At 59.3% G+C, this 57,671-nt stretch carries 46 protein-coding genes (1 of these 46 running past the window's edge); 22 read left to right on the top strand and 24 right to left on the bottom strand.

The annotated features are described in order from the left end of the window. Window positions 1-1,877: the 3' portion of a TonB-dependent receptor gene (locus tag DRW39_RS12755; protein WP_198664874.1), read on the top strand. The gene continues 280 nt to the left of window position 1, outside the view; only the last 1,877 of its 2,157 coding nucleotides appear in the window; its start codon lies beyond the left edge, outside the window; the stop codon is at window positions 1,875-1,877. Window positions 1,878-1,944: 67 nt separating this feature from the next. After that, window positions 1,945-3,081: a S1C family serine protease gene (locus DRW39_RS12750; RefSeq protein ID WP_232830144.1), complete on the top strand. Its 1,137-nt coding sequence runs from the start codon at window positions 1,945-1,947 to the stop codon at window positions 3,079-3,081. A gap of 286 nt (window positions 3,082-3,367) precedes the next feature. Here the strand turns inward: DRW39_RS12750 and DRW39_RS12745 are convergent, their stop codons facing one another. The 6 genes from DRW39_RS12745 to DRW39_RS12720 all read right to left on the bottom strand — a co-directional run bounded on the left by DRW39_RS12745 (window position 3,368) and on the right by DRW39_RS12720 (window position 9,984). Beyond that, window positions 3,368-6,253: an ExeM/NucH family extracellular endonuclease gene (locus tag DRW39_RS12745; protein WP_116107440.1), complete on the bottom strand. Its 2,886-nt coding sequence runs from the start codon at window positions 6,251-6,253 to the stop codon at window positions 3,368-3,370. A 94-nt stretch (window positions 6,254-6,347) separates the two neighbouring features. Beyond that, entirely contained in the window at window positions 6,348-6,974 is a 627-nt protein-coding gene (locus DRW39_RS12740) for a hypothetical protein (RefSeq protein WP_116107439.1), read from the bottom strand. Between the two features lie 30 nt (window positions 6,975-7,004). Next, window positions 7,005-7,673: an NUDIX hydrolase gene (locus DRW39_RS12735; protein WP_116107438.1), complete on the bottom strand. Its 669-nt coding sequence runs from the start codon at window positions 7,671-7,673 to the stop codon at window positions 7,005-7,007. A 3-nt stretch (window positions 7,674-7,676) separates the two neighbouring features. Next, the gene (locus DRW39_RS12730) at window positions 7,677-8,435 is read right to left on the bottom strand and encodes an SDR family oxidoreductase (protein WP_116107437.1); all 759 of its coding nucleotides are present in this window, start codon (window positions 8,433-8,435) and stop codon (window positions 7,677-7,679) included. 41 nt (window positions 8,436-8,476) lie between these two features. Continuing rightward, window positions 8,477-9,307: a 5-dehydro-4-deoxy-D-glucuronate isomerase gene (gene kduI / locus DRW39_RS12725; RefSeq protein ID WP_116107436.1), complete on the bottom strand. Its 831-nt coding sequence runs from the start codon at window positions 9,305-9,307 to the stop codon at window positions 8,477-8,479. Window positions 9,308-9,405: 98 nt separating this feature from the next. Further along, window positions 9,406-9,984, bottom strand: coding sequence for a M23 family metallopeptidase (locus DRW39_RS12720; RefSeq protein ID WP_116107435.1), 579 nt, complete (start codon window positions 9,982-9,984; stop codon window positions 9,406-9,408). Window positions 9,985-10,114: 130 nt separating this feature from the next. Here DRW39_RS12720 and DRW39_RS12715 point away from each other — a divergent pair, with 130 nt between their 5' ends. Continuing rightward, window positions 10,115-11,098, top strand: a complete 984-nt coding sequence (locus DRW39_RS12715) for a DUF4861 family protein (RefSeq protein WP_116107434.1) — start codon at window positions 10,115-10,117, stop codon at window positions 11,096-11,098. Between the two features lie 10 nt (window positions 11,099-11,108). Here DRW39_RS12715 and DRW39_RS12710 read toward each other — a convergent pair whose 3' ends face one another. Then, window positions 11,109-11,657 carry a T9SS type A sorting domain-containing protein gene (locus DRW39_RS12710; RefSeq protein ID WP_116107433.1) on the bottom strand — a complete coding sequence of 183 codons (549 nt, stop codon included), beginning with the start codon at window positions 11,655-11,657 and terminating at the stop codon, window positions 11,109-11,111. A gap of 411 nt (window positions 11,658-12,068) precedes the next feature. Between DRW39_RS12710 and metG the strand changes: the two genes are divergently transcribed. After that, window positions 12,069-14,216, top strand: coding sequence for a methionine--tRNA ligase (metG, locus tag DRW39_RS12705; protein WP_116107432.1), 2,148 nt, complete (start codon window positions 12,069-12,071; stop codon window positions 14,214-14,216). A 127-nt stretch (window positions 14,217-14,343) separates the two neighbouring features. On the opposite strand, the gene DRW39_RS12700 is transcribed toward metG, so the two are convergent. Beyond that, on the bottom strand, window positions 14,344-17,739 hold the full coding sequence (locus DRW39_RS12700; protein ID WP_116107431.1) for a DUF2126 domain-containing protein: 3,396 nt from the start codon (window positions 17,737-17,739) through the stop codon (window positions 14,344-14,346). A 170-nt stretch (window positions 17,740-17,909) separates the two neighbouring features. Between DRW39_RS12700 and DRW39_RS12695 the strand changes: the two genes are divergently transcribed. From DRW39_RS12695 to DRW39_RS12670, 6 genes are all read left to right on the top strand, one after another. Beyond that, entirely contained in the window at window positions 17,910-19,370 is a 1,461-nt protein-coding gene (locus DRW39_RS12695) for a circularly permuted type 2 ATP-grasp protein (RefSeq protein WP_116107430.1), read from the top strand. A 205-nt stretch (window positions 19,371-19,575) separates the two neighbouring features. Continuing rightward, window positions 19,576-20,565 carry an alpha-E domain-containing protein gene (locus tag DRW39_RS12690; RefSeq protein ID WP_116107429.1) on the top strand — a complete coding sequence of 330 codons (990 nt, stop codon included), beginning with the start codon at window positions 19,576-19,578 and terminating at the stop codon, window positions 20,563-20,565. A gap of 12 nt (window positions 20,566-20,577) precedes the next feature. After that, complete coding sequence (locus DRW39_RS12685; RefSeq protein ID WP_116107428.1) at window positions 20,578-21,354, top strand: peptidase; 777 nt, start codon at window positions 20,578-20,580, stop codon at window positions 21,352-21,354. Window positions 21,355-21,392: 38 nt separating this feature from the next. Beyond that, a complete protein-coding gene (locus tag DRW39_RS12680) occupies window positions 21,393-22,049 on the top strand; it encodes a phosphatase PAP2 family protein (protein ID WP_116107427.1) in 657 nt (218 codons plus the stop codon). 123 nt (window positions 22,050-22,172) lie between these two features. Further along, a complete protein-coding gene (locus tag DRW39_RS12675; RefSeq protein WP_116107426.1) occupies window positions 22,173-22,916 on the top strand; it encodes an electron transfer flavoprotein subunit beta/FixA family protein in 744 nt (247 codons plus the stop codon). Window positions 22,917-23,000: 84 nt separating this feature from the next. Then, window positions 23,001-23,957: an electron transfer flavoprotein subunit alpha/FixB family protein gene (locus DRW39_RS12670; protein WP_116107425.1), complete on the top strand. Its 957-nt coding sequence runs from the start codon at window positions 23,001-23,003 to the stop codon at window positions 23,955-23,957. Window positions 23,958-24,098: 141 nt separating this feature from the next. On the opposite strand, the gene DRW39_RS12665 is transcribed toward DRW39_RS12670, so the two are convergent. The 3 genes from DRW39_RS12665 to DRW39_RS12655 are packed head-to-tail and all read right to left on the bottom strand — an operon-like array spanning window position 24,099 to window position 27,610. Beyond that, a complete protein-coding gene (locus tag DRW39_RS12665; protein WP_116107424.1) occupies window positions 24,099-25,661 on the bottom strand; it encodes a helicase HerA-like domain-containing protein in 1,563 nt (520 codons plus the stop codon). Window positions 25,662-25,666: 5 nt separating this feature from the next. Next, window positions 25,667-26,569, bottom strand: a complete 903-nt coding sequence (locus DRW39_RS12660) for a DNA/RNA non-specific endonuclease (RefSeq protein WP_116107423.1) — start codon at window positions 26,567-26,569, stop codon at window positions 25,667-25,669. Between the two features lie 24 nt (window positions 26,570-26,593). Further along, window positions 26,594-27,610, bottom strand: a complete 1,017-nt coding sequence (locus DRW39_RS12655) for a DUF2279 domain-containing protein (RefSeq protein ID WP_116107422.1) — start codon at window positions 27,608-27,610, stop codon at window positions 26,594-26,596. A gap of 145 nt (window positions 27,611-27,755) precedes the next feature. On the opposite strand from DRW39_RS12655, the gene rpe reads away from it, so the two are divergent. From rpe to DRW39_RS12625, 6 genes are all read left to right on the top strand, one after another. Continuing rightward, on the top strand, window positions 27,756-28,430 hold the full coding sequence (rpe, locus tag DRW39_RS12650; protein ID WP_116107421.1) for a ribulose-phosphate 3-epimerase: 675 nt from the start codon (window positions 27,756-27,758) through the stop codon (window positions 28,428-28,430). Between the two features lie 94 nt (window positions 28,431-28,524). Then, on the top strand, window positions 28,525-29,109 hold the full coding sequence (gene cysC, locus DRW39_RS12645; protein ID WP_116107420.1) for an adenylyl-sulfate kinase: 585 nt from the start codon (window positions 28,525-28,527) through the stop codon (window positions 29,107-29,109). Further along, window positions 29,106-30,014: a sulfate adenylyltransferase subunit CysD gene (gene cysD / locus DRW39_RS12640; RefSeq protein WP_116107419.1), complete on the top strand. Its 909-nt coding sequence runs from the start codon at window positions 29,106-29,108 to the stop codon at window positions 30,012-30,014. Before cysC ends, cysD begins: the two co-directional genes overlap by 4 nt. Before the next feature lie 151 nt (window positions 30,015-30,165). Continuing rightward, a complete protein-coding gene (gene cysN, locus DRW39_RS12635; protein WP_116107418.1) occupies window positions 30,166-31,428 on the top strand; it encodes a sulfate adenylyltransferase subunit CysN in 1,263 nt (420 codons plus the stop codon). A gap of 8 nt (window positions 31,429-31,436) precedes the next feature. Further along, a complete protein-coding gene (locus DRW39_RS12630; protein WP_116107417.1) occupies window positions 31,437-32,255 on the top strand; it encodes an MbnP family protein in 819 nt (272 codons plus the stop codon). 69 nt (window positions 32,256-32,324) lie between these two features. After that, window positions 32,325-32,591: a YkoF family thiamine/hydroxymethylpyrimidine-binding protein gene (locus DRW39_RS12625; protein WP_116107416.1), complete on the top strand. Its 267-nt coding sequence runs from the start codon at window positions 32,325-32,327 to the stop codon at window positions 32,589-32,591. Here DRW39_RS12625 and DRW39_RS12620 read toward each other — a convergent pair. Further along, a complete protein-coding gene (locus DRW39_RS12620) occupies window positions 32,588-33,910 on the bottom strand; it encodes an ABC transporter permease (RefSeq protein ID WP_116107415.1) in 1,323 nt (440 codons plus the stop codon). The two genes, DRW39_RS12625 and DRW39_RS12620, sit on opposite strands and share 4 nt — an antisense overlap. 11 nt (window positions 33,911-33,921) lie before the next feature. Further along, complete coding sequence (locus DRW39_RS12615; RefSeq protein WP_116107414.1) at window positions 33,922-34,866, bottom strand: ABC transporter ATP-binding protein; 945 nt, start codon at window positions 34,864-34,866, stop codon at window positions 33,922-33,924. 137 nt (window positions 34,867-35,003) lie between these two features. On the opposite strand from DRW39_RS12615, the gene DRW39_RS12610 reads away from it, so the two are divergent. Continuing rightward, window positions 35,004-35,930 carry a diacylglycerol/lipid kinase family protein gene (locus DRW39_RS12610; protein WP_198664873.1) on the top strand — a complete coding sequence of 309 codons (927 nt, stop codon included), beginning with the start codon at window positions 35,004-35,006 and terminating at the stop codon, window positions 35,928-35,930. 219 nt (window positions 35,931-36,149) lie between these two features. Then, a complete protein-coding gene (locus DRW39_RS12605; RefSeq protein WP_198664872.1) occupies window positions 36,150-39,248 on the top strand; it encodes a BspA family leucine-rich repeat surface protein in 3,099 nt (1,032 codons plus the stop codon). Window positions 39,249-39,255: 7 nt separating this feature from the next. On the opposite strand, the gene DRW39_RS12600 is transcribed toward DRW39_RS12605, so the two are convergent. Continuing rightward, window positions 39,256-41,346, bottom strand: a complete 2,091-nt coding sequence (locus tag DRW39_RS12600) for a ComEA family DNA-binding protein (RefSeq protein ID WP_116107411.1) — start codon at window positions 41,344-41,346, stop codon at window positions 39,256-39,258. Next, the gene (locus DRW39_RS12595) at window positions 41,340-42,281 is read right to left on the bottom strand and encodes an NAD(P)-dependent oxidoreductase (protein WP_116107410.1); all 942 of its coding nucleotides are present in this window, start codon (window positions 42,279-42,281) and stop codon (window positions 41,340-41,342) included. Before DRW39_RS12595 ends, DRW39_RS12600 begins: the two co-directional genes overlap by 7 nt. Window positions 42,282-42,412: 131 nt before the next feature. On the opposite strand from DRW39_RS12595, the gene DRW39_RS12590 reads away from it, so the two are divergent. Together DRW39_RS12590 and dnaN are read left to right on the top strand one after the other, a co-directional pair. Beyond that, window positions 42,413-44,965 (top strand): TonB-dependent receptor, encoded by a 2,553-nt coding sequence (locus DRW39_RS12590; protein ID WP_198664871.1) that lies wholly within the window; start codon window positions 42,413-42,415, stop codon window positions 44,963-44,965. A gap of 106 nt (window positions 44,966-45,071) precedes the next feature. Continuing rightward, the gene (dnaN, locus tag DRW39_RS12585) at window positions 45,072-46,190 is read left to right on the top strand and encodes a DNA polymerase III subunit beta (protein ID WP_116107408.1); all 1,119 of its coding nucleotides are present in this window, start codon (window positions 45,072-45,074) and stop codon (window positions 46,188-46,190) included. A 311-nt stretch (window positions 46,191-46,501) separates the two neighbouring features. Here dnaN and DRW39_RS12580 read toward each other — a convergent pair whose 3' ends face one another. Then, window positions 46,502-49,780: a S41 family peptidase gene (locus tag DRW39_RS12580; RefSeq protein ID WP_116107407.1), complete on the bottom strand. Its 3,279-nt coding sequence runs from the start codon at window positions 49,778-49,780 to the stop codon at window positions 46,502-46,504. A 100-nt stretch (window positions 49,781-49,880) separates the two neighbouring features. Here DRW39_RS12580 and DRW39_RS12575 point away from each other — a divergent pair, with 100 nt between their 5' ends. Together DRW39_RS12575 and DRW39_RS12570 are read left to right on the top strand one after the other, a co-directional pair. Further along, window positions 49,881-50,264 (top strand): hypothetical protein, encoded by a 384-nt coding sequence (locus DRW39_RS12575; protein ID WP_116107406.1) that lies wholly within the window; start codon window positions 49,881-49,883, stop codon window positions 50,262-50,264. A gap of 159 nt (window positions 50,265-50,423) precedes the next feature. Continuing rightward, window positions 50,424-51,644 (top strand): M16 family metallopeptidase, encoded by a 1,221-nt coding sequence (locus DRW39_RS12570; RefSeq protein WP_198664870.1) that lies wholly within the window; start codon window positions 50,424-50,426, stop codon window positions 51,642-51,644. A 167-nt stretch (window positions 51,645-51,811) separates the two neighbouring features. On the opposite strand, the gene DRW39_RS12565 is transcribed toward DRW39_RS12570, so the two are convergent. The 8 genes from DRW39_RS12565 to DRW39_RS22495 form a co-directional block, all read right to left on the bottom strand. Beyond that, on the bottom strand, window positions 51,812-53,563 hold the full coding sequence (locus DRW39_RS12565; RefSeq protein WP_116107404.1) for a sulfatase: 1,752 nt from the start codon (window positions 53,561-53,563) through the stop codon (window positions 51,812-51,814). Window positions 53,564-53,701: 138 nt separating this feature from the next. Beyond that, the gene (locus tag DRW39_RS22260) at window positions 53,702-53,854 is read right to left on the bottom strand and encodes a hypothetical protein (protein ID WP_157976084.1); all 153 of its coding nucleotides are present in this window, start codon (window positions 53,852-53,854) and stop codon (window positions 53,702-53,704) included. 59 nt (window positions 53,855-53,913) lie between these two features. Continuing rightward, entirely contained in the window at window positions 53,914-54,948 is a 1,035-nt protein-coding gene (locus DRW39_RS12560; protein ID WP_116107403.1) for an Nramp family divalent metal transporter, read from the bottom strand. A 67-nt stretch (window positions 54,949-55,015) separates the two neighbouring features. Continuing rightward, complete coding sequence (locus DRW39_RS12555; RefSeq protein WP_157976083.1) at window positions 55,016-55,501, bottom strand: energy transducer TonB; 486 nt, start codon at window positions 55,499-55,501, stop codon at window positions 55,016-55,018. A gap of 77 nt (window positions 55,502-55,578) precedes the next feature. Beyond that, complete coding sequence (locus DRW39_RS12550; protein WP_157976082.1) at window positions 55,579-55,986, bottom strand: Hsp20/alpha crystallin family protein; 408 nt, start codon at window positions 55,984-55,986, stop codon at window positions 55,579-55,581. A 52-nt stretch (window positions 55,987-56,038) separates the two neighbouring features. Next, on the bottom strand, window positions 56,039-56,557 hold the full coding sequence (locus DRW39_RS12545; protein ID WP_116107400.1) for an RNA polymerase sigma factor: 519 nt from the start codon (window positions 56,555-56,557) through the stop codon (window positions 56,039-56,041). 160 nt (window positions 56,558-56,717) lie between these two features. Further along, window positions 56,718-57,233 carry a phytanoyl-CoA dioxygenase family protein gene (locus DRW39_RS12540; protein ID WP_198664869.1) on the bottom strand — a complete coding sequence of 172 codons (516 nt, stop codon included), beginning with the start codon at window positions 57,231-57,233 and terminating at the stop codon, window positions 56,718-56,720. A gap of 6 nt (window positions 57,234-57,239) precedes the next feature. Continuing rightward, window positions 57,240-57,455, bottom strand: a complete 216-nt coding sequence (locus tag DRW39_RS22495; protein ID WP_198664868.1) for a hypothetical protein — start codon at window positions 57,453-57,455, stop codon at window positions 57,240-57,242. Window positions 57,456-57,671 lie beyond the last annotated feature (216 nt).

Here is a 57,671-nt window from a genome sequence, read left to right as displayed (position 1 = left end):
GGATACGTGGTAGCGACCCCACCCGCACCAACGTGACCATCAACGGTATCCCCTACAACGATTCCGAAAGCCAGGGCGTCTTCTGGGTGAACCTGCCCGACTTCAGTTCCTCCGCCGATATGATCCAGATTCAGCGGGGCGTGGGCACCAGTACCAACGGCGCGGGTGCCTTCGGGGCAACCATCAATTTCACCACGGTCGGCGAGGACAGCGATCCGGGCCTCCATCTGGACGGCAGCGTGGGTAGCTTCGGAACCCGCCGCGGCGTCGTCCGCTACCGGGGCCGGACAGACAATGGTTACCGCCTTGACGCCCGCTACAGCAAGGTGCACTCCGACGGCTACATCGACCGGGCCTCCGCCGATCTGGACGGTTACTACGCCGCGGTGAGCAAGGAAACCGGTAAATCCGTCATCAGCCTGGTGGCCTTCGGCGGCCACGAGGTGACCTACCAGAGCTGGAACGGCGTGACGCAGGAAGAGATCGACGAATTCGGGCGTACCTACAACTCCGTTGGCACGGAAAAGGAGGGCGAGCCCTACGACAACGAGGTCGACAACTACCGCCAAAACCACTACCAGCTCCACTTCAACCACGAGATCAACGACGACCTGGACCTCGTCGTCAGCGGCCACTATACCCGCGGGCTGGGGTACTACGAGCAGTATAAGGCCGACGAAGCGCTGTCCGATTACGGCATCGATGCCCCCGAGGAAACGAGCGACCTGATCCGCCGCCGCTGGCTGGACAACCACTTTTACGGCACGGTGTACAGCCTGCGCTACCGCAAAAAACGTTGGGACGTCACCTTCGGTGGATCCGCCAACGAATACCTGGGCGGCCACTACGGCGAGGTGATCTGGGCCCGCCATGCCGGTGATTCCGAGATCCGCGAACGGTACTACGACAACGATGGTACGAAGCGCGACTTCAACAACTACCTGCGCGCGAATTATAAGGTCCGCGACGACGTCAGCATCTACCTAGACGGTCAGGTGCGCCACGTCAATTACGAGTTCCTGGGGCTGGACGAAAACCTCGCTCTGCTCGAACAAGATGCGGCGCTCACCTTCTTCAATCCCAAAGCCGGCGTCGTGTACCTGCCCCGTCCGGGCCTGCGTGCCTACGCCAGTTTCGGCGTGGCGCAACGGGAGCCGAACCGGGACGACTTCGTGGATAACCCCGCCAACAGCCGACCCGTACCGGAAAAACTCTACAATACCGAGCTGGGCTTCACCCGCAGCCTGGCCCGCGCCAACTACGGCATCAACCTCTACCATATGCTGTACCGCGACCAGCTGGTGCTCACCGGCGCCCTCAACGACGTGGGCGGCTACGTGCGCACCAACGTACCGGAGAGCTACCGGCTGGGGATCGAGTTGCAGGGCGGTGTGCAGCTGGTTCCCAACCTGACCGTTGGCGGAAACCTGACGCTCAGCCGCAACCGGGTGAAGAATTACACCGAGCTGCTCGACGACTGGGACGAGGGCGGGCAGCTCGAGGTAGAGCGCGAGGACACGCCACTCAGTTTTAGTCCCGACGTGACCGGCGCCGTAGAGATCGCCTACGCGCGCAACCTTGGCAACCACCGGATCGAAGCCGCTTTGCAAAACAAATACGTCGGCGACCGCTACGTAGACAACAGCGGTAGCGAGCAGAGTAAGCTGGATGGGTATTACTACAGCGATCTGCGGTTAGCCTACGGGCTGAATAGCCGCTACCGCCTCACCTTTCTGCTCCGGAACCTGACCAACCAATTATACAGCAGCAACGGTTGGAGCTACCGCTACCAGTACGAGGGAACCCCGACCACTATGCTGGGCATGTACCCCCAGGCCGGCATCAACTTCATGCTGAGCTTAGGGATCGACCTGTAGGAAATAACGTTTCGGCAACATCCGGCAGGCATTATACGTCGTTATAATGCCCGCTAAATTGTTTGCCGTGCGAAATTTCCTGCTATCCTTTCTGATCGTGCTCGCCGCCTTTGTCGCCGGGCGATACCTCTTTCCCGCCGAAGCGGAATCCGCCGCCTCGATGATCGATATCGTCGCCCGCAACCCGGTCTCCGACCGGGCGGCCAAACCCGATCGCGTGCCGGTGGAGGACGTGAATTATGCCTACACGCCCGAGGAAGAGCGGACGATCCGATTGTTCGAGGAGGCGTCACCCGCCGTGTGCTTCATCACGACCAAGGCCATTCGCCGTTCCTTCTGGAACTACGGGGAGGTGGAGAGCGGGTCCGGATCGGGCTTTCTCTGGGACAAGGCCGGACACGTGATTACCAACTTCCACGTCATCAACGGAGCCAATACCAGCGCCATCGCCGTTACGCTCAGTAACGGAAAGACCTATAATGCCAGCGTCGTCGGATTCGAAAAGGAAAAGGACCTGGCCGTGCTCAAGATCGACGCCCCCGCTTTCGAGCTACAGCCCATCCGCGTTGGCAGCAGCCAGTCGATCCGCGTCGGGCAGGCGGTCTACGCCATCGGTAACCCCTTCGGCCTCGACCAGACCCTGACCACGGGCGTCGTTTCCGCCCTCGACCGGGAGATCCGCAGCCAGGCCGGCGTACCCATCAAGGGAGCCATCCAGACGGACGCGGCCATCAACCCAGGTAACTCAGGCGGCCCGCTGCTGAATAGCGACGGCCAACTCATTGGCGTCAATACCTCGATCTACAGCCCCTCCGGTGCCTCCGCGGGAATCGGCTTCTCCATCCCCGTCGACGTGGTCCGCTACGTGGTCGATGATGTCATTCGCTTCGGAGAGGTACGCCGCCCCGTGCTCGGCGTGGATGTGCGGCAGTACGGGCGGATCAAGGGCCTGATCGTAATTACCGTAGACCCGGAAAGCAGTGCCGCCAAAGCTGGCGTGAAGGGCCTCAGCCAGGGACAGCGCGGCGGTTACATCCTGGGTGACGTCGTAGTCGGCATCAACGGCAACGAGATCCGCACCACTTCCGACCTCTACCTCGAACTCGAAAAGTACCAGCCCGGTGAATCCGTTGCCCTGAATCTGATGCGGGGTGACCGCCGGGTTGACGTCGAAATCCGGCTGGGAAGTACCGTGGACGGATAGTATTTAAGGCTTGTCAGCACATAGAAAAAGGGGACCCAACAGTAGTTGAGTCCCCTTTCTTTTGAGGCGTAGGCCTTGACGCTATTCCATTTGAATCTATTCTGGTTCCCACATGGCCTCGCCAGTCATGGATTGTACGTTTCGGCGGTAAGGCCTGATGGCGGCGGAGACAATGCATTTCGCCGATCGACAGCGGAAGAAGGGAATCGATACCTTTACCATTCTTCGCGATCGCCCGTCAAGCAACTTTTCCGTTTTGCGACGGGGCGCAGGTAGAAGCCTTTTTCTAAGGGGTAGCGATCTTGAACGCCTGAGCCATTTTTCCTCGCTCCCGCACGCTGACAAAATAGATGCCCGGCTGTAAGCCCGCTACGCTGATGGCCGGCTGGGCGCCCTGTTTCAACTGCCCGCTATGGAGTACTTGGCCGCTCACGTTACTGATCAGGAATTCCGCCCGGCCGCTCAGCCCCTCTACGAGGTACGTATCCGCGTCTTTCCGCCGTAGGGTAAGGGAGGTTCTTCCCGCGCCGGTGGGGCCGGAGGTGCTGACGATTTCCCCGAACGCCAGGTCGACCACGATCGGGTCATGATCGCTGAAACGGTAGAAGTCGGCGGCGTAGAGGCTATCACCGGATCCTTCTTGATTGTAGTCTAAAATTTCGGGCTCCGGCGCATTGACCGTCCAGGCGGAAGCGTAGGTCACGAACTCGGCCAGGGAATCGCTGGCCAGCGCATAATCCAGGCTGCCCCACAGGCCTCCGAACACGTAGGATGGTGGCCCGCCGCCGCAGGGGAAAGCGTCTCCGTCCCGTGTCTTGGTGTTGACGTAGCCGGCGTCCAGCAGCACGTCGATCGGGTCTTCCATCCGGTAGCTGTTCAGGTCGCCGACGATCATGACGTTACGCGTATTTACGCCGGTGGGGTTCGTAGCGAGCCAGGCAGCTACCGCCTCGGCCGCCGCGGTACGGGTACCGTCGCAGTTGCCGGCGCCGCCGTTATCGTCGTCCCCCTCACCGCAGGCACTTCCCTTGCTTTTAAAGTGGTTGACGCAGACCGTAAACTCCGCTCCTGCGCTGTTGCTCGTCGAATCGACCACCCGGAAGGTTTGTGCCAGCGGTACCCGATTGGTCCGCGGGCCCTGAAAAAGCTCGCCGGGCACATCGAGCGCGGCGGCGGTACCGGCCTCGGCCATGCGCAGCGTATCGTAGATCAGGGCCACCATGATTTCATCATCGCCCGTATTGGGGGAGTCCACGTAGCGGTAGCCCCGGTCGCTGTAAGCATTGAGGCTGTCGACTAAACGGGACAGTGCGGCAAAGTCATTGTTCTCGATTTCGATCAGGCCCACTACGTCCGCATCGAGTTCGGTCAGCGCGGCCACGATCTTGGCTTCCTGCCGCAGCAGTTCCGATTCGGTGTTCGCTCCCCGGCTATCCAGGGTAGTGAAGTAGTTCAGGACGTTGGCGCTTACGACCCGTACGTCGCCCGTCATAGCCGGCCCCGTGGTGGGGCGGCCGTTCCCGGTAAAGGTGACGCCGGTCCGGTCGGTGGGTTGAATGCGGTAGCGGTTAAAACTGTAGCCCAGCACGCCCGTTAGGCCGGAAATGGTCTGGCCGGCCCGCAGGCTATTATCGGCCGATAGCAAACTACCATCCGGAAGGGTGATGGGCTGCAGGTTCGTTCCGCTCCGGGCATCGTCCACAATGATGGCGTTGCGGCGCAAGCTGTCCAGGTAAACACTCAGTGCGGCCTCATTGGGCTCATTACACTCGGTAAATTGGGCGAGCCGGTTGGCGGTACTCGCTTCCACCTCGCCGAAGCGGACCAGATCGTCCACGTCCGTGATCACAAGGTCAAGGGGTTGCACGAGCATGCCCTCGAGGCTTTCCAGGCTGGAATCGCCCAGGGGGAGCATCAGTATCGTGGGCGGTGGAGCGGTCGTTCCGCTCGCATTGATCGTGATCGTGGCACCCGCTTCCGCACCGGCCAGTTGCGTCTGGCCGAAATACTCCTCCACTTCCGCGCGAACGGTTACGAGGTCACCTACCATCACTTCAGCGTCCGGTGCGTAGACGAAGATGCCCTCCGAAGTCATCGGGTCCTGGTCGGCATCCTCCGTTTCCTCCTGCAGGTAGAATCCGTCCAGGCCTTCCGTGAAGTCAGCGGTCACTACTGCCTGCACGGTAACCACGTTTCCGGCGAGGGGAGATGCGAATCCGTCACCCTGCACGATATGAATACCGATGGGGTCGGTTCCCAGGTCGTTATCTAGTACATCCAGCGTGGCGCCCAGTCCGGCTACGTAGCTGGAGTCCGATAGGTAGGTCAGTCGCAGGCCGATGGTTTCGGTGCCCTCGATGCGGTCATCGTCAATGGCCGTAAAATCGACCGTCCCTTCAGTGGTCCCTTCGGTAAATTGGAGGGTGTCGCTTTCGTTGATGCGTACGAAATCTTCCCCCTCCGTAGCGGTCCCGTACAGTTCATAGGCCACCTTCAGCATAGTGGAGGGCGCTTCGGACAGACTTACGGTGAAACCCGCCGTCGTTGCGGGAGCATCCTCCGAAAGCTGTCCGGTCGCGGTGATCGCGATCTGCTGACCCGATTGTCCGCCTTGGTAGGTACCGAACGAAACCTGATTGCCGATTTCCTCGGCGGTGAGGTTGTCGAGCACGTCGTTACCGGGCATGGTCCAGTTATCCGGGTTCCAGCTACCCGTGGCCGGTGTTCCGTCCTTTCGGTAGAGGTAGCTGTCCTGGTAAATGTTGTCGTCGGGTCCGCCGATGGCGCCGCCAACGACATCTATGATTTGGTCGCCGATGGCCAGGGCGAAGGCATCGTTGCCGTTGCCGCTGACGGATCCGCTGGTAATCACGTTATTGAAGTCGCCCGTGTTTCCGAACACCGCCGTGAAGTTGGCCGTCTCGCTAGCTACGTACACAAAGGCATCGGAGTAGGTACCCTCCAGGGAAATATTGGTCGGCTCCGTCGTTCCGTTCGCGTAGCGTTGCAGCGTATACATGCTCAGGTCTACGGTGCCACTCACGTACAGTTCTACGGCCCGCGGCGTCGCCCCGCTCAGGGTGCCGTCCAGCAAACCGGTGATGAGCACTTGGTCTTGTGCGGAGAGTAATCCGGCCAACAGTAGGGCGGGAACGAGTAAAATATGCTTCACGGGGTAATTTGGTTGGTTGGGGGGCCAAAGGTAGGCCACCTGATCCTCGCGTGCCCGAAGCCGGCGCGTTTTACCCGTAAACTTAACGGTGGGTTTACTTCGCCGCGTAGGGAATGCGCTTGCTGGCGTTGCGCATCAGCGCTTCGACCAGGTCTTCGGGGGAGTTGAAGACAGATCCTTTCGCTTCCCAATCGTAGTTCCAGACCATGCCTTCCTGAGCGTCGTGCAGGTCCATATTTACGGTGGTATTGTTGGTGGTTCCCCAGGCACCGAGCAGGACGCCCACGGCAATGGCCGCGCCCTGGCTCATCGGCTTGCTGGTGTTGAAACGGGTGATGAGTACACCGTCTACCTGAAGGGCGGCCGCCAGTTCCGATGGCGTAAGACCGCGTTGGTCGATGGTGTAGCCCGCGCGCTCCAGTTTGGCATTGGTGGTTTCCGGGTCCATGATTTCCAGCCGCCGAATTTTGCCCTGTTGTTTCCGGCGCAGCATCCAGCTGTACATCTCCCGCTGAAAGGTGTAGGTATCTTCCCGGGCGGCCGCTTCCAGCTGTGCGGGGTCATCCTTGGGCCGACCCTTGATCGATACCGATGGGGGGATGATGGCGATCACCTGATGGCGGCTGGTGGTGGCAACCATGTTAGGTGCTTCGTACACTTTGGGCCCGCAGGCGGTAAGAGTCAGGAGAAATAGAAAAAAAAGGGGGTAAAGGCGTTTCATCTAAAGGGGGTGAGGGATGCATACGCGCGGTCAATCGGACAGCGCGGCCGCTAGCAAGCCATGGTCGATGGCGTACAGCTTCGGCCCCCCCTTAACGCCACTCCGGATCTCGGTGGTTTCCATTAAGAAATCGTATCCCTGAAGCTTTCTGCGAAAATTGCGGCGGTCGAGCTCCTCCCCGAGAATGTCTTCGTACAGCAGCTGGGCTTCGGTCAGGGTGAATCGCTCGGGTAACAATTCGAAGGCGAGCGGCCGGGTCCGCAAGTGCAGGATCAGCCGTTGGTGCGCATCCCGTAGCAGCCGGTCGTGGTCGAATCCGAGATTCGGCACCGCACTCACGGCGTGCCAGGTTGCCTCGCGCGCGTGACCGCGGGCCTCGGGCGCATGGTGCTTGGGCTGCACGAGCGCGTAAAAAGAAGTCGTGACTACCCGCCGCACCGGGTGTCGGTCGGGGTCACTATAGGTGCCGACCTGTCGCAGCGTGACATTCTTTACTCCGACCATGTCGAGCAGCACCCGCCGGGCCGTTTCTTCCAGCGTTTCGCGATCCATCATCGCACCGCCGGGTAATACCCAATCACCGGCAAAGGGCGGCACGGCCCGCCGCACGAGCAGTACCCGAAGTTCCTTGTCGGCAAAGCCGAAGATGACACAGTCCGCGGTGTGCGCGGATGCAACGGATGATGGTGTAACACGCATGGGCTACCGGCCCATCCATCCCCCGTCAACGACGAGGATGGTACCGTTAACGTAATTCGACGCCTCGCTGGCCAGGAATACGATCGGGCCCACGAAGTCATCCGGCGTTCCCCAGCGGTTCGCCGGGATCCGGGACAGGATGGAACTGGACCGCTCTTCATTGTCCTGCAGCGCCTGTGTATTGTCGGTCCGGATGTAGCCCGGTGCGATCGCGTTCACCTGTACGCCCTTCCCGGCCCACTCATTGGAGAGCGCCATGGTCAGCTGGCCGATGGCCCCCTTCGAAGCGGCGTAACCGGGTACCGTTATGCCACCCTGAAACGTAAGTAGCGAAGCGGTAAAGATGATCTTGCCGCTGCCCCGCTCGATCATATCGCGGCCAAACTCCCGGGAGAGGATGAACGGAGCGCTTTGGTTGACCTCGATCACCTTATCCCAGTATTCATCCGAGTGCTGGGCGGCGGGGTCGCGCAGGATCGTACCCGCGTTGTTGACCAGAATGTCGGGGGTGCCGTGGTCCTCCTTCACCGCGGAAATAAATTGGTACAGGCTGTCGCGCTTGGAGAAGTCGCACTGGTAGGAAGAAAATTGCCGGCCGGCCTTCTTGACGGCCTGCTCGATAGCGGAGTCGGGTTGCAGGCTGGCGGAAATGCCCACAATGTCGGCACCGGCTTCCGCCAGGCCCAAAGCCATGGCGTAACCGATTCCGCGCTTGCAGCCGGTAACGACGGCCGTTTTTCCGGATAGGTCAAATAGATGCATAAATGTTGATTCGGGGTGGGGGAGGAAAGGGTGGCTGCTGGTTAGCGGATGTCTCCCAGGGTAGCGGCATCCATATCGGTGAAGGCCTGGTTCTCCCCGGCCATGCCCCAAACGAAGCGGTAATTGGCGGTACCGGCACCGCTGTGAATCGACCAGGGTGGCGAGATCACCGCCTCGAAATTGCGAACCGCGATGTGCCGCGTTTCGTCGGGTTTCCCCATGAAGTGCATCACGAGCTCGTCACCGGTGACGTCGAAGTAGAGGTATACCTCCATCCGCCGCTCATGGGTGTGGGGCGGGAAAGTGTTCCAGATGTTGCCGGGCAGGAGTTCGGTGAAACCCATGACCAACTGGGAACTGGGGATGCCATCCTCGTGGATGTACTGGTACAGCACGCGCTTATTGGCGTGCTCGTCGTCGCCCAACTCTACTTTATTCGCCTGGCTTTGCGTGTTTTTGGTCGTGGGGTATTCCTTGTGGGAAGGCGCGCTATTGAGGTAAAAGCGCGCGGGGCTGCCGCCGTCCTTGCTCGCAAAGGCGACCGATTTCGATCCCCGCCCGACGTAAAGGCAGTCGAAACGGTCCATCTCGTAGGCTTCCCCGTCGACGGTGATGGTTCCGGCACCGCCCAGGTTCAGTACCCCCAGTTCCCGACGCTGCAGGAAAAAATCCGCCCGCAGGTCATCGTCGTTCTCCAGTTCGAGCGTGCCCGAGGTCGGAACGGCGCCACCAAAAATAAAGCGGTCGTAGTGCGAATGAACGAGGTTGATGGCCCCCTCTACCATGAGGTCGGTCGCGAGAAATTCATCGCGAATTTCCTGGGTGTTTAAACGGGTAAAGTGATCGGGGCGGACGCCGTAACGGGATTGCATGATGTGATTTTTTGTGTGTCAATTATACACAGAAAAAATTACATAGTTCACTTTGCCGGTTCCGCCGCCCGGATTTCTTCCTCTATCCGGTTCGATAGCTAAGGCGTCGTCCAGAATGGCAGCGGGTCCACCGCCGTCCTATCCTTTCCCATCAGGATCTCGAAGTGGAGGTGGGGGGTAGTGCCCCGCGCATTGCCGGTACTTCCCACCGTGGCCAGGGTATCGCCGGCTTCCACGGCGTCGAACTCATTCACCCGCCAGTCTAACAGGTGGGCGTAATAGAACAACCTACCCCTTCCGTCTCGCAGGTACAGCTGCCGGCCACCGCTGCCCCCCGTGCGGATGCGCTCCACGAAGCCGTCCGTAACCGCAACCACGGGCGTGCCGGCCGGGGCCTTAATGTCGATACCGTCGTGTAGCCGCTGGGGGCCGCGCCGGTCGCCGAAGACGCTGATCACCGCCTCCGTCCCGTAGCCCGCCACGGGGAAAGCTAACTCCCCCGGCGAGGCAAGGGGAAAGGTAGCGTCCGTCGTGGCTACCGAAGGAGCACTGCGCTGTTTTATCACATAGGTCCTATCACCCACCCGCAGCTCGGTATCCGGAAGTTGCCGGTGTACGAAGAAGGCCAGCATGGCGCAGATGACCACCGCTTCCAGTACGAGTAGTTTAGTGAGCATGAGGAATCGATTTGCTTGGCAAAACGGCCGCCTTGCCCTAAATGTTAGTTAAGGAAAATGGCCGAGAAGTGTGCCTTCTCCTTTGTTATCGTAATCCCCGGCGTAACTTTTGTCCCAAATCCATCATGCTATGTTCTTTTACCACGCCGCTCGGGCACTACCTATCACCCTCCTGTCGCTGACGTTGCTTTTATCCTGCGGTCCCTCGCCGAAAAACGACGCGGACGTGGCGCCCACGGCCAGTCCTACCCGCCAGGCCAATACGAATATCCGGATGGCCCGCGCCGTAGGCGACCGGTACGTGGAAGAGGACGACGTCACCCGTGCCCCGGACCACCTCGGACAGGAAATTCCCTTCATCTACCAGATGGAGGGCCCCGCCTGGGAAAACGAGAACGTCGGCTTCCGCCTATACTTCGACGAACGCAACGGGATCGACATCTTCGGCAAGAAAACCGGTGACATGGTCCTCGATAGCGTAGGTACCCAGCAACTCGGTAAGGACCAGAACTACCACAACATGAGCGACTGGGGCATGGACGTGCTCAAAGTGGGCAACTCCCTCGGAGCCGGCAGCATCGCCCTGATGATCGGGGACAGCATCTACCGCCTCGGTGACGTAGCCGAAGAACGCTACCGTAAGCTGGAGGAAGGACCGGACGGCTCCCGCTTCCTGCTGGAGTATAACGGGTGGGAAGTAGCGGGCCGCAGCCTCGACCTCGACTGGGAGATCAGCATCGAACCGGGAACCTGGGGATACCAGTCTGACGTTACCCTGACGGGCTTGCAGGGCGACGAAGAGCTCCTTACCGGTATCGTGAATCTGCACAGCGATACGCTGTACACCGAAGAGCGGGATGGTCGATTCGTGATGTACACCTACGGTCCGCAGGCCGAACTCGATCATACCTTAGGTATGGCCATTACGGCCGATGAATCCGCCGTACTGGGCCACGGTGAGCTGGGGCCGGACGATATGCCCGTGTCTACCACCTACTACGTCCGTCTGAAGCTTGAAAACGGGCAGCCGACGACCTACCGCTTTACCGCCGCATGGGAGCCGGGTAACCCGGCCTTTGCGGAGCGCACGGCTTTCGTTGGGGCGATTTATTGAAGTCGAAGCCTTAGCGGACGAAAATCCGGTGGGTCTGCTGGCCGGCGCGCAAGACGTAGGTGCCGGTTGACAGGTTGGCCGGAAGCGTAACGGCGGACAGGGCGGTCTGGTCTTCCCGGTAGCTGGCGACCAGGGTGCCATCCAGCCGGTACAGGCTTGCCTCATGAATTTCTTCATTGCCGTTCAGGCCTACCTGCTGACCGGCGTGGGCCGGGTTGGGCGTGACGGAAGAGGTGACGTTTAGCTGGGTGTGCACCGACTGTATGTCGAATGTGGTGACCGATCCATCGGTATCGTACTGCACCAGGCGGTAATAATTTGTGCCGGGTACCGGATTCCGGTGTACGAAATGGTAGTCGCGGTAAAGGCCCTCGTAGCTTTGCTCGGGGTTCATGATGGCCACGAGGGGTTCGAAGGTCGCTCCATCACGGGAGTGTTCGACTACGAAGTAATCGTGTTCGGCTTCGTCATTGGTAGTCCAGCGCAGGTCAACCTCGGATCCTTCTGGCTTGGCTGTCCACTCGACCAGGGAAACAGGAGGTAGAGCAGCGGAAGCCATTACAGCCGTATTCGTGCATGCTTGAGTTGGGGCCTGTGCGCCGAATAGGGCGACAAGCAGGAGAAAGTAGCATTCTCTCATCTAATATGTGTTTGTAAAGTGTACTGTAAAAACCTTCCCGGCAAAAGCCGGTGAATAAAACTGCCGCAACGATTCATCACTCCCGTGCGGTTGTATATAAAACGGGGAGAAGGGGGGGCAAGTATCTTAGCGTGCAAACAGCAATTTTTTTTAATTGTCAAATCGAATGTACCCCGTAAAAGCATTTTAGTAGCCAACAATACAAGGTTGGTACCCGATAAAAGCCCAAATATTTTTTACGGAATGTGTTAACAAACCACCGGGCTACCTTTGTGCCACGCTTCGGAACGGCTCCGGCCGGACTACTTAGTTACTATTTCACACTTTCCTATGCCACATCTTCTGACTTCCGCCCTTCCGTACGCCAACGGACCGCTCCACTTAGGACATCTGGCCGGCGCCTACCTTCCGGCCGATATCTACGCCCGCTACCTGCGGCTTATGGGAAAGGACGTGCTTTGGGTCTGTGGCAGCGACGAACACGGCGCGGCCATCACGCTCCGGGCCAAGAAGGAGGGTATCGACCCGAAGCAGATCATCGATAAATATCACGAACTAAATAAGCGCAGTTTTGCCGCGCTGGGTATCAGCTTCGATTATTACCACCGTACGAGCGAACCGCTCCACCACGAAACCAGTCAGGACTTCTTCCGCACCCTCGATAAAAAGGGCGACGAGTTCATCGTCCGTTCCACCGAGCAGTATTACGATCCGGAGTTCAAGCAGTTCCTGGCAGACCGCTATATCAAGGGTACGTGCCCGCGCTGTGGCTACGACCAGGCTTACGGCGACCAGTGTGAAAACTGCGGCAGCGATTTGTCACCTACGGAGTTGATCGATCCGGTGTCCGTCCTCAGCGGTGCCAAGCCCGAGCTGCGGGAAACCAAGCACTGGTACTTCGACCTGTCGCGCCACGAGGAATTTCTCCGGACCTGGATCCAGGAAGGCACCATCGATGGTGCGCAACAGCATGACCCCCGCAACTGGAAGAAGCACGTCATCGGCCAGTGCATGAGCTGGCTCAATGAAGGCCTGCAACCCCGCGCCATCACCCGCGATCTCGATTGGGGCATCAGCGTGCCCCACCCGGAAGCGGAGGGCAAGGTCCTATACGTATGGTTCGACGCGCCCATCGGCTACATCAGCAGCACCAAGCAGTGGTGCCTGGAAAACGGTCGTGACTGGAAAGACTACTGGCAAAACCCAGATACCGAGCTTATTCACTTTATCGGTAAGGATAACATCGTTTTTCACTGCCTCATCTTTCCGGCTATGCTGCGGGCCCACGGTGATTACGTATTGCCCAAGAATGTCCCCGCCAACCAGTTCCTCAATTTCGAAGGCGATAAGTTCAGTAAGTCCCGCGGCTGGGGCATCGAACTGCACGAGTACGTGGAGCAGTTCGAGGACTTCCCCAACGGGGAGGATGCCCTGCGTTGGGCCCTCATCCGCAACCTCCCCGAGCAGCAGGATGCCGACTTCACCTGGGACGGTTTTACCGAATACTACGACAAGGACCTGGCCGACAAGCTGGGCAACTTCTTCAACCGCGTCACCGTGCTTACCCATAAGTATTTCGACGGCGCCGTACCGGAGCCGGAAGAAGCGGGCGACGGAGCGCAGGTAACGAGCCGTATTCAGGAAGCCGCAACTTCCATCGGATCCCACATCGAAGCCTTCCGGTTTAAGGATGCGGCCACCACCTTCGTGGAGCTGGCCACCTACGGCAATACGTACCTGCAAGACGCCGCTCCCTGGACACTGGCTAAGACCGACCCCGAGGATCCCCGGATCGCTACCATTATATATAACTGTAATCAGATCGCCGCGGCCCTGGCCTTACTCGCGCACCCCTTCGTGCCCCTGGTAAGTGCCAAACTCCGGACCGTCCTCCAGCAGGAGGTCGCGACGAACGGTGACTGGGCTGCCCTGCGCGACCGACTGGAATCCGGCAAGCCCCTCCTGGAACCCGGCCACGCCATCGGCAAGGCCGGCGTCCTCTTCCCCAAGATCGTCGACCGCAAGGACGACCGGCTGCTCACCCTGATTCAGCAGCAACGCGACAAACTCACCGCCGCCCTCGAACGCCGCGACGCCGAGCAGGCCGCCCAACCCATTACCCCGAAAACCACCAATCTACCGGAGATGAAACCCGAGATTTCTTTCGACGACTTCACCAAACTGGACCTGCGCACCGCTACCATCCTGAGCGCGGAGCCGATCAAGAAATCCAACAAGCTCCTTCACCTCACCATCGACCTGGGCGACCAGCAACGCAGCGTGGTCAGCGGTATCGCCAAACACTTCGATGCGGATGCGCTTGCCGGCCAGCAGGTTGTCGTGGTCACCAATCTCGCGCCGCGCAAAATGGCGGGAGCCCTCAGTGAAGCGATGATCCTGATGGCGGAAGACGGCGAAGGAAAGCTTCAGTTTGTCGCCCCGCCCGCCGGCTTCGGTAACGGGTGGACGGTGCGCTAGTGGTCTGCCGAACGCAGCGTAGCGGAGTTCGTCCGCCCACGGGTCGATAAAAACGATAGCCAAACTACATTAAGCCCCCCTGGGCAGGCGAGCTGGCGCTCGGCGGACCAGGGGGCCGGTAGCAGGTTTACACCCACCGGAGATCCAGCGTCCGGCCGAATTCCTTCTTCGGGGTGACCTTCTTTACCTCAATGGTGCTGGGTGGCTGATAATCGCCGCTGACGTAGCGGGCGGAAGCGGAGGTAGCCGCCTGCTCCACCACCTGCTCGGATTGCCGCGGGGTGTGGTTGTGCTCCCAGAACCGATTGACCCGGCGGCTTTCGGCCTCGAGGGAGTTGACGGGGAAGGTATCGTAACTACGCCCTCCGGGGTGGGTGACGTGGTAGGTACACCCGCCGATGCTGCGCTCGTTCCACTTGTCGTATACGTCGAAGACCAGCGGAACATCGGGTTTGACGGTAGGATGGAGGGCCGAGGGTGGATTCCATGCTTTGTACCGGATACCGGCAACGTATTCCCCTTCCGCACCCGTGGTGGAAAGCGGAATCTCCGTCCGGTTACAGAGGATGCTGAACCGGTCGGGGTTGAAATTCGTGACCCGAACCTGCAAACGCTCCACGGAAGAATCCACGTAACGGGCAGTCCCCATACTGCCGAGTTCTTCGCCGAGTACGTGCCAGGGCTCGATGGCGCTCCGGAGTTCCAGGTCCATCTCGCCCTGCCGGATCTGGCCCAGCACCGGGAAGCGGAATTCAAAGAACGGCTCGAGCCATTCCAATTTGAAGTCAAAACCGGCTTCCCGCAGGAAGTGGCACACCTCGCGTAGATCCTCCCGCACGTAGTGGTGCAGCAGGAACTTATCGTGCAGCGCCGTTCCCCACCTGACCAGGGGCCGGCGGTAGGGTTGCTTCCAGAAGGCGGCGGTCAGCGCCCGGATCAGCAGCAGCTGCGTCAGGCACATATCCCGGTGGGGCGGCATGTCGAATCCCCGCATTTCCAGGATGCCCAGGCGACCGGAGGAACTGTCAGGGCTATAAAGCTTATCGATACAGAATTCGGCGCGGTGGGTGTTCCCCGTCACGTCGATGAGCAGGTTGCGGAACAGCCGGTCGACGATCCATGGGTCGGGATTTTCGTGGCGATCCAGCTGCGCGAAGGCGATCTCGAGTTCGTAGAGCATATCGGGCCGACCTTCATCCACGCGCGGAGCCTGGCTGGTCGGTCCGATGAAGGCCGAACTGAAAAGGTAGCTGAGGCCGGGGTGATTCTGCCAGAAGTTGACGAAACTCCGCAGCAGGTCCGGTCGCCGCAGTAGCGGGCTTTCGCCGGGGGTGGTACCGCCCAGTGTAATGTGGTTGCCCCCGCCGGTGCCGGTGTGGCGACCGTCGATCATGAATTTGTTGGTGCCGAGCTTGCTTTCCTTGGCCCGGTTGAAGAGTATGGTATAGTTGCGCACGATCTCCCGCCACTCGGTAGCCGGGTGGACATTGATCTCCACGACGCCGGGGTCCGGAGCCACTACCAGTTTGGTCAGGCGGGCATCCGACGGAGGCTGGTAGCCTTCGATGATTACGGGAATGTTCTCTTCGGCGGCCGTCCGTTCGATGGCGGTGAGTAGGGATGCGAAGCTTTCCGCGCTTTCCAGCGGCGGCAGGAAAATATAGAGTTTTCCTTCCCGGGGCTCCAGGCAGAGGGCGGTTCGGATGGTTTCGACCCGGTATTCCGGTTCGAAGTCTTTGTTCTCTTCTTTCTCCTCCTCGTCCGTCGATTTCGAAACCGCGCGCCGCGAAATCCCGGGTGCGAGTGCCTCCGGTTGCTCGCCGTAGTCAGGCAGTGCGGGCAGCTCTTCCTGGGGGCTGGCCGCCAGTTCCACCGGCAGTTGCTCCCGAACCTGGTGCGGCAGCCGGTCGAGCGGCAGGCGGAATCCCATGCCGGAGTTACCGGGTAGCAGGAAAATATGGCCGCGCTTTAACTCCCAGTGGCAGCTTTTCCACTGGCCTTCATTGTGGTCGAAAGCGAGCGGAAGGACGTAGCCCCGCGGCTTATCCATGCCGATTTCCAATAGGCTCTGCAGGGTCTGCCGCTCGAGCTTGTCGGCGGGGTCCACCCGGCGGGGATCGATGTTGACGGGCAGGTTGCCGGTTTCCCAGAGGAAGTAAAAGTTATCCTCGTAGGCGGGCTGGCAGTTTTCCGGCGCGAGTTCGAGCCGGCGGGCCAGGGTGCGCCCGAAGCGGTCGGCGGTAGTGGCCTTCGCCTGGTAGTTCTTGGTGGGATCGGCCAGCAAAGCGTCGTCTTTCCACAGGGCCTTACCGTCCGTCCGCCAGTAGATAGCGTACTGCCAGCGGGGGATGGGTTCGCCGGGGTACCATTTGCCCTGCCCCTGGTGGATGAATCCGCGGGGAGCGAATTCCTGCTTCAGTTTGGTCGTCAGTTCGTAGGCCAGTTCGCGCTTGTCTTCGCCATCGGCGGCCTCATTCCACTGGTCGGATTCCATATCCCGGTCGGATACGAAGGTGGGTTCTCCGCCCATCGTCAGGCGTACGTCGCCCTCGCGCAGCGCATCATCGACGCGATCGCCGAGTTCGAGGACCTTTTCCCATTCCGATTCCGTGTAGGGCTTGGTGACCCGCGGCGTTTCGTGGATCCGCTCCACCACGTTGGCGAAGTCGAAGGTTACTTCCGCCGGGTCGCTGAATCCGCTCAGCGGTGCCGCGCTGGCTGGATCGGGCGTGGCGGCGAGGGGAATATGCCCTTCACCGGCAAATAGTCCGCTGGTCGCATCAAGTCCTACCCAGCCGGCCCCGGGCAGATATACCTCGGCCCAGGCGTGCAGATCGGTGAAGTCTTCTTCCGGCCCGTTCGGTCCGTCCAGTACTTTTTCGTCCGGAGTGAGCTGCACCAGGTAACCCGATACGAAGCGGGCGGCCAATCCGAACCGACGCAGGATCTGGACCAGCAACCAGGCCGAGTCGCGACACGAACCGTTACGCTGGCCGAGGGTGGTCTCGCAGGATTGGACCCCCGGTTCCATGCGCACGTTGTAGTGGATATCTCGGGCAAGCTGCTGGTTCAGTCCGACCAACCAGGTTACGGTAGGCACTTCTACCTGCGCTCCGCCGCCATATTCTTTTATCCAGGCATCCAGCAGGGGGCCGGATTCGCTTAGCTCGAGATAGGGTGCCAGTTCTTTTTTAAGCTGCTCGTCGTAGCGGAAGGGAACGGTCTCGGCGTAATCCTCCAGAAAAAAATCGAAGGGGTTGAAGGTGACCAGGTCCGCGATGACTTCCACGTCGATGTGTAGATGATCGCATTTTTCCGGAAAGACCACCCGGGCGAGATAATTGCCGAAGGGATCCTGCTGCCAGTTAATAAAGTGATTATCGGGAGAAATCTGGAGGCTATACGCCTGAATGGGGGTACGGGCGTGAGGGGCGGGCCGCAACCGGATCACCTGGGGCGATAATTTTACCGATTTATCGTAGTCGTAATGGGTCCGGTGACGGATAGCAACGCGAATAGGCATAATCAAAACTGGTTTGCTGGGGGATTACAAGGTATGCCATATATCACCGATGTTTGTACTTTGTTGGTGGTTAGCACCCAACGGAATGCACGCTCCCAGCTACTAGCTTGGGTGAAACGGGCCTTTGACGGGTGTTTCCGCCTACTTTGCCCCCATTAAACCACACACCAATGAGCGAGCCTAACGGACTCTTTGCGGGCTACGCCGTCCCGGACGGAACGCTCGACGAAGTGTTTACCCCGTTTCCCCACGCCTATTCCAACTATTCCGGAATTCGGGAAGTCTTCAACGAACTGCACGCCGGGGATTTCCAAAGGCTGAATGAAAGTGCCAAACTTTCCTTTCTCAATCAGGGCATTACCTACGCCGTGTACAGCGAGGACGGTGGCGGGCGCGAAAAAATCTTTCCCTTCGACCTTTTTCCCCGGATCATCGGATCAGCGGAGTGGACCAAACTGGAAAGCGGCCTGGAGCAGCGCAACCGCGCCCTGAACGAGTTCCTGCGCGACGTATACGGAAAGGGGGCTATCCTGCGGGAAAAAGTGGTCCCGGCCGAGTTGGTGAAGAGCAGCACCCACTACGTCAAGAGCATGGAGGCGTTCGTCCCACCCGGAGAGATCTACACCCACGTTTGCGGAACGGACCTCGTGCGGCATACCGACGGCGACTTCTACGTCCTTGAGGATAACCTGCGCAGCCCCTCCGGGGTCAGCTACGTGCTCAGCAACCGCGAGGCTATGCGACGGACTCTATACGGCATGTTCCGCCACGTACCGGTGGAGGCCGTCAACGAGTATCCGGCCATGCTACTCAAGACCTTGCAATCGGTGGCCCCGCCCCGGGAGGACAGTCCGCGCTGCGTCGTCCTGACGCCCGGGCCCTTCAACTCCGCCTACTACGAGCACAGCCTGCTGGCCCGGATGATGGATTGCGACCTGGTGGAAGGCCCCGATCTTTACGTAGACGACGACACGGTCTACCTTAAAACGATTAACGGCCGTCGGCGGGTGGACGTCATCTACCGCCGCATCGATGATGCCTTCCTCGACCCGGAAGCATTCCGCAAAGACTCCATCCTGGGGGTCGCCGGACTGATGCGTGCCTACGCCAAGGGACGGGTAGCGATCGTTAATGCCCCCGGCACCGGCATCGCCGACGATAAGGCCATCTGCGCTTACGTGCCCGACATGATTCGCTTTTACCTGAAGGAGGAGCCCATCATCAAAAACGTGCCGACCTACATCTGCGGCCGTCCCGAAGACCTGCAGTATACCTTGGAACACCTCGCCGAATTGGTCGTCAAGCCGGTTGATATGTCCGGCGGCTACGGCGTCATGATCTGCGATCGCCTCACGAAGGCCGAGTTGGCGGAACTGGCGGAAAAGATCAAAGCCGATCCCCGCAACTATATTGCCCAACCGAAGATCATGCTCAGCACCCACTCGACCTACATCGAAGAAGAGAACCGCTTCGAACCCCGCCACATCGACCTGCGTACCTTCACGCTGCTGGGCGGCGACAAGACCCGCATCCTCAAAGGCGGCCTGACCCGCGTTGCCCTCAAAAAGGGTAGCCTCATCGTTAACAGCAGCCAGGGTGGGGGATCTAAGGATACCTGGGTTATTTGTTAAGGTGTTGAAGGGGTTGAGGGTATAGGGTGTTAAGGGGTAAAGGGCGGGGATGCTCGCATCGCTCGTTTTCTCGCTTACTCTTACTTTTTACCATGATATACCAAATTATGCCTATCCACCCTTAGCCCCTTATCCCCTTAGCCCCTTAGCCCCTTAGCCCCTTTACCCCTTACCCCCTCATCCCTTCAATACTACCAACTTCCACATGCTAGCCAGAATCGCATCCACCCTTTACTGGACCGGCCGCTACATCGAGCGATCCGAACACCTGGCCCGTTACCTGCGCGTGCAATACTTCTCGATGCTGGATGCACCGATGAGCCAGAGCAAGGATTTTATCCTGCAGTCGATCCTGAATATGTACGGTACGCCCTTTGAGGAAGGGGGGCAGCTGGTGGAGTCGGAAGTGCTACAAAAGGTGGGTATGGACTACGGCGTGCCAACGAGCATACGGTCTACGGTGAAGATGGCCCGGGAGAATGCCGGGAGTTTGCGGCACGTCATCTCAACGGAATTGTGGGAAGCGATCAATGCTTTCTACCTGTACAGCCACCGGACGGACCCGGAGGATTTTGCGGTGCGGGGATTGTATGATTACACTTTCGAGGTTGGGCGGCAGTGCGCCATCATCCGGTCGCGCATTCACGATACCCTGCTCCACGACCAATCGTGGGTCTTCGTAAAACTGGGGATCCACCTGGAGCGGGTGGCGCAGGTCATTCGCATCGTAAACAGCAAACTCAACGACGCGGACGTCATTTCCGACAGCGGCGGCCCCAACGAGAATAAAGTATTGAAACTCTATCAGCAGACCATCCTGCTGAAAGTGGTAGAAGGCTTTGACATGCACCGGCGGGCGTATCAGCGGCGACAGACGCGGCGTACTACCCTGGAGTTTTTGATCGGGCATCCGGAATTTTCGCGTTCGATCACCTACAATATGGAGCGGGTCGTCGGTTTGCTGGCGCGCCTTAACGGAAGCGAGGACGTAAGGGAACCGGTCCAGTACCGGGCCGGGAAACTCTACGCCTACTTCCGGTACCTGGATTACGATGCGATCAGTGACAATCCGATCGAGGCGCTCAATACCGCGCTCGTCGAAGTGTATTCTTTGCACGACGACATCGAACGCAAGTACTTCAACTCGGTTAGTACACCGACTTCTTCGCAGTCCCAATCACAGCATCAGCGTTAAATCACCAACCAAATGACATACTGCCTGGGCATCCGCGTCAAAAAAGGACTCGTTGCCATCGCGGACACCCGTATTACCTCCGGAAACGAAACGACTTCGGCCAAGAAGATTTCCATCCACAAACAGGGAAAGAACAACATCTTCCTGATGACCAGTGGACTCCGCTCGGTACGGGATAAAGCCGTTACCTATTTCGAGGAGGTATTGGAAAACGAATCCATCCAATTCGATAAAATGTACAAGGCGGTCAACGCCTTCGGTGAGCAACTGCGCAGGGTAGCGGAGGAGGATAAGGCGAGTCTGGCCGCGTCGGGTCTGTCCTTTAACCTGTTTACGATTGTCGGGGGGCAACTGGAAGGGGATAAGGACCACAAACTTTACCTGCTTTACCCGGAGGGAAACTGGATAGAGATCGGGGAGGCCACCCCCTTTACGATCATCGGGAATTCAGGCTACGGCAAACCCATTCTGAACCGGACGCTGACCTACGATTCCCCCCTGAATTTCGCCATCAAATGTGGCTTTCTGAGTTTTGATAGTACGCGCGTTAGCGCCAACGACGTAGGGTATCCCATCGATATGGTGATCTACCATAAGGACACGGGATTCATGCACGAAACGCGCTTCGACGAGAAGGATACCGGTCACCTGGCCAGCATGTGGGGCAGCAAATTGCGCGACGTCATTCACGAAATTCCCGACGACTGGATCGATGACCTGGTGACCAAGGTCGAAAAGCAGGGACAGGATAATAAGGTCCGACAGATCCAGGTACAGCAGCAACAATAAGTCTATCCCCGAAAGTCTGCGGAGCTATCCGCACAGCCATGCCCTTCGATCTTCGGCCCCGCCGCGAAATTTCTTTATTACTGGCGGGTGTCGGGCTGCTTGCGGCTGCCATCTGGGCTGACCGGCAGGATGTGGAGCCGGTCTATTCCCCTTATTCCGGCGAATACCGGGGTGACGAGATCAATCCCATCGACCGCTTAGGCTATACCCACAAAAACCAGCGGGCGGCGGATCGGGCCGATTTCGGGCTGTACGGCGGTCCAACCCTACCGCTGCTGCTCAGTTTCGATGCGCGGACGAGAAAGCATTACCCGCTCATACTGATGATGTGGTTGCAAACCATGCTGCTCACCTTTTCTCTGAGCAGCCTCATCAAGAACACCGCCAACCGCCCGCGCCCATACATTTATAACGAGAACTGGATACCGGATCAGATCCTGACCCGGCGTGACCGGGCAGCCTTCCTGTCGGGCCACGCCGCGAATGCAGCGGCGGGGTCCGTACTCTTTGCCGCGTTGCTGGAAGGCTATGATCGACCCCTGGCGTTGTACGGTCGACTATTGGCGGTGAGCGTATCGGGACTTACCGCCTACCTGCGCGTGCGGGCCGCCAAACACTGGCCTACGGATGCGGTGGCGGGGGTGCTCTTAGGCACCGGAGTAGCGGCGGCCATCGTGCGGTGGCACACGCGATAAGGAGAGTGGTAACGGATGTGTTAGGGTAAACCATCCGGGCCGTAGCGTCGTTGCATTAGCGAAAATTCGCTGGTCGCACTTTTGGGCGATCGGTGACTTTATATTTGCGCTTAAACGATCTTTATGAAATTGCTAGTTTGCGTCAGCAAGACGCCGGAAACCACCACCAAAATCCAGCTAACCGCCGATGGGAAGGACATCGATACCAGCGGCGTCCAGTACATCATGAACCCTTACGACGAGTGGTACGCGCTGGTTCGCGCACTCGAGCTGAAGGAGGCTGCGGGAGGGACGGTGACCGTCCTGAATGTCGGGCCGGCCGACAACGATTCCATCATCCGCAAGGGCCTGGCCATTGGTGCTGACGACGCCGTCCGTATCGACGTTACCGAAGAAAAGGACAGTCTTTTCACCGCCCGCCAGATCGCGGAATTTGCGCGGGGTAAGGACTTCGACGTCATCTTCTTTGGTAAGGAAACCATTTCCTACAATGCGTCGGAAGTCGGTGCCATGGTTGCCGAGTTTCTCGATCTGCCCTACGTGGGCGACGCTATCAAGCTCGAAATGGAAGGCTCGCAGGCTACCGTTACCCGGGATATTGAAGGCGGTGAAGAGGTCATAGAGGTAACGGCACCTATCGCCCTGAGCGCTGCGAAGGGAATGGCCGAGCAACGAATCCCCAATATGCGCGGCATCATGATGGCCAAGCGCAAGCCGCTGGAGGTTGTCACCCCGGTCGATTACCCGGACACCACCCGTATCGCCAGCTACAGCAAACCGGAAGAAAAGGGAAGCGTGAAGCTGATCGATCCCGAGAATATGGACGAACTGGTGCGCCTGCTTCACGAGGAAGCTAAGGTTATTTAGTACGGCAGTTGATAGTACGCTAGTACGATAGTGAGTAGCGTAGCAGCCCTTGTCGTACAATTTCAAATAAAAAATAAAGAAGATATGGTCCTCGCATATGCGGAAGCAACCAACGGAGAATTTAAGAAGGTAGCCCACGAAATCATCAATTACGCGAAGAAGACGGCGGATGTACTGGGAACGGAGTGTCATGCTTTGGTACTGGGCGATACGCCCGGAGCTGAAGATCTGGGCAAGTACGGTGCCGGTACGGTTCACCGCGTCACGTCGCCGCACCTGGAGGGCTTCGACGCCGCCGTCTATACGGTCGCCATCGCGGACGCCGCTAAGCAACTCGGAGCTACGGTGATCATTCTGCCACACAACAGTACTGGGAAAAACATCACCGGCCGCCTAGCTGCGCGGTTGGAAGCCGGTTCCGTAGCGGGCGCGAATGCCGTACCCATGATGAAGGACGGTTACTTCACGGTCACCAAGCCGGTCTTCTCGGGCAAGGCTTTCGCCGATGTCCAATTACTGACGGACGTGAAGGTCATCAGCCTCGCGGGCAATTCCATCCGCATTGAAGAGTTGGGCGGTGACGCTACGGTGGAAGATCTGACGCTGGAGCTTCCGGCGCCCAAAACCAAGGTGGTTAAGCACCAGGTGGCTACCGGTCGCGTACCGCTGCCGGAAGCCGAATTGGTCGTCAGTGGCGGACGAGGAGTTAAAGGTCCCGAGCACTGGGATGTCATTACCGATCTTGCCGATGCTCTCGGTGCCACCACCGCCTGTAGCCGGCCCGTGGCCGATAGCGACTGGCGCCCCCACCACGAGCACGTCGGGCAGACCGGCGTGGCCATTCGCCCGAATCTGTACATTGCCGCCGGCATCAGCGGAGCGATCCAGCACCTGGCCGGCGTCAATAACTCCAAGACCATCGTGGTCATCAACAAAGACCCCGAAGCCCCCTTCTTCAAAGCAGCCGATTACGGGGTAGTAGGCGACCTCTTCGAGGTCCTGCCGCGGCTGACCGAGGCGGTGAAGAAGTTTAAGGGGTAGTCTCCTGGTCCGCCCTGCCTTCTGGTCCGCCCAGCGCTAGCTGGTCTGCCCAGAAGGCAGGGTGACCACGGGCACGGTCTGTTCTGAGTGACCCGTGGGCGGACGAACTCCGCTACCGCCGCGTTCGGCAGACCATTAGTCTTACCGCCGCCGGCGCAGGCCCAGGACGCCCAGGATACCCCGGGTAACCTCGCGGGCCACCGTACGGCTTACCTGCCGCGCCAGAGTGCTGTCCATTACTTCCTCGAGCATGGATTTTTGCTTTCGGGGCCGCCCGCGGCGCGCGGTAGTGGTTTTCGCCGCCTTTTCCCGCTGCTCCTTCATTTCCGCCTGGTGTTCCGCCGCTTTGGCCCGTTCCAGTTTCCGTTCGAGGATTTCGTAGGCGCTCTCGCGGTCGACCGCTTCGTTATATCGCTTCACGAGATCGGAATCGGCGACCAGGCGGTCGATCTCCCGATCGGTGAGGACATCCATGCGGCTTTCGGGGGCACGCAGCATGGTGCGGACGAGCGGGGTAGGGCGCCCTTTGCGATCGAGCGCGGTCACGAAGGCTTCGCCGGTGCCCAGTTCCGTAAGGGTTTGGTCGATATCGTAGAAATCGGTGAGGGGATAGTTTTCGCTGGCCAGTTTGATGGCTTTCCGGTCCTTGGCGGTGAAGGCGCGGAGGGCATGCTGCACCTTGAGACCAAGCTGACCGAGCACGTCGGAAGGGATATCCGCCGGATTCTGGGTAACGAAGAACAGCCCGACTCCTTTTGAGCGGATCAGTTTGATGATGGCTTCCAGTTGGTCCAAAAGGGCGTCCGTAGCCTCTTCGAAGACCAAGTGTGCCTCATCGATAAATACCGCTAGCTTAGGACGGTCCAGATCGCCTTCCTCGGGGAAGGTGGCGTAAATCTCCGCGAGCAACTGGAGCATGAAAGTAGAGAATAGCTTGGGCCGATCCTGCATGTCGGTGAGGCGGACGATCGATACGATGCCCCTTCCGTTTTCGTCCAGGCGGGTAAGGTCCTGTACCTCAAAGCTGCGCTCGCCGAAGAAGCGATCCGCGCCCTGGCTCTCCAGCTCGACGATCCGCCGCATGATGGCGCCGACGGAAGCCGAGGAGATGCGCCCGTATTCCTTTTCAACTTCCTCCTTCCCTTCGTTAATAATGTACTGCAACACCTTCCGGAGGTCCTTTAGGTCCAGCAGGGGGAGCTTGTTGTCTTCGGCGTATTTATAGGTGACCGCGATGATGCCGGACTGGGTATCGTTCAGGTCCAGCATTTTGGAAAACAGTACCGGCCCGAACTCCAGCACCGTAGCCCGCAGACGGACACCGGGCTCGTCGCTCAAACTCAAGAGTTCTACCGGGCTGCCACTGGCGGTAAAGGGTATACCGATCGCGGCATGGCGTTCGTCGATCTTTGGGTGGCCGTCGCTGGCAACGGCGATGCCGCTGAGATCGCCTTTGATGTCCATAAGCAGGCTCGGGATGCCTTCCCGACTGAGCTGCTCGGCGATGATCTGGAGGGTCTTCGTCTTACCCGTTCCGGTAGCTCCGGCAATAAGGCCGTGGCGGTTGAGGGTTCCCAGGGGAATGCGGACCAGGGTGCCGGTTTTTGTTTCCTCGCCGAACATGGCCCCGCCCAGTACGAAGGAGGGCCCCTCAAAGGTGTATCCTTCCGTAATTGATTGGGTAAATGTTTCCGGGTTTGCCATGCTCGCTATTTTACGTTATTCCAATTTTCGATCCGCCGATCGAATTTCTGTTTGCTGAATCGCCAAAGATCGGGATTTGACGCCCGTTCCAGCTCTGCTTCCAGATCCTCCGGCATCAGTTCGGGAAAGAAGTCGATACCCGTCAGCAGTTCCACTGAATCGATACTCACGACGTATTCCGGTAGCGGCCGGAAACTGATCGCGTTCGGAATCAGGAAGGCGATGCCTTTTTGTTGGGGGTCTTCCAGGTCCAGCAATACTTTATAATACGAGGCCGGAACCGGTATCCGGTTTTGCCGGCCGATGTATCCCTTCGGGGGCTGGGTGCGTACCGGACCGGTCACCACGTACAATCGGCCGTCCCGTCCGGCCCAATCGCGCACCAGTTCCTCCAGTTCGCGCCAGATGCCCTGGTTGAATTGCCGGGCCTGGGGGCTCACATTGGAGAGGAGAAAGGTCTCGTCGGCGAATTCCGCGTTCCAGGCGAAATCGCCGAAGGGCGCCAGGTGACCCCGGTCGTAGCCGCTGCCTCGGTAGTCGTCAGGGTTTGCGGTGCCGGAGTCGACCATCGGGTCGGGTCGGAAGTTATCGTTACGATCCGTCCAATCCCGGTCGAGGTCTTCGGCATTGAGGATGTAGGCTACCCAGGCTGCCTGTTCCCATTCCTCGTCGTAGGCGAGCGTGAATCCTCCGTGCCGGATAATGACGTCGGAATTGGATTCAGGTAAGTAATAATCCGCTCCGGCATAGTCGGTTCGCTTTATATCCTGCGCTCCGCCGCCCTGTCTGAAATGGTGAAAGGCCCAGATCATCCCGAAGAGGATGAGCGCGAAGACGGACACCTTGAAGATGGTCGTACCGGCCGCCGCGCCGCCCCGGGAGGTATGGTTTCTGCGAAGTTTAGCCATCGGCCGCAAGGTAGAACGCCGGGCTTACATGATCCAGTGGGCGCTGACTTTGCCCTTGCTGTACTCCAGGGCGGGAGCCGGCAGTTTGATGGAATCCAGGATGCCCAGTACCAGGCGCACCCAACGCTTGCGAGTAGGGATGCGGCTGAAGTAGATGTCCGGACTGAGGTACCACTGGCGGTAGCGTTTGTTGCTGTAGCTGAAGCCGTTCCCCGCTTCGTCCCGCCAGCTGTTGCCGTAGGCACCGTACACGTCTTCCGACCCGTAGCCGACCGCCAGGTTCAGCCAGTCGGGCAGGCGGGATTTGGGAAAGAAGGCCGCGGGGTTCGCCGAAAGCCAGTAGGTCAGCGCATTGTAGTCCTTGATGTAGCGCTCGAAGGGATAGTCGCCGAAACGCAGCCGGCTGACGTAGCCCAGATTTGACGTATGCTCGCCGCGGGTGATCGGGATATCGGGGTGGGGGCGCAGGTCATTGCTCACCTTGATCAGCATGCGCTGCTCCTGCCAGGCGATGTCCTGCAGGGTGAAGACCAGGCTGCCAGCCAGATTGGCCCCCATATCGGACCAGCTAAAGCCCCATTCCTCGCTGTAGCCGTCAAAGACCTCGATGGTGCCCTGCAGGAGATTGGCCACGCCCAGGGTGGTGTAACGGGCGGCCGGCCGCTTGAGCCCGGCCCACCGCAGGCCGGCGAAGACGTGCCGGCTGTACATATAGGCGGAGTAGAAGTGGCCGCCCTTGTCCATTTGGTTCCACTCGGGCCAATCGTCGAAAGTGTGAAAACCGGTCGTGGCGTACTCCTTATACCAGATATCGTACAGGCCGTAGCTGAAGGCGCCATAAATAGCGGCGCCGGTGGCCGCGGCGGTATAGAACCGACCGGGGTGGAAGGTATCGGCCGGGGTCAGCCAGTTGTCCTGCTTCGCGAAACCGGCCAGCGGGTCGCGGTCCGTGTAGTCGAAGGAAGGAGTACGCTGCGCCAGGAGCCCGCCGGCGAACAGCAGCAGATACAGGAAAGGGAAGTACGGGAAGGCTTTTTTCATAAGCAACGGACGGCTTCCTAACGCGCGGCTCCCGCCTTTTAGCGCGAATCGGAACGAAGGGGGAGCAAACACGGGGCAAAGGTGCGAAATTTGCCCGCGATTCGACCAAATTGCCCCTCCGTGGGTTGGGTTACAAAATCCGAGTATGTCCCATTTCGTCGCGCCCTCCCTGCTCGCCGCTGATTTTCTTCGCCTGGACCAGGCTATTGACCTGGTTAATACGAGCGAAGCCGACTGGTTCCATCTGGACGTGATGGACGGCCTTTTCGTGCCTAATATCTCTTTCGGGCAGTTCATTATCGAACAGATCGCCGAACGGGCGGAGAAATACGTGGATGTTCATCTCATGATTCAGGATCCGTCCCGGTACATTGAAAGCTTCGCGCGGGCGGGTGCCAGCGGGCTGACGGTGCACGCCGAAGCCTGCACGCATCTCCACCGTGTTATTCAGCAAATGAAGGAGGCCGGTGTTAAAGCCGGGGTGGCACTCAATCCCCACACCCCCGTCAGCGTATTGGAGCACGTGATCGAAGATCTTGACCTGGTACTCATCATGACGGTGAATCCAGGATTTGGCGGGCAAAAGTTTATCTACCAGAGCATCGCCAAGGTGCGGCAAGCGGCGGAACTAATCACGACGCACAACAGCCGGGCCCTCATCGAGGTGGACGGGGGAATTGGCGAGCAGAATGCCGGCAAGGTCCTCGAAGCCGGTGCCCGGGTGCTGGTAGCGGGTAGTTCTATTTTTAAATCCGACGATCCGGCGCAGGCTATCCGGCGTCTCAAGCAGATCGATGCTAACCCCCTGGCGTACGTCTGAGCAAGAAAACATGAAGTTCTCATCCTGCTTAAAGCTTGCCGCGGAGGGTGGGAGAACTATTTACTTACCCTATCTTTGCGTCTGATTTTTACCTATGGCTGAAAATATTCACCCCATTCACGACCGACTGGTGCAACGCCACGAGCGGGAAGCGGCAAACGGGCACCGCGGTGCCGTCATTTGGCTTACGGGCCTGTCCGGCAGCGGAAAAAGTACCATCGCGGCGGAAGTCGAGCGCAAGCTCTTCGATCGGGGTGTTTTCGTTCGCGTTCTGGACGGCGACAATGTCCGCGACGGGCTTAATGCTAACCTGAGCTTCAGCCTGGAGGACCGCAAGGAGAACACCCGGCGGGTGGCGGAAGTCGCTAAGCTCTTCGCCGAAACCGGTGCCGTGGTGCTCTGCTCCTTCGTCAGCCCGACCCGCGATATGCGGCGCATCGTGGCCGACATCGTCGGGGAAGCGGACTTCATGGAGGTATTTATCAATACCCCGCTTGAACTATGCGAGCGCCGGGACGTAAAAGGACTTTACGCAAAAGCAAGAGCCGGAGAAATCAAGAATTTCACCGGAATCGATAGCCCCTACGAGGCACCCGAAGCCCCATTTTTGGATATTAAAACCGCGGACCTTACCATCGAACAGGCCGCCGACCAACTCATTGAAGCATTACCGCTATGACCGCAAATTACCAATTAAATCACCTGCGCGAACTCGAATCCGAAAGCATTTTTGTGCTGCGGGAAGTGGCCGCGCAGTTCGAGAACCCCGTGCTGCTGTTCAGCGGCGGTAAGGACTCCATCCTGATGGTTCACCTGGCCGTCAAGGCCTTCCACCCCGCCAAGATCCCCTTCACGCTGCTGCACGTGGATACCGGCCATAACTTCCAGGAAACTATCGATTACCGCGACCAACTCGTCGAGCGGATCGGCGCTAATCTGGTGGTCGGCTCCGTACAGGAGGCTATCGACAACGGCATGGTCCGGGAAGAAACTGGATTCAATGCCACCCGCAATTACTTGCAAACGGCCGTCCTGCTTGACTCGCTCGAGAAGGGCAAATACGATGCCGCCCTCGGTGGTGGCCGCCGCGACGAGGAGAAAGCGCGCGCTAAGGAACGCTTCTTTAGCCATCGCGACGAATTCGGGCAGTGGGACCCCAAGAACCAGCGCCCCGAGCTTTGGAACCTGTTCAATGGCCGCAAGCTGTACGGCGAGCACTTCCGCGTATTCCCCATCTCCAACTGGACCGAACTCGACGTTTGGCAGTACCTCGCCGTAGAGCAGGTCGAACTGCCCAGCCTCTACTTCGCGCACAAGCGCCAGGTATTCAAGCGCGACGGTATGCTCCTCGCCGACTCCGAGGTACTTCCCCGTCGCCCGGAAGAAAAGCTCGAAGAGCGGATGGTCCGTTGCCGGACCATCGGTGACATCACCTGTACCGGTGTCTGGGAATCGGAAGCCTCGACCCTGGAGGACATCATCGCCGAAGTCAGCATCGCCCGGCAAACGGAACGGGGTGGCCGCGCCGACGATAAGCGCTCCGAAACCGCCATGGAAGACCGTAAAAAGCAGGGGTATTTCTAGTACGGTAGGGAATACTACGGTAGTACGGTAGGCTGGGGTACGGTAGTACCTTCGCCCTCAGCCAGTCCGTTCACCAGTACACCCTCACCGAATTAAGCACCGCGCCCTCCGGGATGACGGATCATTCTACATTATAAAATTTATATTCTTAATGCTCAATACACTAGAACACACCGAGCTGCTGCGCTTCACCACCGCCGGGTCCGTAGACGACGGAAAATCGACCCTGATCGGTCGCCTGCTCTACGACTCCAAGTCCATCTTCGAAGACCAGTACGAGGCGATCACGCAGACCAGCTCCAAGCGGGGCGAAACCGGCGTCAACCTGGCCCTCCTCACCGACGGTCTCAAGGCCGAACGCGAACAGGGTATCACCATCGATGTAGCCTACCGCTACTTCGCCACGCCCAAGCGTAAATTTATTATCGCCGATACGCCGGGCCATACCCAGTATACCCGCAATATGGTGACCGGTGCCTCCACGGCCAACGTCGCCCTGATTCTCGTCGATGCCCGCCACGGCGTGGTCGAGCAGACCCGTCGCCACTCGTTCATTGCGAGCCTGCTGCAGATTCCCCACCTTATCGTCTGTATCAATAAGATGGACCTCGTCGACTTCAGCGAGGAGACCTACAACCAGATCAAGGAGGACTTCAGCGCGTTCAGCCACCGTCTGGACGTGAAAGACGTGGAGTTCATCCCCATGTCGGCCCTGCTCGGCGACAACGTAGTCGATAAGAGCACCAATATGGACTGGTACGGTGGCTCCACGCTGCTGTACGCGCTTGAAAACGTTCACATCGGCAGCGATAACAACTTCATCGACTGCCGCTTCCCCGTGCAAACGGTCATTCGTCCCTACAGCGACGAATACCACGATTACCGCGGCTACGCCGGCCGGATCGCTGGCGGCGTCTGGAAAAAGGGCGACGACGTGGTCGTACTGCCGAGTGGCTTTACCTCCAAGATCGCCAAGATCGATTCCTACGACGGCGAGCTCGAAGAAGCCTTCCCACCCATGTCCGTAACGATGCTGCTCGAAGACGATATCGACATCAGCCGCGGAGACATGATCGTTCGGGAGAACAACCAGCCCGATGTCAGCCAGGACGTGGACGCCATGCTCTGCTGGTTCAACGAAAAGCCCCTGCAGCCCCGCGGCAAGTACGCGATTATGCACACCACGCAGGAGGCCCGTTGCATCATCAAGGACGTCCGCTACCGCCTGGACATCAATACCCTGCACCGCGATGAGGACAACAAGGAGATCAAGATGAACGACATCTGCCGCGTGCAGCTGCGTACCACCGCTCCCTTACTGACCGATCCATACCGCAAGAACCGCATCACCGGCTCGATCATTCTTGTCGACGAGCAAACGAACGAAACGGTTGCGGCGGGCATGATCATCTAATTCCGTCTATGCACTCGTTCCGCCTCTGGCTGGCTATCGGACTGCTGACGTTCTCTTCCTGTTACGAGGAGGTCGTCGGTTGCCTGGACCCCGATGCCAATAATTACGCGCTGGGGGCGGACGAGGCCTGCCCGGATTGCTGCACGTACCCCGCACTGAGCGTTCGGATCTCGACGGTGTGGGGGGACGCGCCCATCGAAGTGGGCGGAACCTACGCCGACGTCAAAAAAGACAGCTTCCAACTGGTGGATTTTCGCTACTACCTGGGCGACCTGCGCCTACAGTCCTCCGCCATCGAGCTGCCGGAACCATTCCGCCCGGTCGAATTGGAGGAATACGTTGGCGGAAACGTCCGGGAGGTAACCCTCAACGGAAACTACCTCCTGGCCTCGGCCACGCGTCGCAGCACGACGGTAGGGGGCGTCCGCATCGGGGAAGTTCCCCTGACGGGGATCAGCGGGACTTACGGCCTGGCCGAGCGTTACCGGAACGTGGTACCGGCCACCGCGCCCTCCTCGGATGCCCTACGGACCCAGCCCCGCCGCCTCAATTACCGGGATGGACGCGGCTACGTGCAGTCGCGGTTGGAATTCACCCGTACGCGCGGCGGGGATACGATTTCCGTTAGCGCATACGGCAGTGTACCCTTCGAGCTTCCGTTCGGCGATGCCGTTCGCCCGGCCCGCGGCGCCGATATCCTGCTGGACCTGGAAGCCGATCTCCAGCAATTGCTGGGGGACCTTGACCTGTCAGCGGATACCGCTACCATCGCGGAAGGATTGTCCCAACCGGTCGATTTTCTGCGCGCCACGGCAATTACGTACTAAGATTTTTGCGGCGGAGCGCAGGTAGAAACCCGTTCACCGATCCGCATTCCCTGCAATACCCATGACACTATGAAAATATCCGCCGAGCTTTCGCTTTATCCGCTGACCTCCGATTACAAAGAGCCCATTATCGCCTTCATCCAGCGGCTGCGCGAGCAGGCGGGCCTGACCGTAGCCACCAACGGACTGAGCACCCAGGTCACCGGTGAATACGATGACGTGATGACGGCACTGTCCGAGGCCATGCGGCCCACGATGGAAGGGAAAAACTCCTGCTCCTTCGTTATCAAGATTTTGAACGTCGGCATCGAGCCAGGGCGGGAGGTGGTGGTCTAATACTTCGCGGTAATCCACTTGCCCATATCCTTCAAGGTGGACTTCTTGCCGTAGTTCAGGATGCCGATGCGGTAGATGCGCGAGGCCATCCAGACCATCAGGCCGGCGAACAGAAATACCAGCACCAGGCTCACCAAGACCTGCCAGAGCGGCGGATCGAAGGCCAGGCGTGCCGGCATGACGATCGGTGCGAAAAGCGGAAATAGCGAGGACCACACCGCCAGACTGGAGTTAGGATTCTGGATGGCCGCCATCATGATGTAAAAGGCCAGGATAACCGGAATGGTGATGGGGATGGTCAGCGTCTGGCTTTCTCCCATATCGTCGCCCATAGCGCTGCCAACGGCGGCAAAGAGCGCGGCGTACATGAAATAGCCACCCAGGAAATACAGAATAAAACAGGGGATGATGATCCACCAGTTCAGGTCGTTGAGGCCGTCGATGGTGCGCTCGATCATGCTCTGCATCTCCGCCGGGTCCATATCGGGGGAGTTGGGCATCTGGGAGGGCTCGGCATCGAGACCGAAGAACAGGCCCACCAGAAAGAGCATCCCGGGAATCATGATCATCCAGGTCAGTACCTGGGTAAGCCCCAGCGCCCCTACGCCGATGATTTTGCCCAACAGCAGGGTAAATGGACGCACGGAGCTGATGACGACCTCCACGATCCGGTTCGTTTTTTCCTCCATGACCGAGCGCATCACCATCATGCCGTACACGAATACCGAGATATACATCAGGAAACCCATGACGGTACCGATGCCGGCACCCAGCATGGACGCCATACTGCGGTCGTCCGATTCGCCTTCTTCGGTGGTGGTCAGGCTGCGGACGCTAAGGGACACATCGGTTTCCAGGCTGGCCAGCGTTCTTTCGTCGATATCGAGGGCCTCGATTTTATATTCCCGGACGGCGTCCTCGATCCGATTGCGGATACGGCTTTGGGCATCGATGCTCAGGGTTTCGTCACTGAAGAGTTGAACGCGAAAGTTTCGGCTGCGGGGATTCTTGACTTTGGGTACCACCAGTATGCCGGCGTAATCCCGGTCTTCACCGGCATCATTTCGTAGACTGTCCAGGGGCTGATCGACGAAGTGGAAGTACAGTCCATTCTCGTCGGGCAGGGCGCCTGCGAACAGGTCGCCGTCGTCGATCACGGCAATGCGCTGTACGTCATCGTTACCGTAGCTAAAAACGGCGTTAGCAATGACGACGAAGAGGGCCAGGCCAATGGGGGTCAGCAGTGTGGCCAGGATAAAGGAGCGCCGGCGGATACGCGTGATGTATTCCCGGCGAATGACGAGCCAAAGATTATTCATGGGTAAGGTAATTAACGGGAGATGGTGGCCGGTTGCCCGGTGGAGGAAACCTTGCTGACCCGTTTGATGAAAATTTCGTTCAGGCTGGGAAGGAGTTCCTGGAAACCCTGAATCTGGACATCCATCCGCAGCAGGTCACGGAGCAACTCGTTGCTGCTGACGTCGGGGCCCAGTTGGATGTCTACCCCGGAAAAGGTCTGATTGAGTAGCTGGTAGCGCTCGCCGAGGGCGGCGGGAAGTTCCCCGGTGTACGTCAGGCGGTAACGGTGCTCGTTAAACTGGCGACGGATGTCGTGCACCTTTCCCTGCAGGATATTCCTGCCCCGGTCGATCAGGACGATGTACTCACAGAGTTCCTCCACCTGCTCCATACGGTGGGTGCTGAAGATCACGGCCGTACCGTTGGCGTGCATGCGCAGGATTTCCGCCCGCATCCGGTTGGCATTGACCGGGTCGAGGCCGCTGAAGGGTTCGTCGAGGATGAGAAGCTTAGGTTCGTGCAGTACGGTGGCGATGAACTGGACCTGCTGCTGCATGCCTTTGCTCAGCTCTTCTACCTTCTTCTTCCAGTGGTCCTGGAGGTCAAATTTTCCCAGCCAATCCCGGGCCCGGCTTTCGGCGGCGCGGGCGTTCATACCCTTCAGCTGTGCCAGATACAGCAGCTGTTCACCGACGTACATCTGTTTGTATAAGCCGCGCTCTTCCGGTAAGTATCCGATCTGGGTGGGATGATAGCCGTTCAGGGGCTGACCCTGGAAGAAGATACTCCCGCTATCGGGAGCGGTGATCGTCGTGATCATCCGGATCAGACTGGTTTTGCCCGCTCCGTTCGGTCCCAGTAATCCGAGGATAGCATCCGGGGGCATGGCAAAGGACACGCTGTCTACCGCTACTTTTTCACCGTAAGACTTAGTAACATCCTGTACTTCAATTACCGGGGCGTTGGTGCGAATCATGGGTGAGTGTTGTAATTCTTTTGCAAGATGGCCATTTGCTCACGGAAATCGCTAATCCGATGGACGAATGGTCGGGGATACTAGATAAAGCGTCCGTCACCGAACGCGATGGTGTGTACCGTGCGTATCATTACAGGATGTTTATCCGCCCGTACTTTATCGTGAACCCGACGGCCGCCGGCGGGCGTGCCGCCCGCTGGTGGACGGCCGCCGAGCCGGTGCTTCGTCGCCACTTTCCCGACCTGCAATCTACCGTGCCCGATAGCCGCCTCGAGGTAGGAATGCTTTTGCAACGGTGTCTGGATGAAGGCGTCAAAACCATCGTCGGGGTAGGGGGAGACGGCACCCACCACGACCTGATCAACGGACTTGTCGAACTCGATGCCCTGGATCGGTGCACCTACGCTCCGTTGCCACTTGGCACCGGTAACGACTGGTGCCGCACGCTGGCCGTTCCCCGGCACCTGGTGCGCTGGCTTTCGACGATGGAGGAAGGACTGACCGTCGATCACCGGATCGGACGGCTTCGGTTCGATTCTGGTCGCATCCGCTATTTTATTAACGTGGCCGGCATGGGTTACGATGCGGAGGTCGTGCGCCGGGCACGGGAACAAAAGTGGAAGCATCGGTTAATGTATCCGTTGCTGACGGCCGTCCACTTGCCTGGCTACCAACCGCCGGAATTGATCCTGACGTACGATGATTCACGAGTCACCGGTCGCTTCCACACCATCAATATGGGCATCGGCAGGTACAACGGAGGCGGAATGCAGTTAGTCCCCCAGGCACATCCGACCCACGATACGCTTGCGCTAACGTACGCGCGGGCGCTTCCGCTCCACCGAATCGCCCGCCATAGCTGGCGATTCTTCACCGACACCATCGGCAGGGTAAAGGGGGTAACCGCCACTCACGCCGAATCACTAAACGTAGAGGGAGTTACCGGAGTGGAGGCTGACGGAGAATATCTGGGTTTGGGACCGGTGCGGGCCGATTTGCTGAAAGCCTCTCTGCGGGTCCACTGCGGTCGGATTGTCGAAAATATTTATGGTGTTACGACATAAATGTTGTTAAATCCATAGTTAAGTCGAAATACGCATACGAGCAAGACGGTTTAAATGTTGGTGGACAAACCTAAAATGCGCTGATTATTCAAGCGCATGCCTATACGTGCCACTTTTTGACACTACCATTTTTCGCTTTTGAGGGAAAATGGCCTACACAATTCGCTTTATATGCAAACCTTATTCTCAAGACTCTGGCGAGTCCGAGCTCTACAAACGATGGCTCTGCTCGTTCTCTTCGCGGTCGCCGCTCCGGTGACCGGCAACGACCTTCCCTTTATCACGGTTTGGAAGACCAATAACCCCGGTACCTCCAGCAACACCTCGATCACCATTCCTACTTCCGGCGCTGGCTACGCCTACGATGTGGACTGGAACAACGACGGTATATACGACGACCTTGATGTCACCGGCAGCATCACCCACGACTACACCCTGCCGGGTATCAAGACCGTCCGCATCCGCGGAACCTTCCCCCAAATTAAGTTTGATGGCGGCGGCGATGCGAAAAAACTGATCAAAATCCTCTTCTGGGGAGATATAAAATGGCGCAGCATGGAAAGCGCCTTTGCTGGTTGTAGCAATATGTTCCTGCTGGCGTTAGATCGCCCGGACCTTTCGCGCGTGACCTCCACGCGGCATATGTTCCAGGATTGCCAGAAACTCAATACATCCATCAATCATTGGGAGACGGGTACCATTACCGATATGTCGGGCATGTTTTCCGGGGCAACGTCCTTCAACCAATCGCTAGATAAGTGGGACGTGAGCCACGTCGAGAATTTCTCCGGCATGTTTTCGGAGGCTCACAGTTTCGACCAGGATCTGAAAGCCTGGGATACCGGCAACGGCCGTTCCATGGAGCAGATGTTCGCCTTCGCCAGCACCTTCAACGGCGATATCAACTACTGGAACACCGAGAAGGTGACCACCATGTCCGCGATGTTCCGCTCCGCTCGCCAGTTCAACAAATCCCTGAACAAGTGGAAGGTATCGTCCGTGACGGACATGTCGCGGATGTTTGAAGACGCCAGCGTTTTCGATCAGGACCTGAATGAATGGGACGTATCCGCGGTAGTCACGATGGAGCGCATGTTCTACAGCGCCAAAGCCTTCAACGGAAAGATTTACCGTTGGAACACCGGGCAAGTGAATACGATGAACGATATGTTCCGCTATACCCTGGCATTCAACCAGAAGATCGGTGACTGGAATACCGGCAAGCTGACCGATATATCCGGCATGTTCTACAGCGCCAAGGCATTCGATCAGGACCTCTCGGGCTGGGATGTCAGCCAAGTCACCAAGATGAACGGAACCTTCGCCTGGACCACGCAGTTCGACCGGGATCTGAGCGCCTGGGACGTCTCTTCCGTTACCCAGATGAGCGGACTGTTCTGGGGGTCGAAGTTCGATCAGGACCTGAGCAGCTGGAACGTAAGCAGCGTGACCGACATGACCGACTTCATCGCGAAGGGTAAGCTCAGCAATGAGAAGTACGATGAATTGCTGTTGGCATGGAGCCAGCTGGACCTCCAGCCCAACGTTCGCCTGGATGTGGGCCGTACCCAATACTGCGCCGGTGCCGGGGCGCGTGCCCAACTGGTCACCGAGCACGGCTGGATCATTGCCGACGGTGGAGGCAAGAATCTGCCCCCGACTCCGGTATGTCGGAACATCACCGTATACCTGGATGCCTACGGTCAGGCAAGCATCAAGCCCGATACCCTCGACGGCGGTTGCTTCGACGCCTGCGGAGAGACCCAACTCACCTTCACGGCTTCCCAGACCGACTTCAACTGTACCGATATCGGCCCGGTCGAGGTGGAGCTGACCGTCACGGATACGGACGGAAATTCCGCCAGCTGTACGGCAACCGTAACGGTAGAAGATGCCCCCACGGCCATCCACGGAATGCCGAAAGATATAACCGCCCGTGCCGATCACGAAGGCTGTACCGCGGTGGTCACCTGGCCGGAGCCTTTTACCAACTGTCGCTCTACGCTGACCTCCACGCATAAGAGTGGGGACAGCTTTCCGGTTGGAACGACGGTAGTCAGTTATATGGCTAACGACGGATCTAAGGAAAGCTTCGTGGCTTCCTTTATCGTCACGGTCACTAACAATCTGGCCGTTACTGATCAGGAAACGATCGACGCTACCTGTGCCTCGGCCAGCGACGGAGAGGCACGCCTGGATATTAGTGGCGGACAGCTCCCCTACAGCTATGACTGGGGAACCGACGGATCCGGCGATTTTGACGATGCCGCAATCGCTACCGATCTGCCCACCGGCGAAACCACCGTCACCGTCCGCGATGCGGTTGGTTGCGAGGTAAGCGCGACGGTCAGCGTAGAGGCGAAACCGGTCACCTACGCCAATCTCCCCGATGACCTGGAACTCATGACCAATACGGACGATTGCCGGGCCGTCGTTACTTGGAATGCGCCGACCTTCAGTTGTTCGGCCGGTACCGTCACCTCTAACTATACCAGTGGGGATACCTTTCCGGTAGGCCGTACCCGCGTCATCTACACCTATGCGGATGACGAGGGCCGCGAGCTTAGCTGCAGCTTCAACGTACAGGTGCGGACGGATTTGCGCCTCGTTGTAGAGGATATTCTCGCCCCCTCCTGCCACGACGGAACAAACGGGGAAGTGATCGTTAGCGCAATCGGTGGCAAAGCCCCTTACGCCTACGGTTGGAACAACGACGGAACGGGCGGCTTTAACGACAGCGCCATCGCCACCGGACTAGCCGCGGGCCAGTACGATGCCTGGGTAATGGACAGCACGGGCTGTAAAGCCAGCGGCACCGTGAAGCTCAGCGAGCCGGCTCCGATCGTCCTGACCGCCGAGTCGGTTACGTCCGAAGCGGGAAGTCAGCTGGTTGACCTGGAGATCAGCGGAGGAACCGCTCCCTACCAACAGGAATGGACCGGAACCGGTATCGCCAGCAGTATGGATGCCGAAGACGTCGAAGTAACGGCCAATGGCCTATTTAGCGTCACCGTAACGGACAGTGAGGGATGTACCGCGACCGCGGAAGCGGAAGTAACCGAACTGCCGGATATCTGTACGAAGATGGACTTTGACGTGTTCCCGAATCCCACGCATGGGGCATTTGCCGTCAAGTTCAAACGCTGCGCTTACCCGATCCCCATCACCGTGTACGATTCCTTCGGGCGGAGTATCGCCGTCACCACCAGCGAGGACCTGGCTACCGATCTTGACTTCAATACCCTGTCGAAAGGACTGTACTACTTGCGGGTGGATGGTCGCTACGAGGTGATTACCCGTACGGTACTGGTGAAGTAAGCTTTACTCACCACCGCCAGATCACCTGCCCCGCCACCTCCGTGCGGTGGGTCTTGTCGGTCGCCTCCAACCCGCTACCCAGGGTGCTGCCATCGGTAGTCTGGGTACGGGCTACGCGGGCCTCCAGTGTCAAGTCGCGGATACCCTTATACCGGAGGAGCAGGAAACTGCGCAAGCCCTCACCATAGTAGGGTAGCACCCGTGCGTTGTACGTCAGCCCGTTCTCGTATTCGTAGAAGCGCACGTCGTAACCCGGAGTCCGGAACACGGCCAGACGCCCGGAGAAACTGAAAGGTCCCAGCGGACGGTAATGCAGGTCCTGAAACAGCATGAACCCGCTCCGGCGACCGTCGCGCGCGTCGTCAGTGAAGCCGGCGTCAACCCGACTGCGCCATTCCAGCGCCGGGGTGATACGATAACCGGCGTGCAGGCGGGCCTGGAAGCGCGTCCGGTCGATCACGGGATCCAGTTTCAGGTCCGCTCCGCCGTCGACACCGTAGCCCTTGGTTTCACTGCGCAGCTCGAAGTAGGTATCCAATCTGCGCTTGACAGTGTAGGTAAGTCTAAAACGGTATTCCCGCCCACTGCTCGGCGCATCGATGTTATAGCGCAGCCAGGGGTGACGCCATACATCGACGTAAGCGTTGGCTCGCCACCGCAGCGCGGGTCGAAGTTCCAGGCCCAGGTAGAGGCCGGTTTCGTTTCGCCCCCCGGCCGTCTCTCCGAAGGGTCGGGCGTTGAGCGCGCGGTATTCGGGGGCGTAGCGACGGTAAAGCACCACCAGGTCCGCCTTGGGGTCCAGCCCGATGTTCAGCCCGTGCAGCATGGCCAGGCCACCCGCTAGCCGGTCCGTTTCCTCACCGCCGGAATACGCTACTCCCGCGACCTCGCCGAAAAACGAGAAATTGCGGATGCGGTAGCGGTAGTCAGCGCTGACGTTCCCCAGATCGGTACCCCGGAAGTAATAGCGGTTGTAGGCGCTTTCGCGCGGCAGCAGGGGAAGATTCAAGTGCTCACCTACGAAGTTGACGCCTATTTCCAGGCGGCGTATGGGCCGATAGCGCAGGTTGCCGCCGTAGGTAGTCTGGCCCACGAGCCGCCGGTCGGCCAGTTCGTTTTCCGTTCGGTGATAGCCGCTCAGGTTCAGGGAACTTACGCTTAAGGAGTCCGCCGCCAGGTTACCGGTCCGGTTCTGCCGCCCTCCAAATACGGTGGCTTCCCAGTGCCGGCCCAGGTCCAGCGTGATGCCCGCCCCGCGCACGAAACTGAATTCGTTGACGCTGGCATACGGCTGCAGGGTAGGGGAGCTGCGGGCCACCGTAGTGGTGTAACTGCTTTTGCCGAAACCGAAACCGGTGAACAGAATCAGGCCCTGCCCGAAGCTCACCGAAAAGTCGCCCAGGGCCAGCGCACGTACCCGGCGGTTGAGGTTGCGCACGAAAAAGTGCACGCCGTAGTAATCGAAGCCACTGCGCAGGTCACCCCGCCCGAAGAACACTTCCCCGGGGTCTTTTTCCGCTACGATACCGAAACTCAGCTGGTTGCCGTAACGCTGCCGGAATTTTAGGTACAACCGGTCAGGGCTGCCCAGGTAGCGGCGGTTGTCCGGATCATAGCCCCGGGCCCGTTCCAGCCGCCGCCCGCCGCGCAGGAACAGCTCCCGCCGGCCTTCGGTCAGCAATGTTTTGAAGGGAACCGTCACGTCGTCCAAACCCTTATCCACCGTCACGAAGGGGAGCATCCGCCGGATCGTTTCCAGATCCAGGCCGGGTATCGCCTGCAGTTCGTAGATGCTTATAAAGCCACCCATCAGTTCGCGGTAGGCCAGTAAGCGGTCGGTCTGAAGCGGACTCAGGAGGAATGTCGCGTTAAGCTCTTCGGCCGTCGCCTCGTTCAGGTCCAGCGGCCGTCGCTCGTAACCCTCGAGCAGGGAGAAAGCGTCATTAAAGGTGAACTCGCCGCCGTCTTCCGCATCCTGCGCGATCACGTCCTCGATCAGTTGCTCGGTCGTTTCCTCCTGTGCACCCAGGGCGTACCCGGCCATAAGCAAACAGCAAATGGCGGCGGAGCGCAGGTAGAAAGACCTTCCCGTTACCATCCTTCCCGAATATTGTCGCGAATCCCGGCGAGCAGGCGGGTTCGGGCCTCGACGCTGGCCCAGCCGATGTGCGGCGTCAAAAACAGGCGATGCCGGTCCTGGACGGTGAGATAGGGGTGGTCGGCCGGTAAGGGTTCTTCCGTAAATACATCGATCGCGGCACCGGCGATCAAATTTTCGTCGAGCGCCCGTACCAGATCCGCTTCCACGACGATTCCCCCGCGCGCAACGTTCACGAGATAAGCGGATGGGGACATCATTTTCAATTGCTCGTAACCGATAAACCCTTCGGTTTCCTCGGTCAGCGCGCAGTGAATACTGACGACCTGGCAACTGCTTAATAAGTCTTCGAGTTCCAATCGCTCGTACGGTACGTCGTGGTCCGTGCCGCTGGTACTGTGGTAGACCACCTTGGCTCCAAACGCCTCGGCGAGATTGGCCACCCGGGTGCCGATCGTCCCCAGGCCGATGATGCCGAAGCGGGCGTCCCCCAATTCGTAAAAGGGATGGCGCCACATGGTAAAATCCTTTGCTTTGCTGTATTCGCCGTCGTGCACGGCATTGTTGAGGTAGGGCAGATCCATGGCCATGGTGAGTAAGGCGGTCATCGTGAGTTGGGCCACGGAATCGGTGCTGTAGCCGGCTACGTTTCGAATGGGTATTCCCCGTTCGTCCGCGGCATCCTGATCAACATTATTGACACCGGTGGCCGCCACGCAGATGAGGCGAAGGTCCGACAGGTCACGGATGATGTCGGCCGTTAATTGCACCTTGTTGACGATGACTACTTGAGCCCCCCTGGCCCGTTCGACTACCTGCGATTGCTGGGTTGCCGAATACGAGGCGAAGGCTCCCAGCTCGGAAAATTTATCAAACGCGGGCAAGTCCTCGACGCTGGCGGCATCGAGGAATACTATCTTTGGGTCGGTGGGCATACGGGGCTCTTTGTGCTCCGTAAATTATAGCGCCCGCCGTAAACAAACCAGTGAACCCGGTCGCTTTAGTCGGTATGCGTTTCGAACCCTGTTTCCTTATACTCTTTTGTTGGCTGTTTTCCGCGGGGCTCATGGGCCAGGAGGCCGAAGTAAGCGGCACTGTTACCAATATGGAAGGTGATACGCTCACCGGCGCTTCCGTACAGGTGGTCGGCTCGGTCATCGGGGCCGTTACCGGCATCGACGGCCACTTCCAGCTGGGGGTCCCCCCCGGCCGCATTCGGCTGCTGGCCTCTTACATCGGCTACGAAAATTTCGATACGACCCTCGATGTCTCCAACACCGACCGGGAGATCGACCTACACATCATGATGACGGAATCCTTTGTCGATATGGGCGAAGTCATCGTTTACGGCCGACGGGCGTCGGGTCAGGCGCAGGCCCTCAGGTTGCAGCAGTCCGCGATCACCCAACAGACGGTCATTCACTCCGAACTCTTTAATAAGTACCCCGACATCACCCTGGCCGAAACCGTGCAACGGATGCCCGGCGTCACGATCACCCGCAATCGGGGGGAAGGGGAGCTGGTCCAGGTACGGGGTCTCCCGGAACAATACACCGCCATCTCGCTCAACGGACAGCGCCTACCCGCGGTGCAGCCCGAAGCCGACCGGGCCGGTAGCCTGGATATCATTCAGTCGAACCTCGTGGAGCAGGTACGCGTCATCAAAGCCCGTAGCGCCGATATGGATGCTGACGCGATCGGGGGAACGGTGGATTTTCGTATCCGCCAACCCGAACGGCAATTCGAAGTCCTGGTACAGGGCGGTGCCGGCACCAACTTTGGATTTGACCGGGCCGATGACGTGAATACCGGTATCGCTCAGGGAGCAGTAGTCCTCAACTCGGAGTTGAGCGATGAACAGGTATACGGTCTGCTGGCAGGAAGCTTTTTCCGCCACGCACGCGGCAACCGCATGCAACGCTATGACTACGGGGAAGATGGGGTTACGGGCCGGTCGATCAGTCGGGTGCGCCCGGTCGATACGGATCGTATCACCAGCAAGACCGGCCTGATCGGCGCGGTGGAATTGCGGCCCAGTATTTATAACCGGCTCCGGCTCAGTTACAACTACAGCGCGATCGACGAGGATGTCTATATGCGGGAAACCAATTTCGGCGCCATCGATAGTGGATTCGAGAACCGCATCACCAGCCGCTGGACCGAAGAGCGTCGCCTCAATATGGTTGCCCTGGAGGTGGAGAATAACTTTGCCAAAACCCAACTAAGCTACGCTCTGAGTTTTGCCAGTACGGGCGAACGGTTGATTAACCGGCAACGGGCCTACAATCTGGTTGAATCTGGCCCGTCGCCGGAATACACCGAAGAGGAGTATCGGAACCTTACACCCTTCGATACCAAGTATGCCGACCAGGAAATCCCCCGGCAAAGCACGGAACAACAGAATCTGGACCTGGAGGAAGATATCGCGATTGGAGGCATCAATCTTACCCGCTACCTGAATGTGGCGCGCACCAGCTTTTTGCGGGTAGGCGCGCGTTACCGCATCAAGGAACGCAACTACCAGGAATTCTTCGTGCGCGACGATAATCCCGGTGCCGGCAGCGTACAGGGTGGGGCCTTCGCCAACCTCGGGGGGGAAGATCCCCTGGTCGAGCAGCCTGACCTGAGCGATGGGCCGAATTACTTTGCCGGAGAAAAAATTGCCGCCGCCTACCTGATGTTCGTGCGTAACTGGAATGCCAAACTCAGTACTTCCACGGGCCTGCGGTACGAATACACCGACATTGACTACGAACTAACCCAATCCGGACTAGCCGACTCCAGTTCCTACAGCGACCTATTCCCCAGCTTCAATATTACCTACCGTATCCGCCGCGACCGGCAGTTTCGTTTTGCCTACTACTCGGCCATTGCCCGGGTACCTTACTCCACCCTTGTACCTACCGCTGATTTCCGGGAACGGCGGCAGGCACGGATTGACGTTTTCAGCGTCGGGAATACCGATGTGGATCCAACCTATAGCAATAACTTCGATCTCGTCTTCGAACGCTATGGCCGCAATGATGGCTTGATCAGCATTGGCGCCTACGCCAAGTTTCTCGAGAACCCAACGGTACGAACGGCGACCTACGAGTCGGTCAATTTTCAACCGACTTTCGGCTACAGCTTGGTAAACACGGAGAACGCCCGCCTCCTGGGCTTCGAACTCGGATTTTACCAGAACCTGGCCTTCCTGAACCAAGGGCTGCGCTTCCTCAACCTGAACGGCAACCTCAACTTCAACCGCTACCGCCTGGAAAACAACAGTTCCGAGGGTTCCACGTTGGCGCAGGCACCCCGTCGCTCCGCCAACCTCAGCCTGGTCTACAGCAACCCCAAGCAACGTCTCAACCTGGTACTGGCCGGTAACTACCGCAGTTCGACCCTGGACCACCTCCAGGATGGCCAGCCCGTCTGGATCAACGCCGTCATCAGCCTGGACCTGGCCGCCGATTACGAGCTCTTCAAGGAAATTTCCGCCTACGCCCGCCTCAATAACGCCACCGATCACCGCTCCGAACGCTACATCGGTAAGCCCGACGAAGATGACTCCCTCCTCCTGTCCACCACCAATTACGGCATCTGGGGCGTCGTCGGGCTGCGCTGGAGACCCGAATAGCCGTTGCTAACGCTCCTATTAGTATAACACTAGGGCGATACTATCGCGTAGCGACACTAACGCCAACGGCGATATTTACGTAAGTTTGCCAAAAGCTTCAATCACTATGAAATTTTCCGTTTCCAGTTCCGATCTGCAGAAGAAATTACAGTTGGCCGGGGGGGCTATCGCTTCGAATCCGGTGCTGCCGATCCTGGAAGATTTCTTGTTTACCATCGAGGGAAATACCCTGAAAATTGCCGCTACGGACCTGGAAACCAGTGTCGTGACGAGCCTGGAAGTAAATGCGGAAGGAGACGGTGAGGTAGCCGTACCCGCGAAGATCTTGATCGATACGCTGAAAGCGCTGCCCCAGCAGCCGATCACCTTCGATATCAACGATGATAACTACGGTATTGCGATCACCTCCGCCTACGGAAAGTATAAGCTGGCCGGAGAGCCGGGTGGCGATTATCCGAATATTCCGGAGCCGAGCGAAGCCGATGAGATCAGCGTAACCGCCATGAGCCTGCAGGAAGGAATTAACCGTACCCTGTTCGCCACGTCAACCGACGAACTGCGCCCGGCTATGACCGGCGTCTTTTTTCAGGTCGATTTCTCCAAGCTGACCATGGTCGCTACCGACGCCCATAAGCTCGTTAAGTTCAGCCTGAACGACCTTAGTGGAGAAGTGACCAGCAGCTTTATCATCCCGAAGAAAGCACTGAACCTGCTCAAAGGCGCGCTGCCCCATAGCGACGTAGCCGTTAGCATCAGTTTCGACAAGTCGAACGCCTTTTTCGAGTACGGCGACACCAAGATGGCCTGCCGCCTCATCGACGCCCGCTACCCGGATTATAACGCCGTCATCCCGGTCGATAATCCCAATGTCCTCCTGGTGAACCGGGCCGACTTCCAGAACAGCCTCAAGCGGATCGTCATCTACGCCAACAAGACCACCAACCAGGTCATCCTCAACATCGCCGACGGAAGCCTGACGGTCAGCGCCCAGGATCTCGACTTCAGCAACGAAGCCACCGAGCAACTCAGCTGCAGCTACGACGGCAGCCCGCTCCAGATCGGCTTCAACGCCAAATTCCTCATCGAGATGCTCGGCGTCATGGAGGGGGAGGAAGTACGCCTCGAGATGTCAACCGCCACCCGCGCCGGTATCCTGCTGCCCACCGAGCAGGAGAGTGGGCAGGATATTATGATGCTGGTGATGCCGGTGATGCTTAGCAATTGAGCAGTTGGTGAATCGCTGAATTAGCGAATTATTGAATTGGCTGCCGCACCTACTTGCTCGCCTGCGGCTTGTGCGGCAATGGGTGAAGGAGTGGATTAGTGAATGGGCTGCCGCGCCACTTTGCTCGCCGGTATTATATCCTGCAACACGGATTCTTGGCCAAGATGCAGATCATTACTTTCTTCAATCGACTGCGAAACCATTAGTGAGTAGCACCGAAGTTGATAGTCTCCCACACGAACGCGAGCGAAGCAAGCGGCAAGTGCCACGCCAATTCAGCCATTCACTCATTCAGCTATTCAACTATTCCATCACTTCCCACCCACCGCAGGCGTCGGGTAATCGGGGTTCCGTACCTCGATGGACTCGACGTCTTCCAGCATCCGTAGCACTTCCTCCACCGCACGCTCCAATTGGGGGTCACGGCCTGCTTCGAGTGCAGCAGCGTCCTGGCGCACGGCGATGTCCGGGGCGATACCCACGTTTTCGGCGATGTAGGCACCGGCCAGCGGGTCGAAGACGGCATTGTCGGGGGCCGTCATGGAGCCGCCATCGATGAAGCGGTAATGGGTGGACGATTTGACCAGGCCACCCCAGGTCGTAGCGCCGATGAGGGGGCCGGCTTCCTGCTGGCGGAAGACCCAGGGGAAGAAGTCACCGCCGGAACCGGCCCGCTCGTTGATGAGCAGCGCTTTGGGTCCGAGGATGCCGGCGGGGAGTCGGAAGGGTGTTCCGTCGGGCACCTCGTTGGTGAGCGCCGCGCGTAGGGAACGGGTCATCAGGTCGACCATGTAGTCGTCCAGGAGGCCGCCGCCGTTGAAGCGCTCGTCGATGACGGCACCTGCCTTATCCTGTTGGGCGAAGTAATAGCGGTTGAAATTGACGAAGCCTGAGCCGCCCGTATTGGGTACCCAAACGTAGGCCAGACGCCCGCCGGACAGTGAATCGACCATACGGCGGTTATCTTCCACCCAGGCCCGCTGCCGGAGGGCGTTCTCGCTGCCGATGGGCTCCACGATCTCTTCCCGACTGCCGGTGAATGCGGGGGCGTCATTCAGGTGCAGGACCGTCTGCTTGCCTGCGGTACCGTCGAGGTAGCGGTAGAGGTTATCGTTGGCGGTCAGTTCCCGGCCGTTGATGCCGACGAGGTACAGGCCCGCACGAATGTCCAGGCCGGGGCGGTCCAGCGGACTGGACAATCCAGGGTTCCAGGTTTCGGTGGTGTAGATGCGGTCGATCCGCCACCGCCCGTTCGCCTGAATGAGATCGGCGCCGAGCAGGCCGACTTTGCTTTCCTCCGTGTCGGGGGTGTCGCCGCCGGAAACGAAGCTGTGGCCGACAGAGAGTTCTCCACCGAGTTGATCGAGCAGATAGGTCAGGTCGTCGCGGTGGCGGACGTAGGGCACGAGGGGGGCGTATCGCTTGTATACGTCCTCCCAGTCGCGACCGTGCAAGTTTGGATCGTAGAAGTAGTCGCGCTCGTAGCGGTAGGCTTCCTCGAATATCTGCTTCCATTCGGCCAGGCGATCGAGCTTCATGGTGAGCTCGGGCTTGATAGTCTCGCCGGATTTACCGTTGTCGCCACCCGTGTCGGCGATCTTCCAGCTCCCGCCCGACTGAAAGAGCATTTTCTTGCCGTCGGCAGAGATGGCAAAATTGTTGACCCCCTCGGCAAAGTCGCTCGCTTCCCGTTTCTCCAGGCTGAATTTCTTCAGGGTAGCCCCCTGCCCGCCGGGATTTTCTTCCGCCAGAAATAAGGTCCCTTCCGGGCCGGCGGCCGTAGCGTAATAATTGGCCCCCGATACCGGCAGCGCGATGGTGCGACGACTGATGCGCTCAAAATCGATGACCACCCGAACGGACTTTTTATCCTGCGCTCCGTCGCCCTTTTCTTCTTTCGCGTCTTCTTCGGTTTGCTCTTCCGATTCATTGTCCGTCTCTTCTACTGCTTCCTCATCACTTTCGGGCAGGAAGGGGCTGTCGAGATCGTTGGGCAGGACGACGACGTAGGCTTTGTAATCCGGGTCCGCCTGCATGCTGCTGGTGTTGGCCCAGCCGGCGCCCAGGGCCAGATTGGTACTGGCCAGGAGGTATAGATGCTGGCCGTCGCGGTCCCAGGCGGGGGAGAAGGAGTCCGCGAAGGCGTCGGTTAACGGCTGCGACATATTGGTCTCGGTATCCCAGGCCCAGATCTGGCGGAAATTGTTGGATCCGCTTTTTACGTAGGCCAGGTAGCGGCTGTCGGGCGACCACTTAGGCTCGGCCCGGCTGCGGTCGAGGTTGTTGCCGCCGGTGTCGATAGTGCGCACGGTTTCGGCCTCCAGATCGATAATGCGGATGCGGACGTCGTCGTCTACGAAGGCGATCAGTTTGCCATCCGGCGACCAGGTCGGGTCCCATGCCATCTTCGACTCGCCGATGGGGATCTGGACGGATTCGCCCAAACCCGACTGATCGGTAAGCTGCAGCGCGTAACCCTCCCCGCCGGCGTCGCTGAACCAGGCGATGCGGTCACCCATCGGCGACCATACCGGCGCGCGATCGGCCGCTGCATTGGTTTGAGTAAGGTTGCGGGAATCGCCCTTGTCCGTGGGTACGGTAAAAATGTCCCCCCTGGCGGCCATCAGGGCGCGCTTGCCGGTGGGGGAGAGGGAGATGGATTCGGCGCGGTCGCTGACGTCCTCCCAGGCGGGTTCGGCCCAGGGGAAGTCGCCGATCACTTCGATGTCGAGTTGGGTCAGGTCGCCGGTCGAGGGATTCAGCAGGTGGAGGTAGCCGTCCCGCTCCAAAATCAAACCCTGGGTGCCGCCAGCCAGCCATTTGATGTCGGAGCCGGTCAGCTCGGTCACCTGCCGCAACTCGTCAGCCGGGACGTTATATGCGTAAACGTTCATGGTCAGGTCTCGGTCCGATAGGAAGTAGACGTCGTCGCCCACCCACACCGGATGGATGTCGGTCGTCTTTTCGTTGGGCAGCAGGACTTCCTCCTGTGTTTCCAGATCAAGGAGGATGATTGGGGTGTTCTGCCCGCCGCGGTAGGCCCGCCATTCACTGTCCCAGCGACTCATTTTGTCCAGCGCCAGCCGGCTCCCGTCGGCGTTGTAGCTGGCGTCGTAGCCCCACTGCTCGCTGACGAGCTCGACTGGTCCGCCCTCCACGGATACCGTCCAGAGCCGGTTATAGGAGGAGGGAGCGGTCTGCCGGGTGGAAGCGAAGAGGATGCGGCTGCCGTCGGGCGTCCAGCCCCGGACCTCGTCGGATGACGGGTGCCAGGTCAGCCGGGTGGGTATACCGCCCCGGCTGGAGACCACGTAGACTTCCGAGCTACCGTCGCGGTCGGAGGTAAAGGCCAGCCACTGGCCATCCGGGCTCAGGTGGGGGGAGCCCTCCACGGCGGGGGTGCTGGTGATGCGGCGTACGTTGCCGCCATCGCGGTCGGCCGTCCAGATATCCGCACCGTACACGAAAGCGATTGATTCTTCCCCGAGATTTGGCTGGCGGAGGAGACGGGTGCCCTGGGCCGCCACCGTGGCGGCGATCAGGAAACTGGCGAGGAAAAGTACCTTGGAAAGGGGAGGGGCTGGACGCATCGGTGAACGATTTTACTTGGCCAAGATACTATTTGCGAAACAGCCTGGAAATACGGGTATTCGGCGTCTTCCTGCGCTACGGTGCCCTATCTTACCGTATATGTACAAAGTTCGGCACCAGGTTTATGCTACGCTAGAAGGCAATCGCCTGGATACGGTAATTGAGCGACTGCCGGGACTGTCCGGGGTAGGGCGGTATAAGAATGCCGATCATCCGGGCATCCGATATCCGGAGCGAGCGCAGCTTCACCTTCCGGAGCCGCGCAATGATTACACCGACATCATAGCCCTTATCGACAGCCTGGAGAAGCACTCTCCCGTCCTGCGAGAGGCCGGGGTAAAGCGGATGATACTACGGTGGACCATTCTATCCAACGACCCAGCGCACGAAGTGAACACCGAATTGGGCGCCGGCGAACTCCTCCGCCTGGCTAACCTCCATGCCAGCCTGGCGGTCTCCTTCTACGCGAAGGCCCACATCTGAACTACTAGGTGCGTCGTGGGTTCCCAAACGTACCCGTCACCTTAACCGATCCTCATCAACCACCGCCAAGCCCCACCCATTCGTACGCCCCGCGTACCCGACCTGCCGCCCGCCCGGACTTGGACGCTGTCCAACGGTCTGGAGGTCGTAGCGATGCACGTGGCGCAGGCGCCCATCCTGATGGTCGAAATGATCTGGCGGGCTGGCCGGCCCTACGAGGCGCAGCGCTTCCTGGCCGGGGCCACCAACGCCCTGCTGATGGAAGGGACCCGCCGACGCAGCGCCAGTGAACTGGAAGCCACCTTTGAACAGTACGGCACCAGCCTGGAAACGCCCGACGACTACGATACCGCCAACCTCAGCCTGGCGACCATCACCAAGCATGCGGAGCACCTGCTGCCGGTGATGGTGGAGGTGATGGCCGAACCCGCCTTCACCGAACGCGACCTCAAGCGCTACAAAAAACGGAGCCGGCAGCAACTCCGCGAAGACCAGGAAGACCCCGACTGGCTTGCCTATCAGGTACTTTCGGAAGCTGCCTTCGGAGCGGATAATCCCTATGGCTACGGTGGCACGAAGGCCGATTACGAAGCGCTCCGGTTGCCCGCCGTGAGTCACCACTTTGATCTGCACTACGGCGCCCAAAACGCAACCCTACGGGTAGTGGGCCAATTGAGCGATCGGGTGGAATCCCTGCTGGAATCTACCTTCGGGCAACTCCGCCCCGGCACCGCCGTTCCGACGCCGCCGTACCAGGTAACTACCGGTGCGCCCCAGTCACTCCAGATCCACCGGCCCCGCGCCCAGCAAACAATGATCCGGCGGGGGCGGCGGGGCTTCCGGGTAGACGACCCCGACTACCCCGGTATCGCCGTGCTGGAAACCATCCTTGGCGGCTATTACGGCAGCCGCCTGATGCGCAACATCCGCGAGGAAAAGGGCTACACCTACGGCATCGACTCCGAACTCGACACCTATCGCTTCGACGGTACCTTCGGCATCTCCGCCGACGTCGCCAACGAAAATCTTGAAGCCGTCCGCCAGGAAATTATCGTGGAAATGGATAAACTCCGCCAGGACCTCGTCCCCCCCGGCGAGCTCGATATGGTACGGGCCTACCTGCTCGGCGGTCTGGTACAGGATCTCGACGGCCCCCTTGCCGTCAGCAGTCGCTACCGCTCGGCCATCATCAAGCAGTACGACGCGGCCGCCCACCTCCGCCGCCTCGACGACACCATCCGCAACATCACCGCCACCGAGATCCGCGACCTCGCCCAGCGCCACCTCCGCCCCGAACTCGACTGGGAAGTATGCGTCGGCGGCCAGCTCGTCCCCGGGGCTACCCAGCTATCCGCCAACGGCCTCCACAAGCCAGCGTAATTCTGGGGTCCTAAACCATCCTCCATAGGTCACCTCCCAAGCCCCTGAACCCGTCCACGATAAACTAACTACCCCACTAACCGCGACCGCAGGGAGCGACTACCCACTACCGTACTAACCACTACCGTACTACCCCGCGACCGATGGGAGCGACTACCGTACTACTTCTACCACCCCTCACTAACCCCACTCTCCCGGTACCCGATACGCTGCGCCACGGCCCGCAACGTATCCCCGCTATCCAGGTCGAAGGCAATCGGTTCGGTGTACACCCGCCAGCCGGACTTGTCGGCATCTTCCGGCAGGATGCGGTAGGCGATCTGCGCACCCGGCGTCTTGCTTTCGAGGATAAAGCGGCCGACGGAATCGCGGCGCAATTGGGGCCGACCGGTCACGGGCATCTCGTCAGTGCCATCCCAGAAGCGTTGCACCATTTCCACTTCGGGCTCGCCGCCCAGGTCACCCACCCGTTCCAGCCAGGCGTCAGTGGCGTTCCGTAGCTCGCTCAGTTTGGCTTGATACTCCGGCCGGCCGGCCAGGTTTTGGAGTTCGTATTCGTCGTTCCAGGTGTCGAAGAGTTCCTCCGTGGGTTTGCGGTCGCGGAACCACTGCGCCTGGGCGTCGGTCAGGCTGCCTTCGTCGCGCTTCCGTAGGAGTTCCTGCATGCTCGCCATCTGCTCCCGGTAGGCGAGGGGGAGGTAATAGCCGCGGTCGGGGTAGTAATTGCGCAGGTACTTATAGCGGTGGTCGCGGGCGGCACGGATGCGGTCGTAGTGCTCGTCGAGGCGGTCGCTGGCCCCGAAGACGTACTGCCTTGCTTCGGCTTTATAGGCACCGAAGTTGGCCTGACCCTGTAGCCAGGCGGGCGGTTCGATCCCGGCCATGCTGAATACGGATGGCGCGAAGTCGACGAAGCTGAACAGCAGGCTGTCGATTTCCCCGGCGCGACGGTCACCGGGCCAGGCGACGATCATCGGCACCCGTAGCCCGGAGTCGTAAAGCAGCCGCTTCTGCCGGGGGAGGGGGCCGCCGTGATCGCTGTACCAGTAGATGATGGTGCTGTCGGTCAACCCGTCCCGTTCCAGTTGGTCCAGCAGGAAACCGACCTGCTCGTCCATGATGCGGATGTTGTCGTAGACGCGCCGCACGTCCTGTCGGGTGGGCTCCGTATCGGCGAGGTAGGGGGGCAGCGGGAGTTCGGTGTCCGCAGGAATCTTCGGTTCAGGTCGCTCGGCTTCGCTATAGACATTCCCCCAGCCATAAATGGTCGAGGTATCGTTCTCGAATCCCGGGCGGAAGCGCAGGTTGCCCTTGCTCGTTTGCCAGACCTGGCTTTCGTGGGTGATCTCCAGGTTGAAGATGCTGAAGAAGGGCTGTCCCGCGGGCCGATGCCGCCAGTGGGCGCGGGGTCCCTGCTCGTCCCAGGCCGTCTTGGGCGCCTCGAATTGGTAATCCGTTTTCTGGTTGTTCGTGCAGAAATAGCCTTTCTCCCGCAGCACCTGCGATATCATCTTGACCTCCGGCTCCGGCAGCGCCCCGTAGGTTCCCGGTAGTCCGATCGCCCGCAGCCCCTCGGCGTTCATCGTCGTACGCATGTGCTGCCCCCCACCGCTAACGGGGTAGATGCCTGTGGCAATGGCAAAGCGGCTCGGCGCGCATACCCCGGCCACGCTGAAGGTATTCGGAAAGCGGACGCCCCGGGCGGCCAGCCGACTCAGGTTCGGTGTCTGTATCGTGCTGTCGCCGAAGGCCGCGATCAGGGGGCTCATGTCCTCGCAGACGATCCAGAGGATATTGGGGCGATCCGGGACACGAACGACATCCTCCGTAGGTCCGACCGGATCATTCTGGCAGGCAGTCAGCAGGAAAAGAAATAGGGCGGCGGGGGCGCAGGTAAAAAGCTTATTTAAGAACCGCAAGAGCGTCGGGCATTGATCCCTGGAAAGGTAATTAGGATTTTTTTGGAGGGGGTGGAGTGGTCGCTGGGCTCGCGTTAGTACTCGCTGGCGCTCGTGTTGGTGGTCGCTACGCGCCCGTTAGTGGTCGCTGCGCTCGGGTTAGTTGAGCAGGTCTAATTGGGAGGCCAGCAGGACCAGGAAGAGCAGTAGACTGACGGCCAGCACCACATTTGTCGCCCAACCGTTGCGGAGGCGACCGACCCACGCCGTCCGGTTGTTCTGGTAGAGTAGGGTGACGGCCAGGAAGGGCATGAAGGCCGCTCCGGAGACCGCGTAGGCTACGCCGATCCAGGCGGGGCGCTGATAGATTGTCAGGAGGATGGGGGGAAGCGCCAGGTACAGCAGAAACCAATGGTAGGGCGGGCGGGCAGGTCGGTAGGTGCTTCCATTCCGCTGCCGTAGCGCCGCCGGTAGCGATACCACAGGTCGGCAAACAGGTAAGGCACGCCACTCCAGACGCCGATCATGGAGGTGAGGACCGCTGCCCAGAAGCCGAGTAAGAACACCCAATACCCTATATCACCGAGAGCCAAGGCCAGACGGTCGGCGATGCCGGTCACGAGTCCGTAGCCGCCCACCGCTTCGGGGCGGACGCCGGCGGCAATAATGGTGACCGCAATACCGAATAAAGCGGTGAGGAGGTAGGCTACTCCCAGGTCGATGCGAACATCCCGTAGCGATACCTCCCGCAGCGATCGCCTTTCACGTAACCAGTATGCATAGCACATGATGGTGAGCGTACCTCCTACGCCACCGATGAGGGCGAAACTGAATAACAGAGCATCCCCTTCCAGGCTCATTGAGGGGAGGAATAATCCGGTAGCCACTTCCCCGAGGGGCGGGGCAACCACCACCGCGCAGCCGATGACGACCAGAAACATGACGGCAATAACTCCCTTCATCAGGGTCTCCACGCCCCGGTAACCCCCGAAGCGTACCAGAAGGAGCGACAAAACGGATTGTATCGCACCCCACACCGTGCTTCCCGTAGCATCGAAGAAGGGTAGGGGGAATACGGTGTTGGCTACCACCCCGCTGTAGGAGATGAGGGTGCCGGCCACCAGCAACGCCCAAAAGCAGAGATACGCGCCGAAATAGCGTGCGACGGCCCGGGGCAGCCGATCTACCCAGCCGGTGAGGAGCGTGGTGTCGGTGGCTAGCTCCCAGCGGGCCAGCCCCTCGTTGAGGACCAGTTTGAGTACGGCCCCGACCAGGATCGCCCAGAGCAGGGTGGTGCCGTAGCGAGCCCCCGCCAGCGCGGAGATGACCAGGTCGCCCGCACCGACGCCGGTGGCCGCCACGAGCAGGCCGGCAGACAGCGTAGGAATGGAATGCTTGCGCGACATGCCCGTAAGGTAAGCGGAACGCCCGACCCACTTACGGAAGATAACCGGTTGCCGGCTATGTAATAAGCTAAGGGCGGCTACGAGCCGGGAACCGTACCGGCAGATTGACCTGTACCTTCACCGCCTCGCCGTTTTCGTAGCCCGGGCGCCAGTGAGCCCCCTCCCGCGCCAGCTTTCGCACGGTCGTTTCCGCCGCCCGTCCGTAGCCGTGGCCGGGGTCACGCAGCACGTGGATACCGGTCATCCGCCCGTCCGTTTCGATGTTGCAGGCAACCAGTGCCGTCTGCGGACCGGAGTGCTTCTTACTGAGCTTGGGATAGGTGAGATGGGACTGAATAAAGGCTTCTCTTTCCGCTTCCGCCGTCCGTTTGACTTCCGCGTAGCCGGGGTAGGGGTAGCCGGGGTCAATAACGCCGTAGAGCGGCATTTCCTCCACCAACTTATGGGCGTAGGTGTCGTCAATATGAAGACGGGTGTGTTTGGCGCCTTTGACAAAGCGGCCAAGCAAGAATGCGGCACCGACCAGCGTGAGTAAGGATTTGAGGATCAGCATAACGCGATAAAACGCTTTGCCTACCCGGTGGGTTCCGGCCGGCACCGCAATTTTGACCCTCGCTTTTAGATACGGATTTACTCGATCGGCACATCGCGTTCCGGCCCGCGCGCTTCCGGTTTGATGGGAGCCTCAACGATCAATACACCATCTTCAAATCGGGCCCGGATGGCCTCTTGGTCGACCTGATCGCTCAGTTCAAACCACCGCTCGAAGGACTTGACGGGGTACTCCTGGAGCATGAAGTCAGGATCGGGGTTCTCCGGTTCCCGGGTACCACTGATGTAGATGACGTTATCGGTCAGGGTAATTTGAATGCGGTCTTTAGGGAACCCCACGCAGTAAATGTGGGCTTGGAAGCCATCGTCGGTGTGCTCGATGTTGACCGGCACGTTATGCTTCGGCCGGCGGGGTCCGTACTGGGGACGCTTCTTTTGGCTTCGGTGTCCGCGGCTCTGTTGCTGTTGGTGCATGGATTGATACATAATTAGTGGTTGGTTTTTCTGAAAGGGTAGTCGCGGACGGACAGCGAATACTCTATTCCGAACCGAAATATTCATCGTACAGTCCCCGCAGCTGTTTTTGCAGGCGTTGCCGGGCGTAGCCCTTACGGGAAATGACCGTCTTCAGCGGGACGCCTAAGTCGCGGGCGATCTCCCGTAGCGTTTCCCCGTCTATGGCATTGCGTTGGAATACTTCCCGCTGTTTGGCAGGGAGTGCGGCAATGGCCTCGTTGATTTCCCCGGCCAGATCCGCGCCGGAAGCGTATGCGGACTCCGCTGCTTCGTGCTGGTCTACGGCGGTCAGGTCCAGAAAGGCCGGGCGGCTGGATTTGCGCCGATAATGGTCGCTGATCCGGTTGCGCGCGACGCGGTAGAGCCAGGCCCGGGGTTGGTCGATAGATTGCACGTCGAGTTCGGCGGACAGGGCCGCCCACACGTCCTGCAATAAATCCCGTGCTTCCTCGCCGTCCATCCGGCCGGTAACGAAGCTTTCCAGCTCCGCCCGGTAACGGTCGTAAATTTCCTGCCAGCGAACGGTGGTCGAGTAGAACATCTACCCGGTAGACGCTGGGAGGGAAAGAATACGCTATAAAAGCGGATATTTTTCTGGGAAGGCCCGTTACCTGCGCGCCGCCGCAAAAGTTGTCTGCGATAAAGCGCAGCTGGAAGGATACCGTGGATGCTGATTCTCACGCCTCCAAGCCGTCAACGGCTTACACATCAAGTATCGCCTGGCCCCGCGCCCCGATCCGCTCCCTGGTTTCAGGGGTGATGTACCGCTGCTGGTCGATCTGCTGGGGCTGATCCCTGGTGCAGAAGTAGCTGTGGATGCTGCGGCGGTCGCGGTCGGTATGGTTGGTGGTGCCGCCGTGCCAGACGTGGGAGTTAAAGATGACCACGGAACCGGCGGGAGCGATAATGAGGATTTCATCCGGGTGGGGGGCGTTCGGGTCGTGCATGGCAGCTTCGGGGAGGTCCCGCGACCGGTGGGTGCCCGGGACGATGCGGGTGGCGCCGTTGCGTTCGGTAAAGTCGTCGAGTAGCCAGATGGTATTGCAGACTTTGTAGCCGTCCTCGGGGACCGCGTTTTTATAGTCGACGTGCAGCTTCTGTTGGCCCCTGCCGGGTTTAGCGGCGCGGTAATTGAGGGAGGATAGCTTGTAGCTAGCCCCCAGCACCGCCTCGATGCCGGCGAGCACTTTGGGGTGGGTGTAGCAGATGTCGAACACGGGCCCTTAATTGACCAGGTCGGCCAGCCGGTCGGCCCCTTCTTCCTTGGGATGGCGGATGTACTTCGAGTCGGCGAGTTCGGCTCCGGCCCGGTCTCCTTCTACTTGCAGTAGTTTGTAAATCCGCTCGTTGATTTGGTCGACCTCCTCCGTGGATAGCAATTGGCCTACATTCAGGTAGCCATTGGTGGCGAGAAATGATTGCTCCTCCGTAGTAAGCATGGCGTGAAAAGTGATGCATGAATTAAAGCAAAGGCGGTGCAAGGCCCTGCCGGACAGCATTCCAAGTTAAATACTGCCGGTCATATTTTGAGACTGTACATCCAACTGTGTCTATAACTGTTTTTGATGAATGAGTACCTCTTCTAACTCCTCGCGCAAGTTTGCGGACTTCGAGGCGGACCTGATTCAGGGTCTGATGAACAAACAACCACTGGC

Origin of the sequence: Lewinella sp. IMCC34191, assembly GCF_003390935.1 — a bacterium.
Taxonomy (GTDB): Bacteria; Bacteroidota; Bacteroidia; order Chitinophagales; family Saprospiraceae; genus Neolewinella.
The sequence above is the reverse complement of the archived record's forward strand: the minus strand, read 5'-3'. Positions and strand labels throughout refer to the sequence as shown.

What these genes read in the sequence shown, in the direction of transcription:
- DRW39_RS22260 (WP_157976084.1), bottom strand. Translation starts at nt 53,854, where the DNA reads ATGCCCTTCCTGGCCGTCACCCTACTCTACCAGAACAACCGGACGGCG.
- DRW39_RS12720 (WP_116107435.1), bottom strand. Translation starts at nt 9,984, where the DNA reads ATGCTCACTAAACTACTCGTACTGGAAGCGGTGGTCATCTGCGCCATG.
- DRW39_RS12595 (WP_116107410.1), bottom strand. Translation starts at nt 42,281, where the DNA reads ATGCCCACCGACCCAAAGATAGTATTCCTCGATGCCGCCAGCGTCGAG.
- DRW39_RS12675 (WP_116107426.1), top strand. Translation starts at nt 22,173, where the DNA reads ATGAAATTGCTAGTTTGCGTCAGCAAGACGCCGGAAACCACCACCAAA.
- DRW39_RS12715 (WP_116107434.1), top strand. Translation starts at nt 10,115, where the DNA reads ATGTTCTTTTACCACGCCGCTCGGGCACTACCTATCACCCTCCTGTCG.
- DRW39_RS12670 (WP_116107425.1), top strand. Translation starts at nt 23,001, where the DNA reads ATGGTCCTCGCATATGCGGAAGCAACCAACGGAGAATTTAAGAAGGTA.
- DRW39_RS12580 (WP_116107407.1), bottom strand. Translation starts at nt 49,780, where the DNA reads ATGCGTCCAGCCCCTCCCCTTTCCAAGGTACTTTTCCTCGCCAGTTTC.
- DRW39_RS12560 (WP_116107403.1), bottom strand. Translation starts at nt 54,948, where the DNA reads ATGTCGCGCAAGCATTCCATTCCTACGCTGTCTGCCGGCCTGCTCGTG.
- cysD (WP_116107419.1), top strand. Translation starts at nt 29,106, where the DNA reads ATGACCGCAAATTACCAATTAAATCACCTGCGCGAACTCGAATCCGAA.
- dnaN (WP_116107408.1), top strand. Translation starts at nt 45,072, where the DNA reads ATGAAATTTTCCGTTTCCAGTTCCGATCTGCAGAAGAAATTACAGTTG.
- DRW39_RS22495 (WP_198664868.1), bottom strand. Translation starts at nt 57,455, where the DNA reads ATGCTTACTACGGAGGAGCAATCATTTCTCGCCACCAATGGCTACCTG.
- DRW39_RS12550 (WP_157976082.1), bottom strand. Translation starts at nt 55,986, where the DNA reads ATGTATCAATCCATGCACCAACAGCAACAGAGCCGCGGACACCGAAGC.
- cysC (WP_116107420.1), top strand. Translation starts at nt 28,525, where the DNA reads ATGGCTGAAAATATTCACCCCATTCACGACCGACTGGTGCAACGCCAC.
- DRW39_RS12665 (WP_116107424.1), bottom strand. Translation starts at nt 25,661, where the DNA reads ATGGCAAACCCGGAAACATTTACCCAATCAATTACGGAAGGATACACC.
- DRW39_RS12555 (WP_157976083.1), bottom strand. Translation starts at nt 55,501, where the DNA reads ATGCTGATCCTCAAATCCTTACTCACGCTGGTCGGTGCCGCATTCTTG.
- DRW39_RS12630 (WP_116107417.1), top strand. Translation starts at nt 31,437, where the DNA reads ATGCACTCGTTCCGCCTCTGGCTGGCTATCGGACTGCTGACGTTCTCT.
- DRW39_RS12545 (WP_116107400.1), bottom strand. Translation starts at nt 56,557, where the DNA reads ATGTTCTACTCGACCACCGTTCGCTGGCAGGAAATTTACGACCGTTAC.
- DRW39_RS12680 (WP_116107427.1), top strand. Translation starts at nt 21,393, where the DNA reads ATGCCCTTCGATCTTCGGCCCCGCCGCGAAATTTCTTTATTACTGGCG.
- DRW39_RS12740 (WP_116107439.1), bottom strand. Translation starts at nt 6,974, where the DNA reads ATGAAACGCCTTTACCCCCTTTTTTTTCTATTTCTCCTGACTCTTACC.
- DRW39_RS12615 (WP_116107414.1), bottom strand. Translation starts at nt 34,866, where the DNA reads ATGATTCGCACCAACGCCCCGGTAATTGAAGTACAGGATGTTACTAAG.
- DRW39_RS12605 (WP_198664872.1), top strand. Translation starts at nt 36,150, where the DNA reads ATGGCTCTGCTCGTTCTCTTCGCGGTCGCCGCTCCGGTGACCGGCAAC.
- DRW39_RS12730 (WP_116107437.1), bottom strand. Translation starts at nt 8,435, where the DNA reads ATGCATCTATTTGACCTATCCGGAAAAACGGCCGTCGTTACCGGCTGC.
- cysN (WP_116107418.1), top strand. Translation starts at nt 30,166, where the DNA reads ATGCTCAATACACTAGAACACACCGAGCTGCTGCGCTTCACCACCGCC.
- DRW39_RS12610 (WP_198664873.1), top strand. Translation starts at nt 35,004, where the DNA reads ATGTTTATCCGCCCGTACTTTATCGTGAACCCGACGGCCGCCGGCGGG.
- kduI (WP_116107436.1), bottom strand. Translation starts at nt 9,307, where the DNA reads ATGCAATCCCGTTACGGCGTCCGCCCCGATCACTTTACCCGTTTAAAC.
- DRW39_RS12590 (WP_198664871.1), top strand. Translation starts at nt 42,413, where the DNA reads ATGGGCCAGGAGGCCGAAGTAAGCGGCACTGTTACCAATATGGAAGGT.
- DRW39_RS12655 (WP_116107422.1), bottom strand. Translation starts at nt 27,610, where the DNA reads ATGAAAAAAGCCTTCCCGTACTTCCCTTTCCTGTATCTGCTGCTGTTC.
- DRW39_RS12660 (WP_116107423.1), bottom strand. Translation starts at nt 26,569, where the DNA reads ATGGCTAAACTTCGCAGAAACCATACCTCCCGGGGCGGCGCGGCGGCC.
- DRW39_RS12710 (WP_116107433.1), bottom strand. Translation starts at nt 11,657, where the DNA reads ATGGCTTCCGCTGCTCTACCTCCTGTTTCCCTGGTCGAGTGGACAGCC.
- DRW39_RS12685 (WP_116107428.1), top strand. Translation starts at nt 20,578, where the DNA reads ATGACATACTGCCTGGGCATCCGCGTCAAAAAAGGACTCGTTGCCATC.
- DRW39_RS12575 (WP_116107406.1), top strand. Translation starts at nt 49,881, where the DNA reads ATGTACAAAGTTCGGCACCAGGTTTATGCTACGCTAGAAGGCAATCGC.
- DRW39_RS12695 (WP_116107430.1), top strand. Translation starts at nt 17,910, where the DNA reads ATGAGCGAGCCTAACGGACTCTTTGCGGGCTACGCCGTCCCGGACGGA.
- rpe (WP_116107421.1), top strand. Translation starts at nt 27,756, where the DNA reads ATGTCCCATTTCGTCGCGCCCTCCCTGCTCGCCGCTGATTTTCTTCGC.
- DRW39_RS12690 (WP_116107429.1), top strand. Translation starts at nt 19,576, where the DNA reads ATGCTAGCCAGAATCGCATCCACCCTTTACTGGACCGGCCGCTACATC.
- metG (WP_116107432.1), top strand. Translation starts at nt 12,069, where the DNA reads ATGCCACATCTTCTGACTTCCGCCCTTCCGTACGCCAACGGACCGCTC.
- DRW39_RS12700 (WP_116107431.1), bottom strand. Translation starts at nt 17,739, where the DNA reads ATGCCTATTCGCGTTGCTATCCGTCACCGGACCCATTACGACTACGAT.
- DRW39_RS12735 (WP_116107438.1), bottom strand. Translation starts at nt 7,673, where the DNA reads ATGCGTGTTACACCATCATCCGTTGCATCCGCGCACACCGCGGACTGT.
- DRW39_RS12600 (WP_116107411.1), bottom strand. Translation starts at nt 41,346, where the DNA reads ATGGTAACGGGAAGGTCTTTCTACCTGCGCTCCGCCGCCATTTGCTGT.
- DRW39_RS12620 (WP_116107415.1), bottom strand. Translation starts at nt 33,910, where the DNA reads ATGAATAATCTTTGGCTCGTCATTCGCCGGGAATACATCACGCGTATC.
- DRW39_RS12625 (WP_116107416.1), top strand. Translation starts at nt 32,325, where the DNA reads ATGAAAATATCCGCCGAGCTTTCGCTTTATCCGCTGACCTCCGATTAC.